The sequence below is a fragment of the Streptoalloteichus tenebrarius genome (genome assembly GCF_024171885.1).
Taxonomy (GTDB): domain Bacteria; phylum Actinomycetota; class Actinomycetes; order Mycobacteriales; family Pseudonocardiaceae; genus Streptoalloteichus; species Streptoalloteichus tenebrarius.
In genome coordinates, this window is the sequence record NZ_JAMTCP010000009.1 from 57,672 (window position 1) to 115,342 (window position 57,671).

Here is a 57,671-nt window from a genome sequence, read left to right on the forward strand (position 1 = left end):
CTTCAGGGCGCGGGCGACGGGCGCGGCGGACTCGGCGTAGACCTTGTCGCTGGAGCACAGGCAGGCCACGGTCGCGCCGCTCGCGGTGAACGCCGTGGCGATCTCCCCGGGGTCCGCGGTCGCGCCGCTGGTCGGCGTCTCGATGCCGCCGGCCTGGAAGAGGTTGGCGGCGAAGGTGGCGCGGGCGGTGTGCGCGGCGACCGGGCCGAGCGTGGCGAGGAAGACGGCGGGCCGGGAGCCCGTGGCCGCCAGGTGCGCGTCGGACCGGTCGCGCAGCGCCTCGAACTCCTCGGCGTAGCGGTGGCGGGGCAGTCCCCCGCCGGACGGCGCCGGCGCCGGAGCGCGCTCCGGCAGGCGCTCGGCGAGGTTGGGGAACTCGCTGACGCCGGTGATCGGGTCCTTCCGGTGCGCGATGCGGTCCGCGCGCCGCCGCCAGGTCTCCTCCAGCCGGCGGGCGACGAGCCCGTCGGCCAGGGCGGCCGCCATGCCCCCGGCCCGTTCGATCTCGGTGAACCACGCCCACGCGGCCGCCGCGAGCTCGTCGGTGAGCCGTTCCACGTACCAGGAGCCGCCGGCCGGGTCGATCACCCGCGCCACGTTGGACTCCTCCAGCAACAGGGAGTGGGTGTTGCGCGCGATCCGCCGGGCGAAGGCGTCGGGCAGGCCGAGGCGGGTGTCGAACGGCTGCACCGTCACGGCGTCCGCGCCGCCGACGCCGGCCGCGAAGCAGGCCACGGTGGTGCGCAGCATGTTCACCCAGGGGTCGCGGGCGGTCATCATCGCCGGCGACGTGACGGCGTGCTGGCGCTGGCCCCGCACCGCCTCGCCGGCCCCGCAGACCTCGCCGACCCTGGCCCACAGCCGTCGCGCGGCGCGCAGCTTGGCGATGGTGAGGAACTGGTCGGCGGTGGCGGCGTAGCGGAACTCCAGTTGCCGGAACGCGGCGTCGACGTCGAGCCCCGCTCCGGTCAGCGCGCGCAGGTAGGCGACGCCGGTCGCCACCGAACAGCCCAGCTCCTCGGCGTCGCTGCCGCCCGCCTCGTGGTAGGGCAGGGCGTCCACTGTGATCGCTCGCAGCCGCTCGAAACCGTTGGCGCATCGCAGGGCCAGCTCGGTGGCGACGCTCAGGGAGTGGTCGACGCCGGTGCGCGCGCGCAGGCCGAGCGGGTCGGCCCCGAGGTTGCCGGCGAGCGCGTGCGGTGGGACCTGGCGGTCGGCGGCCAGGCGCAGCAGCAGGTCGGCGGCCTCCTCGGTCCGCGCCCCGGCGTCGAGCACCACGGGGGCGAGGTCGAGGTAGACGTCGGCGAGGGCCTCGGGCAGCGCCTCGACCGGCAGCCCCTCCTCGCCCAGGACCAGCCACAGCGAGGTCCCGCCGTTCTCCAGGTCGGCGAGCACCGCCTCCCTGGTCACGGCGGGGTCGGGGTGGGCGTGGCGCTGCCGCGCGTCCCAGCCGGACACCACGCCGCCCTCGGGCCGGCCGCCGCGCACGAACGGTGGCAGGCCGGGCAGGCCGGGGTCGGGGACGTCGTCCTCGGCCGTGTGCAGCGGGGCCACGGTGACGCCGTCGTACGTGGTGGTGGCCAGGAGGTCCTCGACGGGGCCGGTGAGGTTCTCCAGGTCCCTCCCCGCCTTGCGCAACACCCCGGCGACCAGCTCCCGCCACTGGTCGCGGCCGGGCGCCGGGAAGTCGGCGGCCAGGCTCAGTTCCTCCCTCGGCACCGTCATGCCGCGGATGGTAGCCAGCACCCCCACCGACCAGACCGGAGAACGTGGGCCTGATCACGCTCGGTGCCTGGCCGTATCGGTTCCGATGCCGCGGGCCGCATCCCGCAAGGTGAACCCCCGTCCTCAGTGGACCACCTCCGGCCGAGAGGCGAGGGTCCGCCGTGCCGTGCTCGCCAGGCTCGTCACGCACCGTCCCCGGCCTCCGGTCGGTGGGCTCCGACGGCCGACGCGGATGTCGACCCGGGTGGGTCCTGCCGGCACACTCCCGACCTCGCTCCTGACCGGCTCGCCCCTCCGAGGGGAGCAGCCCACTACTCCCCTGGCACCAGCGATTTCCCTTGGGCCACAAGGGTGTTCACGGCTCCTCACGAGCGGGGGCACGTGTTGTGCGGAACCGGGCTTCACGACGCCCCACCCGTCGTAGTCTGCGGCCACTGGGGGACGGCGCGGCGCGTCGTCAGGAAGACGGAAGGGGCCCGACATGACGGAGAGGCGAACACGACCGGCGGCCCTGCTCCTCCTGGACCCGACCGACGTGCCCGCGACGGTGACACCCCGCATCGAGCGCCTGGTCGAACCCACCTGGTGGCCGGAGGACCTCGCCGACCTGCCGGCTCACCGGACCCCCGAGGACACGTCGGTGCTGGTGACGGGCCACCAGGAACTCGGGGCCGCCGCGTTGTCCCGGTTCCCCCGGCTCCGGCTGGTGCTGGCCACCGGCACGGCGACCGACCACATCGACCTCGACTACTGCCGCGAGCACGACGTCGTCGTGCGCAACAACACCGGGTACTCCGGCGCCACCGTCGCCGAACACGTCTTCGCGTTGTTGTTGGCCAGGTCCCGACGGCTCGCCTCCGCCGAGGCCACCGCCCGCTTCGGCGGGCCGAAGGAGCACACCCTGGGCTTCGACCTCGCCGGGCGGACGATGGGCATCGTCGGGCTCGGGGACGTGGGCGGACGCGTCGCCCGACTCGCGCTCGGCTTCGACATGCGCGTGCTCTTCGCCAACTCGAACCCGAGGCACGTGCCCTTCGCCAGCCAGGTCGACCTCGACCGGCTCCTGCGCGAGTCGGACGTCGTCGTCCTCACGGTCCCGCTCACGCCGCGCACGCGGCACCTGCTCGACGCGGACCGGTTCCGGACGATGCGCGGGAACGCGGTCGTCGTGAACGTGTCGGCCGACGAGCTGATCGACCCGGACGCGCTGGCGTCCGCGCTGTGCGAGGGGACCATCGCGGGGGCCGCGCTGGACGTCACGGGCTCCACCGCGCCGTACCTGGACCTGCCGAACCTGACGATCACCTCGCGGCACGGGTGGTACACGGCGGAGTGCCGGCACCGGCGCGCGGTGCGGTGGATCAACACGCTCGCCGAGTGCCTCGACCACCTCGACCGCGCCGTGACGGTCGCCGAGCGGCGGTGGTCCGCCACCGCTCGTGACACCGCGGGTCCGTCCGCTGCTGCCTTCGAGGAGGGACACCGCCTTTCGGGGGACAGCGAATGGAGCAACGCCGTGCGGCCGTTCGTCCTCTTGACCCCCTCGTCCAATGTTTTCCCGCCCGCCGTTCTTCCTGATCATGAGGGAGGAAAATCGGTTCCGCCGCACACGCCCCGGGGAACGTGAATTCATCTCACTCACCCGGGCGCCACAACGGCGGCGTCTTTCCGGGTGTTTCCGCCCGAGGTGTGTGGTCCGTTCCCGAAAAATTCGGGTTCCATGACGGCGGCGTCACGAGGAAAACGCCACCCGCATCGACGAAGGAGCCGCCACGATGAAGCGGACCATGTCGCTCTCCCTGCTCGCCGGACTCGCCGCCGCGCTCCTGCTCGGCGGAGGCGCGACCGCGCAGGCCACCGGGGGCCACCAGTGCAGCAACGGCGTGGCCAACGTCGTGACCTGCAACGACACCACCGGGGTCGTCCCGGTGACGATCAAGATCCAGGGAGACCGCACCCTGAGCGACACCGAGCTGTCCGTGCTGGAGGACACCCTCAACAACACCGACGTCGACGTCGACGTCCTCAAGTCGGTGGTCGTCGAGACCTACGACTCCTTCGACCCGGCGATCGCCATCACGGTGGAGGACGTCGACGTGTGCGTCGCCATGGTGTGCGGATGACGAGGAGGATGCGTGGAGCGGGATGATCCGGAAAACAACCGCCAACACCGGAAGACCATTCCTCTCCATTCCTCCCCGATGATCCGCGCCGAGAACGTCCCTGCCAGGAGTTGACGGCCACGACGACCGGCGACGCCTCGGCGACACCGATCGGGGCGCGGCCCCGCCGTCACGTCCCGTGGCGGCGGGGCCGCACGGCCTCCGGGGCCGCACCAGGTCCCGTCCTGCGGTTTTCCGCAGGACGGGACCTGTGGAGTTCACCAGGCCAGCTCTGCGGCCGACCTCGTGGTCGCGGGCGGCGCCGATTCCTACGGTTTTCCGTGTGAGAGCGCGAAAATCCCCGTTCCCCCTGTCCCTGTCCCTGTCCGTGACCGTGGCCGTGGCCGTCACCGTCGCCCTGGCGGCCGCCCTGGTCCTCGCCCTCGTCCCCGTCGGCGGTCCGGCCGTGGCCGCGGCGTCCCCGATGTCCCCGGCATCCCCGCCGTCACTGCCACCCCGCGGGGAACTCCAGTCACGGCTGACCCACCTGGTGGAGAGCGAAGCGGCGACGGCCGCCCTGCTCCGTGTCCAGGACGGCCAGGACGGCCAGGACGGCCAGCACCGCCCCGCACACTGGTCCGGTCGGGCCGGTGTCCGGGACCTCGCCTCGGGCACGCCGGCCGCCGCGCACGGGCACTTCCGCATCGGCAGCGTCACCAAGACCTTCGTGGCGACGGTGGTGCTCCAGCTCGTCGACGAGGGGCGCCTGGCACTGGACGACCCGATCGACCGACACCTGCCCGGCGTGGTGCCCGGCGGCGACCGCATCACCGTCCGGCAGATCCTCAACCACACGAGCGGGATCTACGACTACGCCCACGAACGCGACTACTCCACCAACCGCTGGCGCGGTGAGGCCCGGTTCCGCACCTACCACCCCGAGGAGTTGCTCGCCGTCGCCTTCGCGCACGAGCCGTACTTCCCGCCGGGCGGTGGCTGGCACTACTCCAACACCAACTACCTCCTCGCGGGACTCCTCGTCGAGCGGCTCACCGGCCGGCCGTACGGGGCCGAGATCCAGCGCCGCATCCTGCGGCCACTCGGCATGGTTCACACGTCCGTCCCCGGAAACGACCCCAGGGTGCCGGAGCCGCACGCGCGTGGATACGCGCGGGTGGACGGGCAGGACGTCGACGCGACCGAGATGAACCCGTCGCTGGACTGGGCCGCCGGCGAGATGATCTCCACGACCGCGGACCTCGACCGCTTCCTCGCCGCGCTGCTCGGCGGCCGGCTCACCAGTCCCGCCTCCCTCGCGGCCATGCGGGAGACCGTGGCGACCGGCACCCTCTTCCGGTACGGCCTCGGCCTGCAACAGGTCGACCTGCCCTGTGGCAGGACCCTCTTCGGCCACGGCGGGGAGCTGCTCGGATTCCTCACCTACGCCATGGGTGACGCCCACGGTCGTCAGGCCACGTTGTCCTACAACCCCTACCACCGCAAGGCGTCGGCGGAGGACCTCATGGGGATCTTCTCCACGGCCTTCTGCCCACCGGGTGGCCAACGGTCCTGACACCCGACGGTCCGCCCCGCGTCGGCGACCGGCGGACAGGAGGGAACGGCGGGTGGCGTGGTCAGAGCGGGAGGCGGAAGGTGAGCCAGCGAGACGTGATCCGCAGTCCGGCCAGGGCGCAGGCCCGGGCCACGGCCGGGTCGTGGAGTTCGCGGACCGACAGCTCGGCGACCTCGGAGCGGCCCCCGCCGAGCGCGGCGGCGAGTTCGGTGAGCAGGGCGGCGACCAGGGCGGCGAGGTCGGCGTCGGGCACGGCCCGGTGGACGACCTTCTCGACGAGGGCCGTCCGCCCGGTGACCACGGCGGTGACCTGGGCGCGGGGCGCGCCCCGGCCGTCGAGCAGGTCCAGCGTCAGCAGCGGTCGCGCGTCGTCGCCCAGGTACTCGGCGACGTCCTCGGCGTCCCACTCCAGGCCGGTGGCGTCGTGGTAGAGCCGGGCGTACTCAGCGAGCAGATCGTCATTGACCGGCTGGAACACGCGCCGCGTGGCCACGTCGGGGAGGGTCGCCGAGACAGACCACGCGTCGAGGCCCACGCCCCAGTGCCGACCGACCTCCTGGTGCGGGGCGGCGCCGAGCCGCCCGGCGGCCACGCCCTCGGCGCTGTCGTCGAGCCCGCTCCACTCCAGCGCGGTGAAACCGGCGTCGCGGGCCTGGTCCGCCGCGCCGGCCAGCAGTCGGGCGACCACGACGTCCTCGGCGGTCCCATGAGGACGGCTGTCGGGTCCACTCTGGACTTCCGGGGAGAGGCGCACCGCCTCCCGGGACACGAGCAGCAGGTCGGCGGTGGCCACCGACTCGTCCTCCTCGTGGGCGGACACGCGGGTCCAGCCCAGCAGCGCCGAGTCGTGGCGGGCGACGACCACGCCGACCAGGCTCGGCCAGCCGTCGTCAGGGATCGAGGAAACCTCGTCCGGCGCGGGCTGTCCCAGCGCGGTGAGCAGTTCCCGCACCAGTCCGGCCTCCACCCCGGGGTCCCGCGCGAACTCCAGCGAGACGTCCGTCCGCCGCATTCCGACCACCGCCTCGGAGAAGCACCGTGAACACCGTCTCGGCGAGAACGGCCCCGGGGAACACCGTCCCGTCCGACGTCGCCCGACCGTCGTCCGACGCCACGCGGGCGGCGCAGGACGGCGGGGCCGTCGAGGAGAGCACGGGCAGTATGAACACTGTGGACACCGTGACCACTGTGGACACGACGAGTGTCCACTGTGGTCACCTCACCGGGGTCACCTCACTGGCCGGGCGCGCGGAAGACCACGGGAGGGACCGACGCCGCGGCCGGCGGCCGCGCTCCGCGCCGCTCCTGACGCAGGTGGATCTCCCTGGGCTCCTCGGCCTCCGCGACCGGCGGCTCGGTGGCCACCGGGGCGGCGGGGACCTCGTCCCGACCGACGTCGGTCACGTCGAGGGCGCGCCGGGCCTTGTTGACCCACATCGTCCACATGACCTCGTCGCGGGTGCCCCTGGCCTCGGCGAGGACGACGGAGAGCGCGCCGCGCACCTTGGCGGACAGCACCGCGTCCTTCCTGACCGCGGCGAAGGTCCGCATGGCCTGCGCGTCGTTGCGTTTGACGATCTGGCGCACCTCGTCGACCAGGGCCTCACGGGGCAGGGCCAGCCACTGGTCGACAATGTCCGGAGTGGTGGGCACGTGCGGGTCATCCTCCCAGATCCGGTTCACCGGTAGCACGAGGTCATCATGGGTGTCCGCGGCGCGGTCCTCCGGCCGGATGGGCCGATCGCGCGCCAGACTACCCCGTTCGGGGCACGGTTCTTCAGAGCACGGTTCTTCAGAGCACGGTCCTTCGGGGCGCAGTCCTTCAGAGCACAGTCCCCGGGGTGCGCTTCCTGGAGACGACGACAGGTCGCCATCGCACTCTCCACAGACGAACAATTCCCCGACGAATGGAATTCCCCCGGACGAGGCGCGAACAGCGGGGCGGGTGCGCCACCACGGTCGCACCTGTTTCCGGGCGACACCAGGGACCCTACCCCGAGCGGCGGGCCGGACGCCATGCCACGGCCGGCTTCGTGGCATGGCCCACCACGAACACGTCAGTTCAGAAGAAGCCCGTTCGCCCGTTCCCGCTGGCCTTCACCCGGAGAAACACCCTCCTCCCACCAACAACACGGGCAACAGTCCACGGTGGACCTGAACGCGGCGTCGACGGCCCGTCAGCGCCGCCGGTCGGGTGACTCCGCACCCAGAACCAGCACGAGACGCGCCCCTTCCCCACAACGGGAACACCGGCGCCGGCGCGGATTCCCCACCACCGCGCCGCCAGCTCCCGACCACCCGCGCCCGGCCGCTCAGGACGAGTTTCACCGACAGCGCCCGCTCCGAGGTGTCCCCGAGGCATGATCCGGGTGATCACGAGCCGGGAGGGACGCCGTGGGAAAGGTCAGCCGCCTCGTCAGGGCCAGGGCGGACTACGTGGGGTTCCTCCTGTCCCGCGAGTGGCCCGTCGTGCTCTCCGGCGCGGGCGTCCTCCTCGGCGCGGTGACGATCCTGCCCAGCGCGGTGGGCGTGGCGCTGTCGATGATCGCGCTGGTCCTCGGTTCGGTGACCTTCGCCAGGGACTTCCGCCTGCTGCGTCGCCGGTGGGCGTCCTACGAGTTCTCGCTGATCGCCGCGCCGTTCCCCACCGAGGACGTCCCGCCGCCCTCCACGTACCCGAACGCCTCCTACCTGCACGTCCCCAACCGGGGAACCGCCCTGGTCAGCGACGGGATCGACCGGGAGCTCGCCGCGCGCCCCCTGCCGGTCGAGGTCGACGAGCGGCCCTACCGGCTGCCCCGCCAGCTCAGGGCCAGCGCCCCGCACGTGCTGCCCGTCCGCAACCGGGGGCGGCTGGTCTTCAACGGCAGAGTCGTGGGCCTGCGCGGGGACCCCCTCCCCCTCGCGCACGGCCCCGGCGCCCCGCTCCGGCTGCACCGGGCGCGCTTCTTCGACGCCCAGTGCTCGAACGAGATGTGCTCGCTGCGCATCACGCGGCGGGACACCGGCGAGGAGTTCGATCCGCGCCGCCGCCTGCCTCACGGACACGAGCGGACGGCTGCGGACGCTGGCGGAGAGCGAGCTGGCCGACGTCGTGGGCATCTCGACGATCGCCCTGACCACCGACGGCGCCCTCGTGCTCGTCCGGCAGTCCGAGAGGAACGTCGCGAGCGCCCTGCTGCTCGCCCCGTCCGACAGCGGCTCGCTGGAGCCGCGCGACCTGGCGGGCGCGGACGCCGGGCGGAGCGCGCAGGAGATCCTGCGCACCGGCATGGAGCGCGAGCTGCGGGAGGAGACCGGGCTGCGAGCGGAGGAGATCGTCAGCACGACGGTCGTCGGGTTCGCCCGGTGGATGGAGCGCGGGGCCAAACCGGAGTTCTTCGCCCTGACCAGGCTTTCGGTGGCCGCCGCCGACCTCACGCGCCGCCGCGTGGCCTCGGACGAGAAGCTCTACAGCGCCGGGCTCCGCACCGTCCCGATCGATCTCGTCGCGCTCGGTAAGGAGTTGCGCGCGGGGGTCGACCTGCTCACGGCCAGCCACCTCCCGCGACTCCTCAGGGAGGACGGGTCGCTGCCCCTGCTGCTCGCGGTGCGCGCCGCCGCGTTGTGGCTGGTCAGGCGGCCTGACGACCGACAGGAGGAGGCGGGCGCGCCGCCGGAGCCCGTTCCGACCTCCTGACACGCCTCAGCACGAACCGCACACGCACGGTCACGCTGAGGATCGCCCCCGGGGGCTGGCGAAGGCCAGCTCCGAGGGGTCAGCGCCACGGGCTCAGGACGGCCCCGAGGACGCCAGCTCCGCACGGAGCTGGATGGACGTCCCGGCCAGGGCCTGGCTCACCGGGCAGTTCTTCTCCGCCGTCTCGGCGGCGGCCGCGAAGTCCTGCGTGCTCATGCCCGGCACGGACGCGCGGACCGTCAACTGGATGCCGGTGATGCCCTGCCCCGGGACGAAGGTGACCTCCGCGCGCGTCTCCACCGACTCCGGGCGCGCGCCCCGTCCCCCCAGCTCGTGCGCCAGGGCCATGGAGTAGCAGGCGGAGTGCGCCGCCGCGATCAGCTCCTCGGGGCTCGTCCGCCCGTCCGGCTCGTTCGCCCGCGAGGGCCAGGTCACCTCGTGCGACCCCAGCCCCGAGGAGTCCAGCGACACCGTGCCGGAGCCGTCCTGGAGCCCGCCCTTCCAGACCGTGTGCGCGGTGCGGATCGTCATGGTTCCCTCCCGGGCCTGGCCACTCGTACCGGACTGTCGAACGGTTCGGGGCCTCCTGCCACCTCGGCCCGGCCAGACCACCCGAACCGACGACCGGCGCGCGCCGGCCACCGCCGGGGCACGCGTCGGCGTCCGCGCGGGACGCGCGGCGCGGTGGGGAGCGCGGTACGTTGCCAGCCGGAGGTGCCGCAGTGAGCAGCGCGTACGAACGAGCGGCCCGACGCGCGGTGGCGTGGCTGGCCGACCGGCTGGAGCCCGACGGCTCCTTCCGCTCCGCCGACGACGACCTCGGCTGCTACTACAAGGCGCCCTACCTGTTCTCCCTCGCCGGGCACCCCGCCGAGGCCAACCGCCTGCTGACGCGGATCCAGAGCCGGTTCGGCCAGCACGACCACGACTTCCTGACCGGGGAGGACGCCAAGAGCGCGAACCCGGCGCTGGAGGAGTTCTGGGCCTACCCCAACGGGTGGATCACGATGGCCGCCCAGCGGATGGGCCGGTTCGACGTGGCGCACCCGGCATTCCGCTTTCTCCGCTGGTTCCACCAGCCGGCCACCGGCGGTTTCCGCACCCGGGGCCCGAAACACGCCCACAACACCGGAACCGACGCCCTCTCCACGGCCCACCTCGGGCTGGTGGCGCTGTACTTCGACGACATGGAGCGCGCGGAGGGCGCGGGGCACTGGCTCGCGGAGACGCTGGCCATGCAGCCGGACCTGGACTTCGGCCTCTACCTGCGTCGGGACGGCTCGGGCGCGCTCGTGCGGGACTTCCCCGCCGACGCGACCCTGTTCCACCTCGTCAGCGCGACCGAGCCCGAGCAGGCGTACTTCATGGTCGGTTACCCGATGGCGTTCCTCGCCGCGCTGCACCGCGCCACCGGCAACCCCGGCCACCTCGACGCGGCATGGGGCTACCTCGACTTCGCCCTGCGGACCACGGGGAACATCCGCCGGTGCCACAACAGCCACAAGGTCGCCTGGGGCGCGGCCGCGCTGGCCAGGACCACCGGGGACCAGGACTGCCTCGCCCTGGCCACCGACGTCGCCGACCACCTCCTGTCCACACAGGACGCGAGTGGCGCGTGGCTGGCCGACCAGCCGGCCCTGACGGTTTTCGACCAGACGGCCGAGGTGGCGATCTGGCTGCTGGAGATCAGCGCCGCCCTCGACGGCTGGTGACTCCTTCCGGTCCGCGTCCGGGAGAAGTATGCTCGCGCCGGCCCGGCGGACGTGACCCCGTTCACATTCCGCCGGTTTGTCCGATTGTCGCGCGTTTCTGGGGGTTTTCGTGTCCACACGAGGTTCACGTCGAAGAACCCGGGAGAAGGGATCTGACGACGGGAGCGCCGCGGCGAGAGGCGCCGCCCTCCTGGTCGCGGTGCCGCTCGCGCTGGCCATCGCGGCGTGTTCCCCCAGCGGGAACTCCGCCTCGCCGACCGCGACGTCGACCCCGAGCGGGAGTTCGTCGTCCACCACCGCGCCGACCGCCACCACCACCCCGCCCACCGCGGTCGCCAAGGTGCTGGGCGGTGACAGCTTCGAGATCAGCCGACCCTCGGGAACCAGGGTCGTGCGCCTGCTGGGGATCGCGGCCCCGACGGCGACCGGGGGCCAGGCCCAGTGCTGGGCCGCGGAGGCGCGGGCCGCCGCGGCGTCCCTGGTGGAGGGCAAGGAGATCACGCTCGACACCGGCGGGAAGGAGGAGGCCGACCCCGAGGGCCGCCTCCTCGCGCGGGCGCGACTGGCGGACGGCCGCGACCTCGCCGAGGCCCTGGTCGCCCAGGGCGCCGCCCGCGTCGTGGCCGGCACGCTGCCCGCCGACCGCGCGGAGGCCCTGCGCAAGGCCGAGGAGTCGGCGCGCAGCGCGCGGGCCGGGCTGTGGGGAGAGCCGTGCCAGGGCGGCACTGCGCTGCCGACCCCGCCTCCACCGGCGACCACGCCGCCACCCGCCCCGGTGGCGACGCAACCACCGCCGCCACCCCCGGCCGCGCACACGCCGCCGCCCGCCCCGCAGGTCTACTACAAGAACTGCGCCGAGGTGAGGGCGGCGGGGGCCGCGCCCCTGCACCGCGGGGACCCCGGCTACGCGAAGCACCTCGACCGGGACGGCGACGGAGTGGCCTGCGAGCGATAGTCGTCGGTCTCTGACCCGGCACGGGCGGGTGCGTGTGGACGATGCCCGTATGGGCGAGGGCATCGTCCACTGGCATGATCCTGTCCACATAGGACACTCGCACCAGTCCTGAGTGGACCAGCAGCCGGTCAACCGTGGCGTGGTTGAGCCCGAGCAGGTACGCGATGCTGGCCGACCCCAACGGCCGGTCCGCCGCACTTTGATGATCTGCCGTTCGAGGGGAGGCAAGGCGCGCTGGGGGCTGGTGTGCGGGCGGCTGGGGCGGCTGGTCATGCCAGCCGTCCCGCCCGTTCGCCCCGCTGGTGTCCTGTCCGCCGCACACGGCTGGTGTTGCCCTTGCCCACGATCTCCCGTGTGGGTGGGGTCGCTGGTTGGCCATGCCCGCCACCCGCGAGAGAGGCCTTGGTTGACGGCCCGCCGCGGGAGCGGCCGACGGCGTGACCAACCGTTGATCACCCGGCGGTCGTCCACCCGTGGACGTCCCTTCGTGCCGGAGGCGGGCAGCAGCGGTTCGATCGCCTACCACTGCTCGCCGGTCAACTCGTGCCTGCGCGCCCAATCGCGGGATCACACCAGATCAGCCACACCAGCTTTGAGGACAGACCCTGGGTGTGCTGTCCGGGGACGTTGGTGACGCGACACACGAGCGGTGATCCTGAAGGGGTGAGGACCTCCTGGCTTCGGTGTGGATCACCACATCTCGCACGAGCCCACGGGAGGTCCTCCTGCCCCACCGTCACGCCCCCACTGACGCCGACGGGCCGGCCGCGTCTGACGCGGTGTGTCGTGGAGCGGGGTTGGCCGTTTGCTGTGGGCGGCGGAACGGTTCCAGGTCTCCCACACCGCGACGCGACCACACGATCAGCCCGGTCCGTCCTTGCCACCCGCTCAACGTGAACAAACTCGGGCGTATCCGGCGACGGCGGCGGCCACAAGATGCTCGGCCCCAAACTCGGCCGCGGCCACCAGACCCGCGTTCCCGGCGGAGGTCATCTCTGCCCGCACACCGCCATCGACGACCACCCCCGCCTGGCCCACACCGAAACACCGTCCGATGAGCAAGCCGCCACCAACGCCGCCTTCCCCCGCCGAGCACAGGCCTGGTTCAGCACCCACGGCATCACCATCCACCGCGCCCTGCGCGACGAAGAGGCCCACCACCCGCCCTACCCCTCAGAAGCCGGCCGCCACCACGCCCTCACAGTCTTCCTCGACTGGCACGACTTCCACCGACCCCACACCGGCATCGACGGCCAGACACGAGCCAGCCACGTCACCAACCTGTCAGGACAACACACTTGACGGGCGCCCCAGCGGGAGGCAGCGCTGATCGGGACGTGGAAACGTTGTGCGGCCCGGCGCAGTGGCCAATCGAACCCGGAGACCCTCCCTCATTCCATGACCAGCAGATCACGTGTCGCCCTGGCCACGACCACAGATGGCGACGGCGGCCAGTGTCGCGAGAACGGTCGGCACCGAAGCTCAGGACCGGACCATTCCAGGCGCTGGGACGTCGGTGTGCCACGCGTCCACGAGGTGCGCGTAGAGCGAGGAACGCGCACGGAGTTCGTCGTGGCGACCGACGAGCGCGCCGTCCCCGTCCAGCAGGAGCACGCGGCGCGCCCGCATCGCGGAGCTGAGCCGGTGGGCGACGACGACGAGGGTCCCGCCCCGCCGCACGAACGCCTCCTCGACCCGCTCCTCCGCGCGCGGGTCAAGGTGCGAGGTTGCCTCGTCGAGGATCACCAGGCCCGCCGCGCTCGCGTGAACCCGTGCCGCGGCCAGGAGTTGGCGCTCGCCCGCCGAGAGCGTCCCGCCGCCGTGGTCGAGAGAGCCGTCCAGCCCACCCAGTCGGTCCACAATGGACTGAGCACCGACCTCGGCGACCGACCGCAGGAGCGACGCGTCGTCGGTTCCCGGCGCCAGCAACGCCAGGTTCTCCCGCACCGTTCCGCCGAAGACGTACGCCTCCTGGGGAATGAGCGCGACCGCGCGGCGCAGCGCCCGCTGGTCGACCTGGTCGACACGGACTCCCCCGACCAGGACCTCGCCCCGCTCCACGGGGAGCAGCCCGGTCAGCAGTCGGACCACAGTGGACTTCCCGATGCCGCTCGGCCCCACGAGCGCGAGGTGCTCCCCTGGCGGGAGGTCGAGGTCCAGATCTCGGATCACGGGCTCCGCGCGCGGACCCCACCGGAAGGTCAGCCCACGCACCGACACCTCGGGAGGCGACAACGGTGACGAAGGCGGCTGGACGACCACCGCCCCGCACGGGCCAGACGTTCCCGAGATCCCAGAGGCCCGAAAGGACGCAGAGAACCCAGAGGCCCCAGAGATTCCAGACGGTTCTCGCGTTTCCGCGACGGGCTTGGGAACGGAGACCTCGGCCAGACGGCGCGTCGTCACGACGAGCCGGACCGCCGCCGAACCGACGACCTGCACCAGACTCCGCAACGCCGGCTGGACACCGGTCGTCAGGTAGGCGACCGCCGCGACCACCGCGCCCGCGCTCATCCGACCGGCGGCCACCAGGCCCGGCGCCACGACCAGCACCAGGGCGAGCGGGAGGTAGCCGCCGACGGCCACGACCACCTCGCGCAACGCCGAGGCCGAGGCCAGCCGCACGGCCGTGCGCTCCTGCGCGTCCACCTCGGCGACCACCTGACCGGCCGCCTGCTGACGCGCGCCACAGGCGACGACGTCCCTGAACCCGGTCAGCACGGTGGCCGCCGCCTCGGCCGCCCGCTCGTCGGCGAACACCACCTCCTGTTGCCGGCGCACCAGCGACGGCAACAACGCCACGAACAGACCGATCGCGAACACCAGCGGTGGGACGACGAACCAGGCCAGTTCCCGTGCCACGACCACCAGGCCGACCACGGCGGCGACCGCGGTCACGACCAACGACCGCGCCTGCACCAGCAACCCGCCGGTGACGTCCCTGACGACCTCGACGTGCCGGGTCAGCCGCGCGACGACCGCGCCCTCGGGCAGCCGACCCCCGCCGGTCCCCCGCACCAGGACACCACGCGTCACGGCGGTGACCAGCGCGTCGCGGAGCGGCTCCACCACGTCGCCCAGGCCGGCGAAGACCCGACGCGCGCCGAGGGCGCCGAGCACGGCGACCGCGCCGAACAACGCCAGCCAGAAGACGCCCTCTCCCGTCCTGCCCGCCGCGAAGCCCCGGTCCACCGCCAGTCCGAGCAGGTGCCCGGACAACGCGCCGGGAACCCCCTCCACCAGAGACCACGCGGCCAGCACGAGCACGGGGCGTCGGCACCCGGACAGGGCGTGGCGGTAGAGCCGCCACGCACCCCCCGGCGCGGCCGGCCGCCGCCAGGGCACCACGCGAGACGACCGGGACGACCTGCCCACGCGCAACCCCCTGCCGGTCACGGCACCGCGAACACGGAGCGGTAGTCGGGCTCGCACCACAGGTCGTGGTGCGGCGCGTAGCCGCGGACCCGGCCGCCGTCCAACCACAGGACGAGGTCCGCGCGCGCGGCCGTCGTCAGGCGGTGGGTGACCACCACCCGCGTGCGGCCCGGCAGGGACGACGTGACGGCGTGGGTCAGGCGGGCCTCGGTCGCGGCGTCCACACTGGACATGGCGTCGTCGAGGACCAGCACCCTGGCCTCGCGCGCCAACGCCCTGGCCAGGCCGAACCGCTGGGCCTCGCCCCCGGACAACGGAACCGCGTCCATCGGGGTGTCCATGCCACGCGGCAGGCGGGCGATCACGTCATCGACCTGTGCGGCCGCCGCCGCGCTCCTGAGCGCCTCCGGGGACGGCCGGGACGACACGTCACATCCGTAGGCGATCGCGTCCGCCACGGTCGCGCCCAGCAACGTCGGGCGCTCGAAGGCGCAGGCCACGAGCGCTCCCATCCCGTCGGAACGCAGGTCCCGCAGGGGAACGCCGTCCAGCAGCACCTGACCCCGGTCGGGTTCCAGCAATCCGGCGACGACGGCGGCGAGCGTGGACTTTCCCGAGCCGGAGCGGCCGACGACCGCGACCATCGCCCCCTCCGGCACAACAAGGTCCACAGAGGACAGAAGCGGCTCTCCGCGTTCGCCGTGGACGGAAACACCGCACAACACGATCCGCCCCGCCCCCGGCGGTGCGGGCCGTCCTCCGCCGGCTCGCGTCGGCACGTCCAGCACGGCGAGTAGCCGCGCGGCGGCGGCGCGGGCCCGCGCCAACCGCGTCAGGTGCGGCCCGTAGCGGATCGCGGTCATCCCGAGGGCGACATATCCGGCCGCCGCGACCAGATCCCCGACACTCATCCGTCCACTTGAGACACCCATTCCGGCGGTGGTCAACACCGCGACCTCGACGGCCGGCAGCAACAACCCGGCGCGCCACACCAGCACGGCCTGCGACCGCCACATTCCCCGCCCGGCCTCCGCGAGCGCGGGCAACGGGCGGAGAACCCGGCCGACCTCGCGCTCCACGGCGCCGGCCGCCTCGATGGTGCGGACACCGCGCACCGCGTCGAGCAGGCGCGCGGACAGCTCGCCGGAAAGACGTTGGTAGGCGGCGACGTCGTCGTTCGTGCGCCGCAGATGGGTTCCCGCCAGCCGCAGCGCGACGGGCACACTGACCAGGAACACGACGGCCAGCCACCAGTCGAGCAGCGCCAGCGCGACGACAGCGCCGAGCGACACGACGAGCGCCGTCAGCAGTTGGACGCACAGCGGCCCCACACCGCCGGCCTCGGCCGCGTCCCCGCTCAGCCGGCTGACCATGTCACCCGGGGCGAACCGGCGGTGCTCGCGCATCTCCAGCGCCATCAGGTGCCGGGTGAGGCGGCGCCGCAGCCACGCGGTGCCCGACGCGGCGCAGTGGGCCTGCGCGAGTTCTCCCACACCGTCCGCCGCGACGAGCAGCACGGCCAGCACCAGCGTCGACCATGCCGCCGCCGCGTCGCCGACGGCCAGGGCGGCGTCGACCGCCCGCGCGACGGCGTCGGGGAGGAGCAGCGCGGCGACCGCCCCGACGACCGAGACGCCCCCGAGCGACACGAGCCACCCGGGCGAACGGCACGCCGTCCGCCACAGCAACCGGTCGGCGCGATTCGCTGGCACGGGGAATTCCTTCCGCCGCCGTGGCTGGGCAATCATGGGAGAAGTGGGAGCGGCGCAGTCCGGATGCGCCGCTCCCACCTCAGATGACCCGTCGTCAGCAGGCGAGCAGGCTCAGCGCGCTCTGCGGGGTGCAGCCCAGGACGCTGGCGTTCGAGACGCCGCCGTGCTCCATCGCGTCCATCTCCGGGGCCTCCATCGCCTGAAGGTCCAGCACGAACTCCATGGCTGTTCTCCTCACTGCGTACTTTCGGGGGTTCCAACCAGCGTCGGGGCTGGCTGGTCTGGGAGCCGGCGTCCGAGCGCCGGCGGGACGGCGGACAGGAACGGCAGCGGGGCGGTTCCGTCCACCGCGTGCGCGACGGCCAGCAGCACACCGGCGTTGCCGGTCGCCACGTCCATCGACAGGCGCAGGAGCTGGTTGCCGGGGAACGCCAGTCCCCGCCCCGGCGTCCAGCGGGGCTCGGTCACCCTGTCCGAGGAGGACGGCCCGGCCTCCTCGTGGACCGCGGGGTAGGGCATCGCCCACCAGCCGAGTTGCCGCAGGTGCCGCAGGACGAGCCGCTCGTCGTCGGCGGCTCCCCCGAGGCGGGCGGCGGCCACCAGCGCGGCGACCAAGCCGGCCCGGCCGAGGAACAGGCCGGGCTGGGCCACGAACCCGGAGCGGCATGCCAGGAGCAGGCCCTCCAGCCGCTCGACCGAGGGCGCGTGCGGCGCGACCGCGGCCAGCTCGGCGAGGACCAGCGCGACGCCGGCGCTGCCCACCTCCAGGTAGGGCAGGGTGCGGAGCGTGCCGTCCCGCACCTGCCACGAGCCGTCGTCCCGCTCGACGCACTCACGCAGGTCCCAGGCCAGCGCGCGGTCGGCGGCGTCGATCCAGCCCTCGTCGCCGGTGTGCTCGTACAGCCGCAGGAACAGCAACGCCGGGCCGGACCAGCCGTAGGACAGGCCCGCCCTGCCCCGCGAGCCCGGTTCGGGCGGCGCGCCGGCCACGCGCTCGGCCAACTGGTCGCCGATCCCGAGCGCCTGGCTGAGGCAGGCGCCCTCGTCCCACCGGACGCCCAGGTGGAGGAGGTTGAGGCCGACGCCGGCGAGGCCGCCGGACAACCCGTGGTCCCTGAGCCCGGCCACGGCCGGCCCGAACGCCTCGACCAGGTCGTGGGCGGCGGTGCTGTGCCCCAGCTCGTCCAGGACGTGCGCGAGGCCGTGGGCGCCGTCGAGGAAGCCGGGACGGCGGGGCGGCTCGGTGTCCAGGCTGTCGAGCAGCCACTGCTCGTACTGCTCGTACTCGGGGAACCGACCAGCGCCGGTGACGTGCAGGGCGTGCAGCACGCCGGCCGCGCCGTAGGCGAAGGTCGTGCCCCCGGTGGTGAACTGCGCGATGTCGCCGGGGAACAGGCGATCCCCGCGCTGCGGTGTGGCGCTGTGGCGGATGCCCTCGACGAGCGCCGCGCGCACCGCGTCCCAGTCCGGCTCCGCGGGGTCGAACGGCGTCGCGCTGGCCACGGGTCCGGGTAACCCGGTCAGCGGGTGTGGGGCGTCCGGGGCGGGGCTCAGCTCGCGCGAGACCTTCTCGCCGTAGTCGGCGGGCACGGGGAAGCGCTCGCGGACGACGTCCACGAACCGCGCGAGCTTGCCGGGTTCCAACGCGGCGACCAGGTTCATCGGCAGGAACAGCCACAGGCGCAGCGCGGCGAGCGCGTACTCGTCGACCGCGACGCCGGAGCGGTCGGGCGGCGCGGCGAAACCGGGCGCGCCCAGCGCCGGTCTGCGCGGCTCGTCGAGGGCGAAGGCCAGCTCGAAGTCGACGAGCGCGACGCGGTCGTCCTCGTCGATCATGATGTTGTTCGGGTGCAGGTCGCCGAAGGCGAGCCCCCTGGCGTGCATCGCGTGCACGATCCGCTCGACCTCGTCGACCACCCGCAGCGCGCGGTCGGTGTAGTCGGCGAGCGCCCTGGGGGACGCCGCGCGGTCCTCGGACCAGGCCAGCGGGTACTCCCGCGCCAACCACTGCCCGAGCGGGATGCCGGGCAGGTGTTGCTGCACGAGGAAGTGGTGCTCCCACGCGGTGAAGTAGTCATGCAGCACCGGGACGCCCGGCACCCCGGCCAGCCGTTGCAGGACGCGGCGTTCGCGCTGGAGGCGGGCCACGGCGTCGGTGCCGTCCCGGTCGAGGCCGGCGTACGGGCGCGCCTCCTTGAGGACCACCCTGTCGCCGCGGTCCCGGGGCGTGGCGAGGTAGACCCCGCCGCCGTTGGAGAAGTGCAGGGCGCCCTCGACGCGGTACGGGAAGGCGTCGGGATCGCCGTTCCTGCGGGCGGCCAGGTGTGGTTCCAGGAATTCGGGCAGCCGCACCCAGGGCGGAACGCGGAAATACGGCTTCCTCTCGTCGGGGACGAGGTTTCCCTCCGGGGTCCGCACCGCGGGCACCTGGTGGCCGTCGGCGTCATTCGTCCACATGTCCACGAATGCGCCCCACCGCACGTAGAGCGGGCCGGGGCCGTAGCGCAGGTCGCTGAGGACGTAGGGGCCGGGCTCGCCGACCAGCCGGCCGGACAGCTCGCGCAGCACCCGCTCCAGCGCGACCTCGTCGTCCGGGTAGATGGTGACCAGCTTGCCGCTGGCCTCCCTGGGCGCGTACTTGGCGTTGCGGGTCAGCAGCACCCGGGGGCCGCGCAGGAACTTGAACGGGATGCGCCCCACCGTGCAGTAGTCCCAGACCTGGCGCAGCACCCGGTGGGCGTTGTCGACGGTCGCGGAGACGTGGATCTTCCAGCCCTGCTCCGGCAGGCGGTGGCCGTGGGGGCGGCAGACGGTCCACACGTCCCGCTCCGTGCGCCACCAGCCGACCGGCAATGAGGGCAGGGAATCCTCGAAAACCGTCTCGGCGGAATTACCACGGGTCGGCGCGTCGTAGAACAGCGGATCAGCGAAGCAGTACGCCTCGTACCGCACGTCCATACACAGGCCCTTCCCAGGTGCATTTTGCCCGCGCATCTGGGCGCGGCGACGACCGGGATATTTCCTCACGGACCGGCGCCCCCGGCCAAGGCTCCATTCCAACGAATCGGGGTTTCTGACACGGATGTCAGGAAACCGCTCGCTACCGACGAGTTCTCCACGCTGCGTGACGAGAGCGCGCCGCGATGCCACCCACTCGCATCACAGGTCGCTTCGTCAACCAAAACATCCGCCGGCGAACGCCCGGACCGGCGACGGCGGGTGGTTTTCCGTCGCAGGACAGCGCGGTGGCGACCAGCGCCGATAACCGCTCGTCATCCGAATGACGGACCCATCACACTATGTTTCCGACCAATCGAGGGACTTGACTACGTAGAGTAGTCACAGTGGCGGCGCGTGGTGAGCAGGGCCGTCCCGGGATGCGGAACGTTCTCCACCCCCGGGACGGCCCAGTTGGCCCCTCCGAACGTCGGACGTCAGTTCAGGTCCCGGTTCCGCCGCCCGCGCCCTTCCCGTCGTTCGGGGCATTGGAGCCGGCCCCCGCGCTCCCGCAGCCCCGCCAGCTCCTCGGGCAGCCCGTCGGCGTGCACCACGCCCAACCGGCGGGTCGCCCTGGTCAACGCGACGTACAGGTCGTTGCGCCCCCTCGACGACTCCGCCAGCATCAGGGCGGGCTCGACGACCAGCACGGAGTCGAACTCCAACCCCTTGGCCCGCGCCACGGGCAGCACCACCACCGGCCGCTCCAGGTCCGGGTCCGGCCCCACCGACGCCTCCGGCACCGCCGCGACCACGGCCGCGCCCACCTCCTCCAGCAGGCCGGCGGGAACGATCACCGCCACCCGGCCCGCGCCGACCTCGGCCACCTCGCGGGCCGTGATCTCCGCCAGGCGCCCGGCCAGCTCGGCGGGCCGCGTGGCGCACCGCCAGGGCGCGAACCCGCTGCTCCGCGCCGAGGCGGGCGGGTCGAGCGGCGGCTCCATCCCCGCGAGCACCGCCGAGGCGACGGACATGATCTCGGCCGGGGTGCGGTAGTTGACCGACAACCGCTCCAGCCGCCACCGGTCGCCGACGTACGGGTCGAGCACCCGACCCCACGAGGACGTGCCGGCCAGGTCCCCGGTCTGCGCCACGTCGCCCACCAGCGTCATGGACCGGCTGGGGCAGCGGCGCATCAGCAGCCGCCAGGCCATCTCCGACAGCTCCTGCGCCTCGTCCACGATCACGTGCCCGAAGGTCCACGTCCGGTCGGCGGCCGCCCGCTCGGCCACCGTGAGGTCGGACCGGTGCTCGTGCCGCTCCGCGAACGCCGTGGCGTCGACGAGGTCGGCCGCCGTGATCACCTCTGGGTCGTCCTCGTCCTCCAGGTCCTGCGACGCCGAGCCGGCGAGCACGTCCAGCACGCCCTGCGCGTAGGCGAGCCGCTCACGCCGCTCGCGCTCGGCCCGCAGGCGCGCCATCCGGTCGTCCACCCCGAGCAGCTCGGCCGCCTCGTCCAGCAACGGCACGTCGGCGGGCGTCCAGCCGCCCGCGCGCTCCCGCAGCAGCAGCGCGCGCTCGTCGTCGCTGAGCCACGGCGCGGCCGAGGAGAGCAGGTCGGCGCTGGCGAACAGGTCGCCGAGCAGGCGGCGCGGGGTCAGGACGGGCCACAGCTCGCTGAGCACCGCCCGCACCCCCTGGTCCTCCAGCAGCTCCCGACGGATCTCCGCCCTGTCCTCGGCGTCGAGGAGGTTGCCGCCGCCGTACACGTCGGCGCCGATCAGCTCCACGGCCTGGTGGGTGAGCGCGTCCACGATCTCGGCGACGAAGACCGGCCGGGCCTGGTTGTGCAGCAGACCGGTCCGCCGGGCCCGGTCCCTGGCCCTGGCGCAGGTCTCCGGGTCCAGGTGGAGGACCTGCCCGTCGAAGTCGATCTCCAGCGGCTCGTCCGGGACCCGCTGCCGGTCGCGGACGGCCGCGGCCACCATCTCCACCATGGACAGCCGGCCCTTGATCTCGGCCGCCTCCGCCGACTCCGTCCTCCTGGCGACGATCCCGGGGAACAGCTCGCCGATGGTCGACAGGAGGACCCCGGTCTCGCCGAGCGAGGGCAGCACCTGGCTGACGTAGCGGAGGAAGCCCGTGTTCGGGCCGATGATCAGCACGCCGCGCCGGGCGAGCCGTTCCCGCTGGGTGTAGAGGAGGTAGGCGGCGCGGTGCAGGGCCACGGCCGTCTTGCCGGTGCCGGGGCCGCCCTGCACGACGAGCACGCCCTGGTGCTCGGAGCGGATGACCCGGTCCTGCTCCGCCTGGATCGTCTCGACGATGTCCCGCATGTGGCCGGTCCGGTCCGCGTTCAGCGCGGCCAGCAACGTGGCCTCGCCGACGAGCCCGTCGCCCCCGGCCCCGTCCTGGCCGGCCAGGTCGAGCAACTCGTCGTCCACCCCGACCACGGTGCGGCCGCTGGTCCGGATGTGGCGCCGCCGCCGCACTCCCTCGGGCGCGGCCGCCGTGGCGACGTAGAACGGACGCGCGGCCGGCGCACGCCAGTCGACGAGCAGCGGCTCGTACTCGGCCCCCTCGTCGAACATGCCCAGCCGCCCGACGTAGCGCCGCTCGCCGTCGGCCAGGTCGAGCCGTCCGAAGCACAGGCCGTTCTCCGCCGCGTCGAGCCGGGAGAGCTGGTCGGCGTAGTGGGTGGAGGCCGCGTTGCGCTCCGCCACGGCGCTGGGGTCCTCCCCGTGCTCCCGCAGCACCCTGGCCAGCCGTTCCCTGGTCTCCGCCCGCTGACCGTCGAGCCGGCCGTAGAGCATCGAGACGTATTCCTGCTCCCGCGCCCTTTCCTCGGTTGACACGCCGCCCCCCAATTCACTAAAATGACGACAGATATTCAACGACCACTTTGTCGCACCCAATACTCGAAGGTAGCGCACTGACCGGCCGCGCGCCACACTCGATCCAGCTCGGATCACTCCGCTCGCGTGAAGATCCCGATCAAATTCTGTCGCGTCCCCTTGACAGTTTTCCAGAAATGGAACAGGGCGCGAATCGCCAACAACACGAGAGGGGTGGCCGTCAGGGCCGCCCCTCTCGTCGTTCATGCCTCTAGTTCAAGCGTCAGACAACGCGGCAGCCGTCGGGAGCGGCCGTGATGTTGAACTCGTTGTACCAGCCGGTGCCCACCAGCTTGCCGAGGTCGCGACCGGTGTCGGCCCAGGTTCCGTTGAGGAACTGGTACCGGTACCACAGCAATTCTCCGTTGTTGTCCGGCCGGGCGCCGTACAGGATCTCCCCGCCAACGGAGATGATGGAGTTGAACATGTTCCAGCCGGAACCGTTGCGCTTGGCCTGCTGGGTCCACTGCCCGCTCTTGGCCTCGTAGACGTGCCGGAACAGGTCACCGTTGGGCGTGCGGGTGTAGAGAACGCCGGGGCCAGCGCCCACGATGAGGTCGTACTGCCCCCAGTCGCCGGCGAGCACCCGGTGGTCCAGCTTCTTGCTGGCCGGGTCGTACGAACGCCAGTGCAGCTTGCCGTCCGGCTCGATCGTGTAGACGTGACCGTTGGTGTCGACGGTCATCCGGTTGCGGTAGTCCGGCGTGACGTAGCGGTCCCAGCCGTTGCCGTTCTCCAGGACGTCGTACTGGGAGCCGGCCTGGTTCGTGTCCCAACCGTTGCCGTTCCAGCGGTAGCGGCGGAACTCGCCGTTCTGCACGGCCAGGTAGAACACCCCGTCAGGCGCGGCGACCGTGCGCGCCCCGAGCCATCCGCCCCCGATGATCCGCCCGTTGTAGTCGGCCCAGCTGAAGGACCCGTTCTTCGGGTCGGTGTGCTGGTACTCGCGGACCTCGCCGTCGTTACGCACCACGTACAGCGGAACCGCGGGCTTGCACTCGATGCTCAGGTCCGGGATCTGCTGCCGAATCCAGTCGTTGAGGTCGTCCACGCGAGTCTCGGTGCCACCCTGGCGGGTCTGGCTCTCGCCGAGGCAACCGTTCTGCCACGAGGTGTGATCGACCGCGACGAGCTCGGAGGTTCCGTTCGCCTCGCGGATCACCGGGGCACCGGCGTCGCCCTTGCACGTGCTGATGTTCCCCGAAGCCCCAGCGACCTCGAACGTGGTCTTACCGACGCTCTTGACCTGGAACGACGCGGTTGAGAACCACACCTCCACGCACGTCCGGATCAGGATCACGAGAAAGCTACTCCAACAGCTCGGGGGGACAGTGGGGGTTACCTGCGACATCAGACCTGATGAGGTAGGTCGAGTGTGCGCCTCGAAGTTCCTTGACCAACTCCGTCCTGCCGAACGCGGCGCTTCGAACCAGCTCGTCGGAGTCGTCCACCAACTTCGTGATCACATCCTGTGGAGTGTCACGACAGTCGGCGACAGCCTTGCGCACAAAATACTGGTCACTGGTCGCAAGACTCGAACAACGTCCTGCGGAACGCCTTCACGAACGCGGGGAAGTGGAGGATATCCACGATAGTCATCAACGAACTCTCCGTCGTGATACCACGACGGAGAGTTCAGAACCCTGTCACACCCGTCCTCGTGGACCTCTCGACACAACACGCTCGCCCCATCCGTCAACCAGCCGAGACCAACCGGTCAACGTAAGTTGATCAATAAGACCGCTGGTCGCGATCTCGGCGCATCTGCATATCCCTGGCATATCTTGCGACATCAGGGTCCGGGTCGCTGACGAGTTCCAGCAAGAGACTATCGGGGCAATGTGGATTAGCGATCACCGCCTTCCTGATATGGCGCGGAAGATTTTGCGCAGCCCAGTAAAGCGCCTCAATGCGATTTGTCCTACGGTACGCCAGCATACGCACGGTGGGATTCTCATCCTCAAGGAAGAGGTCGATAACTTCCTGCGGAGCTTGCTTGTAGCTCACAACCGCGTTACGTACATGGGGCTCGCTGCTCCTGGCCACAGTACGGATGACGTGTTCCGGGAGGCAGTCACGGAGACGCGGCTGGGGCGCACGACCTATATCGACGATGAACTCGAAATCATGACACCACGTCGGCCCTTCAAGTTCCCGATCGCAACCACCCTCGTACACATCCTTACAAATCACTACTCTCCCTCTCTATTCATGACCATTTCTCGCTTATGATAGCACTGAATAGCTGGGTCGTCAGAGGCGAGCGTGGAGCGCCGCCTCCACCGACCCCACCTGCGACTAACAGTGTGGCTTATTTACCGGGATGATGTACCCAGCCTCGCAGAGCTGCTTGACATTCATACCATCCAACCGAAATTGAATCCCTCCCCCAACCTGTCTGAACCCCGGCGCGATCTCACCCTTCCAAATTATGCCCAAAGATCCATCCCACTTCTTGACCCATCGATAAACATGGTACGGCAGATGGAGACTTCCAGGCGGAAGTGCGCGCTTCTCAAAAGCGGTTCCAGCGTGAGAAAGAAAGGTTCCCGTAGGCCCTCCAAACCGATCCCAAACCTCACCCGCCTGAGGGATGTACTCCTCCTCGATAGTACCCTTTTAACCCCAGGGAAGGCTGGGTATTTCCACCACAGCTCCCCGTTAGGTCCTCGCGCCGTGAACTCGCGGAGAAACTGGCACTCGAGGTCCTTCCCGTTTCCGTAGTATTCTTTGAAGTTCTCCCCGATCAGGTTACGAGTCTCCGCCGGAAGTTCCTCGATACGGGGAGCTGTCATTTTCGCCGGCCGCGCCTCTTCAACAAGCGCATCGACCACGCGGGTGTACTCGGTTTCGACGCGGGTGACTTCCAGCTGCGCCTGGAGGGCCTCCGCAGCCTTGGGGAGGACCTTGGCGGCCGTGCCGGTGGCCACCGGGATGACCCGCATGGCGACGGGAATCAGGCCGGCGCTCTCCGGAGTCGCGAAGAACAGCATCTCAGCGGCGACCGGGAAGTAAACAGTAGCCAGAAGGGTCACCTCTGCGGCGAGCATGAAGTAAGCCGCTGCCTCCATCATCTGCACGAAGGGCGCGATGATGGTGAGCGTGTTGGTGTGCTCGAAGTTCATACTGAACGACGAGCTCACACAACCCGGAATGAACTCCTGAGTTTCCTTGTGATTCAGGAAACATCGGTCGGCGTTGTCAAAAGCACGCCGAGACTGTTCGTCGAACGTCTTGGGGATCTGGCTGATACATTCGGCGACCGCCTGGGCGTCCTTGCGGTTCTTGGTGCACTCATCGGCTTGGTTGGCGACGAGGTTGCCCAGCACGTTCTCCCGGATCTTGCTGATCGCGGCGTCGTACGCCTCCTTGTACGCGGTGTGAGCGGCCGCGGCGTCGTCTTTGGCAGCCTTCGCGGAATCACGTGCGCGTTGGGCCGACGCGTACGCTTGCTGGGCATAGCTGGCAGCTTGACGCGCGGATGCGGCAGCCCAGCAGGGCCTTCTCAGCGGCGGCGCGTGTGGTCGGACCACCGGTACGCCACAACGCCGCTACTCTCGCACGGTCACTGTCAGGATCTGCTGTCGGCGGCTCAGGCCCTCCGGCCACTGCTGGCGGAGCCGCGACGATGCCGACCATCAGCGAAGCGCTGGCCAGCAGGGCGGTTCCGAGCCGGCCCGCGCGGAACCGGCTTCTTCGACCGCTCATACACTCTCTCCTTTCGTAATCCAGGCATGACAAAACCGCGTGCAACCAAACGAAGGGTTACACGCTGAACCAACGACACATCTGAGAGCGAAGCCCGTCAGCCGAGTTCAGCTGCTCGTCGAACTGACGATTCCTTCTTCCCCGACCAGCTCCGCCCGCATTGTGAGCACTGCCCCATCAACCGGGGTGAACCGTACTGCGCCTGGGCGGGTAGATCAAAGTGTGTGACGACAGACACTCGCCAACATGTCTACTTTGTCCGAAAAGGTTGATCAAGGCCACTATTCGCTGAATCAGTCCAGTTCCCAGGAAGGCAACCTATCGATCGCCGCGCGCTTCTGAAACCGTATGGGACAAGCGGGACCCCAGGCCGGAGCTTCTCTTGTAGGCGCGGCGGATTCTGCGGACGCCCGATGCCACGGGCACACTTGCTCCTGGGCATCTCGAACCCGCCTCGGCCAAAGCCGAAGGAAAGCAACTCCAAGAATGCCCACAGCCCAGACGGGAAGGGTACGGCTTTACCCGCGGTACGGCGGCCCCTCAGACTGGCGGTGTATCGCGCAGGTGATGCCACTGTCCCGGTTCGTGGCCGGTTTCGCATCCCTGGGCCGAAAAAAGACGGACAAACTCTGGACGCGGCTTCACCGCCCAGATGGTCGTCAGGAGGCGCTGAGGCCCATCCACCAGGAAACAGAGCCCAAGCTTGACGGGAAGGATTCCCATTGGGCGAGTGGGCACAGGTTGGCTCCCACAGGAGCGAGCCGACATGCGACGGAGCGGAGCGGCTTCCTTCGCCGGAGATGGCGACCTGCTCCATCTTCAGCAACAAAGCGAAAGGGGCGGTCCCGGAACGGGACCGCCCCTCATGGGTTGGTGGTGGGTCAGACGGTGAAGCCGAGGGCGCGGAGCTGCTCACGGCCCTCGTCCGTGATCCGCTCCGGACCCCACGGCGGCATCCACACCCAGTTGATGCGGAAGTCCTTCACCAGGCCGCCGCCGGGACCACCGGTCAGGGCGGCCCGCGTCTGGTCCTCGATGACGTCGGTCAGCGGGCAGGCCGCCGAGGTCAACGTCATGTCGAGGGTGGCGACACCGTCGTCGTCCAGCCGGATGTCGTAGACCAGGCCAAGGTCGACGACGTTGATCCCCAGCTCTGGGTCGACGACGTCGCGCATGGCCTCCTCAAGGTCGGCGATCGCGGCCTCGTCGGCCGCCGGAGCCGGGGGCTCCGGCAGACCCGCCGCGCCCCGGGTCACGTCCTCGGTCATCGTGCTCCCACTCCCTGCTGCCGCTCGGCCACCCGAGCCACCGCGTCCTTGAAGGCCATCCAACCCAGCAGCGCGCACTTGACGCGAGCGGGGTACCGGGCGACGCCGGCGAACGCGATGCCGTCCTCCAGCACGTCCTCGTCCGGCTCGACCTGCCCGCGCCCCTGCATCAGCTCCAGGAACGCCGCGTGCTTGTCGAACGCCTCGGCCACGGTGCGACCCACCACCAGGTCGGTCAGCACGGACGCGGCGGCCTGGCTGATGGAGCAGCCCTGGGCGTCGTAGGAGACGTCACCCACGACCGCGTCCTCGCCGTCGCCGACCAGGTGGACCCGCAGCGTCACCTCGTCACCGCAGGTCGGGTTGACGTGGTGCACCTCGGCCTCGAACGGCTCCCGCAGCCCCCGGCGGTGCGGGTTCTTGTAGTGGTCCAGGATGATCTCCTGGTACATCTGGTCCAGCTTCATCCCGACTCACACCCCCTCGCCGTCCGCACCAGCCGCGTCGGCCGGCTCCGTGTCCACACCGAAGAACCGCCGGGCCTCCCGCACCGCGTCCAACAACGCGCGGACGTCGTCCCTGTCGTTGTAGACGTAGAAGGTAGCCCGCACGGTCGCCGCGACGCCCATGCGCCGGTGCAGCGGCCACGCGCAGTGGTGCCCGACGCGCACCTCCACGCCGAGGCTGTCCAGCACCTGGCCGACGTCGTGGGCGTGGACGCCGTCCACGACGAACGCCACCACGCCACCGCGGTCGACCATGTCCGTCGGCCCGACGATCCGCACGCCGTCGATCTCGGCCAGGCCGGCCAGCGCCGCCGCCGCGAGTTCGTGCTCGTGCGCGGCCACGCGGTCCATGCCCAGCGCCGACAGGTAGTCGACGGCGGCGCCGAGCCCGATGACCTGCGAGGACATCGGCACGCCCGCCTCGAAGCGCTGCGGCGGCGGGGCGAAGGTGGACCCCTCCATCCGCACGACCTCGATCATCGAGCCGCCGCTGATGAACGGCGGCATCGCGGCGAGCAGCTCCCGCCGCCCGTAGAGCACGCCGACCCCGGTCGGGCCGAGCATCTTGTGCCCGGAGAAGACGGCGAAGTCCACCCCGAGGGTGTGGAAGTCCACCGCCATGTGCGGCACCGACTGGCAGGCGTCGAGCACGGTCAGCGCGCCCACCTCGCGGGCCCGCGCCACGATCGGCGCCACCGGGCCGACCGCGCCGGTCACGTTGGACAGGTGGCTGAAGGCCACGACCTTCGTCCGCTCGGTGACCAGCTCGTCCAGCCCGGACAGGTCGATCCGGCCCTCGTCGGTGACGCCGAACCAGCGCAGGGTCGCCCCGGTGCGCTGGCAGAGCTGCTGCCACGGCACGAGGTTGGCGTGGTGCTCCAGCTCGGTCACCACGATCTCGTCGCCGGGGCCGACCCGGAAGCGGTGCGCCTCCGGGCCGGCCGTGGCGGCGTTGCTCATGGCGTAGGCGACGAGGTTGACGCCCTCGGTGGCGTTCTTGGTGAACACCACCTCGTCCTGGTCGACCCCGACGAACGCGGCGACCCGCGCCCTGGCGTCCTCATAGGCGTCGGTGGCCTCCTCCGACAACTGGTGCGCTCCCCGGTGCACCGCCGCGTTGGAGGTCTCCAGGAAGGCGCGTTCGGCGTCCATCACCGGCCGGGGCCGCTGCGAGGTGGCCCCGGAGTCCAGGTAGACCAGCCGGTGGCCGTCCCGGACCGTCCGCTCCAGGATGGGGAAGTCCTTGCGGACGACCGCGACGTCCAGCGGCTCCTGGCCGCCGGTCGGGGCCGTCGTGCCCGCGACTGCCGTCACGTCCGCGCCTCCTCTCGCCTCACCGTTCGATCGTGTCGCAGGGGTTGACACGTGGTGGCCTCAGCGGGCCGCGCCGGTGCTGGCGGCCTCCTGCTTGCCGGTGTACCGGACGTAGCCCTCCTCCTCCAGGCGCTCGGCCAGCTCGGCGCCGCCGGACTCCACGATCCGCCCGTTGGCGAAGACGTGGACGAAGTCCGGGCTGATGTGCTTGAGGATGCGGGTGTAGTGCGTGATCAGCATGATGCCGGTCTCGGCGTTCTCCGCCTTGTACCGGTTCACGCCGTCGGACACCACGCGCAGCGCGTCGACGTCGAGGCCGGAGTCGGTCTCGTCGAGGATGGCGATCTTCGGCCGCAGCAGCGCGAGCTGGAGGATCTCGTGCCGCTTCTTCTCACCGCCGGAGAAGCCCTCGTTGACGCTGCGCTCGGCGAAGGCCGGGTCGATGTCGAGGTCGGCCATGGCCTGCTTGACCTCCTTGACCCAGTGCCGCAGGGCGGGGGCCTCGCCGCGGACCGCGGTGGCGGCCGTGCGCAGGAAGTTCGACATGGACACGCCCGGCACCTCGACCGGGTACTGCATGGCGAGGAACAGGCCGGCGCGGGCGCGCTCGTCCACGCTCATCTCCAGCACGTTCTCCCCGTCGAGCAGCACCTCACCGGAGGTGATCTCGTACTTGGGGTGGCCGGCGATCGAGTAGGCCAGCGTCGACTTGCCGGAGCCGTTCGGGCCCATGATCGCGTGGGTCTCGCCGGCCTTCACCGTGAGGTCCACGCCCCGGAGGATCTCCTTGGGCTCCTCGTCGGTGAGGACCGAGACGTGCAGGTCCTTGATCTCCAGAATGGCCATCGGTTTCTTCGTTCTCCTGTGCCGCGAAAGTCTGTTCAGTTCAGTACAGCGGTGGTGTCGACGTAGACGTCGCCGTCCCGCACGCTCACCGCGAACACGTCGACGGGCTCGGTCGCCGGCAGCGAGTTGGGCTTGCCGGTGCGCAGGTCGAAGCACGACCCGTGCAGCCAGCACTCGATGCCCCTGCGCGTCACCTCACCCTCGCTCAACGCCACCTCGGCGTGTGAGCAGACGTCGTGCAGCGCGTGCACCTCGTCGCCGTCCCGCACCACCACCACGGGGGTGCCGTCAACGTCGACGCTCACCGGCTGGCGGTCCTCCAGCTCGGCGAGGGCGCACACACGGGTCACGCACCCACCGCCTCAAGCTCCGCCTCGATGGCCTTCTCCAGCCGCTCCCGCACCTCGGGCACGGAGATCTTCTGCAACACCTCGCCGAAGAAGCCGCGCACGACCAGGCGACGGGCCTGCTCGGTCGGGATGCCCCTGGCCTGGAGGTAGAAGAGCTGCTCGTCGTCGAACCGGCCGGTGGCGCTGGCGTGGCCGGCGCCCTCGATCTCACCGGTCTCGATCTCCAGGTTCGGCACCGAGTCGGCGCGCGCCCCGTCGGTGAGCACCAGGTTCCGGTTCAGCTCGAAGGTGTCGGTGGCCTCGGCCGCCGCCCGGATCAGCACGTCGCCGATCCACACGGTGTGCGCGCCCTCGCCCTGCAACGCGCCCTTGTAGGTCACGTTGCTGCGGCAGTTGGGCACCGAGTGGTCGACGAACAGCCGGTGCTCCAGGTGCTGGCCGGCGTCGGCGAAGTACAGGCCCTGCATGTCGACGTCGCCGCCGCGGTCGGTGAAGGTGGCGGTCGGGCTGATCCGCACCAGGTCGCCGCCGAGGGTCACCACGGTGTGCTTCAGCACGGCGTCGCGGCCGATGCGGGCGTGGTGCGCGGAGACGTGCACCGCGTCGTCGGCCCAGTCCTGGATCGCGACCACGGTGAGCTGGGCGCCGTCGCCGAGCACGAACTCGACGTTGTCGGCGTACGTGCCGGAGCCGCGGTGGTCGAGCACCACGACCGCCTCGCCGAACGCCTCGGCCCGCACCTGGACGTGGCCGTAGGCGACCCCGCCCTCGCCGGGGCCGGTGACCACGACGGTGGTCGGGCCGGAGGCCTTCGTGTCCCTGGGGACCGTCACGACCGTCGCCGAGGTGAACGCGCTCCACGCCTGCGCGGCCACCCGGTCACCCGGGGTGCCGGCGACGCCGAGCCGCTCGTCGCCCCGCTCGACGGTCTCCACCCGCACCTCGGGCGCGGCCGTGACCTCGACGGTGGCCGTCCCGGTCGCCGCGGCCGAGCCGTCGTGCAGGCCGCGCAGCCGCCGCATGGGCGTGAAGCGCCAGTCCTCCTCGCGGCCCGAGGGCACCTCGAACGCCTCCACGTCGAAGGACGCGAAGCGCTCGGCGCGGGACGCCTCGGGGACGACCGGTCCACCGTGCGAGTGCTCGCCGAGTCCGTGCCGGGTCGGCGCGGTGGTCCGCTCTTCGTTCGACACCGTCATGTCAGCCGACGGCCCCTTCCATCTGCAACTCGATCAGGCGGTTCAGCTCGAGGGCGTACTCCATGGGCAGCTCGCGCGCGATCGGCTCCACGAAGCCGCGCACGACCATGGCCATCGCCTCGTCCTCGGTCAGGCCGCGGGACATCAGGTAGAAGAGCTGGTCCTCGCTGACCTTGGACACGGTGGCCTCGTGGCCCATGGCCACGTCGTCCTCGCGGATGTCCACGTACGGGTAGGTGTCCGAGCGGCTGATGTTGTCCACCAGCAGCGCGTCACACTTCACCGTCGACTTGGAGTGGTGGGCGCGCTTGTGCACCCGGACCAGGCCGCGGTAGGAGGTGCGGCCACCGCCGCGGGCCACCGACTTCGACACGATGGTCGAGGAGGTGTGCGGCGCGAGGTGCTCCATCTTGGCGCCCGCGTCCTGGTGCTGGCCCTCGCCGGCGAACGCGATGGAGAGCACCTCGCCCTTGGCGTGCTCGCCCATCAGGAACACCGACGGGTACTTCATGGTCACCTTGGAGCCGATGTTGCCGTCGATCCACTCCATGGTCGCGCCCTCTTCGGCCTTGGCGCGCTTGGTGACCAGGTTGTAGACGTTGTTCGACCAGTTCTGGATGGTCGTGTAGCGGCACCGCGCGTTCTTCTTGACGATGATCTCCACGACCGCGGAGTGCAGCGAGTCGGAGGAGTAGATCGGCGCGGTGCAGCCCTCGACGTAGTGCACGTAGGCGCCCTCGTCGACGATGATCAGCGTCCGCTCGAACTGGCCCATGTTCTCGGTGTTGATCCGGAAGTAGGCCTGGAGCGGGATGTCGACGTGCACGCCCGGCGGCACGTAGATGAACGAGCCGCCCGACCACACGGCGGTGTTCAGCGCGGAGAACTTGTTGTCGCCGGCCGGGATGACCGAGCCGAAGTACTCCTGGAACAGCTCGGGGTGCTCCTTGAGCCCGGTGTCGGTGTCCAGGAAGATCACGCCCTGGGCCTCAAGGTCCTCGCGGATCTTGTGGTAGACGACCTCGGACTCGTACTGGGCGGCGACGCCCGCGACCAGCCGCTGCTTCTCCGCCTCGGGGATGCCCAGCCGGTCGTAGGTGTTCTTGATGTCCTCGGGCAGCTCGTCCCAGGTGGTGGCCTGCTTCTCGGTGGAGCGCACGAAGTACTTGATCGAGTCGAAGTCGATCCCGCTGAGGTCGGCGCCCCAGTTCGGCATCGGCTTGCGCTCGAAGATCTTCAGGGCCTTGAGGCGGGCCTCAAGCATCCACTCGGGCTCGCCCTTCTTGGCCGAGATGTCCCGGACGACGTCCTCGTCCAGGCCGCGCCGGGCGCTCGCGCCGGCCACGTCCTTGTCGGCCCAGCCGTACTCGTAGCGGCCCAGGGTGGCCAGGGTCTCCTCCTGGCTGAGCGGCTGCGTGGTGGGTGTGCGCTGCTCGGCAGCGGCAGTCATGCGGGCTCCCCTTCGCGTTGGTGGCTCGACCCTGCTGGCAGGTCGCGGTGTCCGCGGCCTCCCGCGATCGGGTCGTGCGCCGGGATCCGTGCGGTTGTTCCCGCCTCCTGCGGCGCACCATCCGCAGTCGGTTCCGGGCACGTCGGGTGGTCGGTCGCCTCGGGTGCGTCGGTCCCCTCGGCGCCGTCGGTCGCCGGGATCTCCCCCAGCGGCACGTGGGTGGTGCACGCGGCGTCGCCGCGGGCGATGGTCGCCAGGCGCTGCACGTGCGTGCCCAGCAGCTCGGCGAACGCCGCGGTCTCGGCCTCGCAGAGCTGCGGGAACTGGGCGGCCACGTGCGCCACCGGGCAGTGGTGCTGGCAGAGCTGCTCCCCCATGCCCACCCTGCGGGCCGAGGCAGCGTAGCCCTCCCTGGTCAGCGCGGTGGCCAGTGCCTTGGCCCGCTCGTCGGGGCCGCGGCGGGCGGTCACCGCCGCGCGGTGCCGGTCGACCAGGGCGCCGATCCTGCGCTCGGCGAAGGCCCTGACGGCCTCCTCCCCCGCGTGCTCGGCGAGGAAGCGCAGCGCGGCGACCGCGAGGTCGTCGTAGGCGTGCCCGAAGCGGGCGCGTCCGGCCTCCGTGAGCAGGAACAGCTTGGCGGGGCGGCCTCGGCCACGCCGCCCCCTGCGGGGGGCGTCCCTCGTGCACGCCTCGCCCTCGGCGACCAGCGCGTCCAGGTGCCGCCGGACGGCGGCGGGGCTCAGCCCCAGCTCCTCGGCCACCTCGGCCGCGGTGACCGGCCCCCGCTCCAGCAGGAGGCGGGCCACGGTGTGCCGGGTGCTGCCGTCCGGGTGCTGGGCGGCCGGTGCGCCCCCGACGCCCTGGGGCGTCGGGTCCGCCGGGCGCGCGACGTCCGGCGCGTCGGCCACGGAGCCCGTGGCGACGGCCGATGCGGCGGTCCCGGCGTTTTTCACAACACGAGTGTTACCTATTTCGGAGACGTCGGCAAAGCCCCTGGTCGCCGACGGTGACCGGGGTCACGCGTCATCCGTTCCGACTCACTCCGGCCGGCGCGCCAGCGCCCCTGACGGGCGGCGACGGACACCGCCCGGTGACCAGCGGACTCCCCCGCCACCCCGTGTCCACCCACACGCGGGTGAAGCGCCCGCGACCGGGGGACCGGGGGAACGACCTCGCACGGCGACCGCCGGCATGATCTCGACCACCCCCGCCCCGACGGCCGGCGATCCCAGGTGGGACCCGGTGGACGCGCGACGCCTCGCTACCCTTCGCGACGTGGTGGCGGGCGAAGCAGGTGCACAGTGACGCGGAGTGCGACGGCGCACAGCGGGACCGCGGGGAACGGCGGACAGGACGTGGCGGACGAGCGCGACGAGCGACGGGCCCCCACCGCGGAGCCGGCGGCGGGACGGATCGGCACCCCGGACGAGCCGGCCCCCCTCGACAGGGGCGAACGCCGTCAGCTCGACGTGGTGCGGCGGTTCGGCACCGTCGGCTCCCTGCTGCTCGCCGTCGGCGCGCTCGGCGCCGGCGCGAACCCGGTCGTGCCCTCCGTGCAGGGACTGCGGCTGCTCGGCCTGCCGGCCCGCCTGCCCACCGCGTCACTGGCCGTCGCCTACGCCGGCCTGCTCATGGTGGTGCTCGCCTGGCTCGCCCTCGGCCGGCTGGCCAGGCCAGGGCGCCCCCGGCTGATCTCCCGCAGCCAGCTCGACCGCACCCTGGTGATGTGGGCCGCGCCGCTCGCCCTGGCCCCGCCCATGTTCAGCAGGGACGTCTACAGCTACCTCGCGCAGAGCGAGATCGCCGCGCGGGGGCTCGACCCGTACGTGGTCGGCCCGGTGGACGCCCTCGGCCCCGACCACCCGCTGACCAGGGGCGTGCCCAACATCTGGCGGGACACCCCCGCCCCCTACGGCCCCCTGTTCTTCTCCTTCGCCAGGATCATCACCTGGGCCGCCGGGGACAACGTGGAGCTGGGCATCCTGCTGCACCGCGTCCTGGCCCTGGTCGGGGTGGGGCTGATCGTGTGGGCGCTGCCCCGGCTGGCCCGCCGCTGCGGCGTGCAGCCGGTGAGCGCCCTCTGGCTGGGCGCCCTGAACCCGCTGGTGCTGTTCCACCTGGTCAGCGGCGTGCACAACGACGCGCTGGCGATCGGCATGATGCTCGCCGGCTTCGAGATCGCGTTGCGCCACCGGCGGGTCGCCGCGGTGGCCGGCGCGCTGCTGATCACCTGCGCCGCCGCGGTCAAGATCACGACGGCGCCCGCGCTCGGCTTCCTCGCGGCCGCCCTCGCCCGCCGGCGCGGCGGCCGGATCAGCGACCTGGTGCGGGTCGCCCTGATGCTCACCGCGGTCTTCGTCGCGGGGCTGGTGGCCGCCTCGCTGCTCAGCGGGCTCGGCTTCGGCTGGACCGAGACCCTCGACACCGCGAACAAGGTCAAGAGCTGGATGTCGCCGGCGACCGCGCTGGGCATGCTCGGCGGCGGCATCGGCATCGCGCTCGGCCTGGGCAACCACAGCGACGCCGTGATCGCCCTGACCAGGGGGATCGGCCTCGGCCTCGGCGGGGTGACCATGGCCGGCCTGCTCTGGCTGTCGTTCCGAAGCTGGGGCCGGCACCGCGTCCGGGAGCCGCTGGCCTGCCTCGGCGTCTCGCTCGGCCTGTTCATCCTGTTCGGGCCGGTCGTGCACCCCTGGTACCTGCTGTTGGCCGCGATCCCACTGGCCGCAGCCACGAACTCGGCCCGCTTCCGCACCGCCGCGACCGGCATCAGCGTGTTCCTCGCGCTGATGGTGCCGCCACCCGGCTCGACGTTCGACAACCGCGTCTACGTGCTCTGGCAGGCGGTGGTCGCCGCCGTGATCGTGGTGCTGCTCCTGCTGTGGTTCGTCCGCAGGGTGCTGCTGCGCGAGCAGGGGTTCCCCACCGCCGCCCCCCTACCCCCGACCCGGTGACCCGGGTCACGGTTTCCGCTGGTGACAGGCCCCCTGTCGGGCCGGCCGACCGGCACCGCCTACGCTTGCCCGCCGTGAGCCCGAACGCCGATCCGTCACCAGCAGTCGAGGTGTCCGGGCTGGTCAAGCGCTACGGGTCGACGACCGCCGTGAACGGCGTCGACCTCCGACTGGAGCGCGGCCAGGTGCTCGCGTTGCTCGGCCCCAACGGCGCGGGGAAGACCACCACCGTCGAGGTGTGCGAGGGCTTCCTGCGCCCCGACGGCGGACGGGTCCGGGTGCTCGGGATGGACCCGGTCGCCGACGCCGAGCGGCTGCGGCCGAGGGTCGGCGTGATGCCGCAGGGCGGCGGCGCCTACCCCGGGGTCCGGGCCGACGAGATGCTGCGCCTGGTCGCCGCGTGCGCGGCCAACCCGCTCGACGTCGACTGGCTGCTGGACGTGCTCGGGCTCACCGGCGCCCGACGCACCCCGTTCAAACGGCTGTCCGGCGGCCAACAGCAACGCCTGTCCCTGGCCTGCGCCCTGGTCGGTCGGCCCGAGCTGGTGTTCCTCGACGAGCCGACGGCCGGCATGGACCCGCAGGCCCGGCGCACGGTGTGGGACGTGGTGTCCGCGCTGCGCGCCGACGGCGTCTCGGTGCTGCTCACCACGCACCTGATGGACGAGGCCGAGACGCTGGCCGACCACGTGGTGATCGTCGACCACGGCAGGGTCGTCGCCGAGGGCACGCCCGAGGCGCTCACCAGCGACCGGGCCGAGGGGCAGCTCCGGTTCCGCGCCCGGTCCGGGCTCGACCTCGACCTGCTGCTGAAGGCGCTGCCCGAGGGCTGCCACGCCGTCGAGCCGCGCCCCGGCTCGTACCTGGTGACCGGGGACATCGACCCGCAGGTGGTGTCCACCGTGACCGCGTGGTGCGCCCAGCACGGCGTGCTCGCCAGCGAACTCCAGGTCGCCCGGCGCAGCCTGGAGGACGTCTTCCTGGAGCTGACCGGCCGGGAGCTGCGCCCGTGACCCGCCGCGACGCGGGACAGGACGGCCCCGCGGCACGGGGACGACACCGGCGGGGACACACAGCCACGAGCAGGAAGGGATGACCGTGTCGCTCACGGACGCCTCCGGTCCGACCGGACCGCGGTTCGCCGCCGGCACGTTCCGGCCCGCCCCCGGCCGGGGCCGCCTGCTCAGCATGCTCGCCGCCCACACGCGCACCGAGGCACTGCTGACCCTGCGCAACGGCGAGCAGGTGCTGCTCACGATGCTCATCCCGCTGGCGCTGCTGGTCGGGCTGAGCGTGCTCGACGTGCTGCCGCTGCCGGCCCCGAGGGTCGACTCGGTGACCCCGCGCGTGGTCGCGCTCGCGGTGATGTCCACGACCTTCACCGGACAGGCCATCGCGTTGGGCTTCGACCGCCGCTACGGCGTGCTCAAGCGGCTCGCGGCCACGGCGTTGCCCCGCTGGCTGCTGGTCGCCGGCCGCGTGCTGGCCAACCTGCTGGTGGTCGCGGTGCAGCTCGTGGTGATCGGCGTGGTCGCGGCGCTGCTCGGCTGGTCGCCCGCGCTCGCCGGCATCGGCTGGGCGTTGCTGTTCGTGCTGCTCGGCGGGCTCGCCTTCGGCGCGCTGGGCGTGTTGCTCGGCGGCGCATTGCGCGCGGAGATCGTGCTCGCGCTGGCCAACACGGTGTGGTTCGTGCTGCTGCTGGCCGGCGGCATCGTCGTGCCGCTCAGCTCGCTGCCCGGCGGCCTGGCCGCCGTGGTCCAGTTGCTGCCGTCGAGCGCGCTCGCCGAGGGCCTGCGCACGGCACTCGTCGACGGCGCGTTCCCCGGTTGGCAGCCGCTGGCCGTGCTGGTGGGCTGGACCGTGGTCGCCGGCCTGGCCGCCACCCGCACCACCCGACTCACCTGACGCCTCGCGTCGCGGGGTCCGCGGCGCTCGTGGGGTCCTCAAGGCGTGCGGATGTGCGTCCTCGGGGCCTTGCCGGGTCTCGGGGGCCTTGCCGGGTGCCGGGTCTCGGGGGCCTTGCGGGGTCTCGGGGTGTGCGGGTCTCGGGGTCTGCGGAATTCGCCCTCGCCCGACCCGGAGGGACGGCCTCCCGCTCCGTCCGGCGAGGGCGTGACCGGGGCCGCACTGGGGACGACCCGCCGGGCCGACATGTAGGCACACCACCTAGCATCGCCGTCGTGCCAGCCTTCTCCTGGTTCTCCCGCCTGCCCACCCCGTCAGTCGCCGTGCAACGCGCCCTCGCCGTCGCCGCGGTGGTCACCCAGGCGGGGATCGCGGTGACCGGCTCCGTGGTCAGGGTGACCGGCTCCGGGCTCGGCTGCCCGACCTGGCCGCAGTGCTTCCCCGGCAGCCTCACGCCGGTCGCGCACCCCGAGTTCGCGACCTTCAACCAGTGGGTGGAGTTCTCCAACCGCCTGCTCACCGGCGTGGTCGGCTTCGTCGGCGCCGCCTGCCTGGTCGCCGCGCTGCTCGTGCGCCCGCGGCGCCGGCGGCTGGTGTGGCTGGCGGCGAGCATGCCCGCCGGCGTCGTGGCGCAGGCCGTGATCGGCGGGTTCACGGTGCTGACCGGACTGGCCTGGTGGTCGGTCGCGGTGCACTTCCTGGTCTCGATGGTCCTCGTGTGGCTGGCCGTGCTCCTGGTGCGGGCGGTCGGCGAGGGCGACGGGCCGGTACGGCCGCTCGTGCCGCGCCCCCTGCGCGGTCTTCAGGTGTTCAACGCGGGCGTGTTGGCCGCGCTGCTGGTCGCGGGCACCCTGGTGACCTCGGCCGGCCCGCACTCGGGCGACGCGCGGACGCCCCGGCTCGACCTGCCCATCGCCTCACTCGCCCAGGTACACGCCGACCTGCTCTTCCTGTACCTCGGCGTGCTCGTCGGCCTGGGCTTCGGCCTGCGCGCCGCCGGCGTGGACCGGCGGATCTGGTCGCGGTTCTGGACGTTGATCGCGGTGGTGCTCGCCCAGGGCGTGCTCGGCATGGTCCAGTACTGGACGGGGGTGCCCGAGGTGCTGGCCTCGATCCACGTGCTCGGCGCGGGTCTGGTGACCGTCGCGACGGCGGCGCTCTGGACGGCCACCCGGGACTACGGCCCCCTGCCCGCCGCGGCGGTGGCCCCGGCCGAGGGAGCGAAGGCCGGGTCCCCGGTCACCTCCACGGTCTGATCACCTCGGTCATCTGACCACCTTCGCCTCGGGTGCCCAGCCCTTGGCCGTGTGCGGGGGCGTGGCGCGTCGGAGTGAGGCGCCGGGTCGATGACCGGGTCGACCCCGCTGAGGTCGCTGGGCCGCTGGGCCGCTGGGTCAGGAGCGCTGGGCGTCGCGGGTGTGCTGGAGCCGCCGCCGGAGGTCGTCGAGAGCGCCGGACAGCGAGGCGTAGACCTCGTCGACCACGCGGAGCCGCTCGGCCCGCTCGGGGTCGCCGGACATCAGGCGCAGCCCGCCGGCGGTGAGTTCGCGGACGCCCGCGATCGCCTCCAGCCGGCCCTGCACGAAGTCCACCCACCGCTGCTCGTCCACCCGGTACAGGGCGGCGAGCCGGCCCCTGCGGGTCTGCTTGCGCACCAGGCCGTAGCCGCCGAGCAGCCGCAGGTTGGTGCTGATCGACCCGCTGCTCGCCTCCAGCGCTGCGGACAGCTCGGCCGCGGTGCGCTCGGGCGGGTTGCAGATCAGCAGGTACCCGAGGATACGGCCGGCGATGAGCGGGAGTCCGTCCCGCTCGAAGGTCATGGCGAAGTGCTCCACCCAGGACGCCAGCAGGTCCTCCCGCGCCATGGCCACCCCTTTCTGTTTCAGTTCGCACTGAAACCGCAGACTAACCAGAGTGTCTCGTGTGATCAACAGGACACGGGGCGCATGTCTCGATGCCCTGATCGTCGAGTGACAAGCTCCTGACGAATCCCCTCACGGTCAGCGGCCTTCGCCTTCGCCTTCGCGGGAGCGAGTTCGCCTTCGGATCAGGTGATGGGGTGCGGCGACCTCGGGAGGAGCTACTGGCGAAAGGACTCCTACCGCGGCTCCGCACCGGGCTGCCTCTGTGATCTGGTTGCCACTGTGAATGGACTGGAGCGCCTCTGCGGTCGGGGTTTCTGCGGTCGAGCGGTTCTGTGATCAGGCCGGCTCCGCGATCGGGTTGAGCCTGTGATCGGGTTGAGCCTGTGATCGGGCTGAGCCTGTGATCGGGCTGAGCCTGTGATCGGGCGGCGCGTGACCGGTCGACTGGGAGCTGTCTTCCTGGTGCTGTCAACCCTTTCGCTGGCTGTCCCCTCGCCCCTATGTGCCGCCCAGTCCTGTCGACACGCGAGGTTAGCCAGTGAACAACGTTGACGAGGGGTTGAACGCGCTCATCCAGCGCGGTTTTCGCTTCCAGCACCTTCGGGACCGACAAGGCGCCGTGAGCGTCATTATCGGGTCCTACGGATGGTCGGAGTATTACGACTGCATTCACATTCACGGCGAGCGCGACGCGGCGGCGGCCCGCGCTGTGATGAACTCCCGACCGGGCGCGGACGAAGTGGTGTGGAGCTACGACGGGAACGCGCTGTCCGCGATCCGCGCCCTGTTGGAGCTGCCGAAGCCACATGAGCCGGGAGCACCCCGGCTGGCCAAACGCGCGCCCTCGGGGTTGTGGCTGCCCGGTTCCGGTCATGACTTGGTGGTGCCACCCGGTCTGTTCCTGGCCCCGTCCGCCTACAGCTCAAGAGGGTGATGGACGCGCACGGTGAAACACCTGGCGCCAACGGACCACACGCCGTCCCGGTAGTCCGCTCGGGCTGCCGGGACGGCGCGCGCAGAACCTACGATCACCCGACGTGATCAAGGGAGGGACACAGCGTTTCCACGTTGGGTGAGGTCATCGCGTCGTTACGGACTGTGCTCGGGAAGCTCAGGGAGGCTCGACAGGGCATGCAGCACGCCGCTGAGTCGCTGGACCAGGCCACCCAGTACCTCGCCCACGCCGTACAAGGCTCGTACGACCCGGAAGCCCAGCAAGTCCTAGGAATCCTGGCACTGGCCGCTCTGGCATCGATGACGCTTACCGCACCACGGCGGAAGCTGAGAACCACCTAGAGCACTACCTGAACAGCCTGGGCACAGACGGTCCCGGCCACGCCGCCCCAGCACCTGGGGACACCAGCCGCCCGACCCCCTCACCGGCCCGCCCATCCGTCCCCGAGCCCGCAACTCCCAGCCGGGACCGAGTCGAACAGCTCCGCGCCGAGCTGCCGCCGCCCGTGGTGCGAGGCAGCGGGCAGAAGACGCACGGCCGGTGGATCGCGCCGGACGGCACGGCCCACCCGATCGTCAGCGGTCGGGACGAGTGGTCGAACCGAGTCAACGACATCTTGAAGGCCGAAGGGTGCCCCTGGCTTCCCGCCCGCGCCGCCGACGACGTGGAACTGAAGCTAGCCGCGCTCATGCGGGACAAGGGCAGAACCGACCCGAGGATGCGCCACCTCACAGTCGTGATCAACAATCGCCCCTGCAAGGGTGACCCAAGCTGCGATGAGCTGTTACCGGTCATCCTCCCCGAGGGATACTCCCTGACCGTGCACGCCCCGAACTACCGCAAGCGGTTCACCGGAGGAGCGAAGCCGTGGTGGCGCTAAGAGCGTGGTACGACCCGGACAACGACCACGAACCAATTGCCGTGACCACCACCGCCGACGCGGACGCCTTCCTGGACCGCCTAGCCCACGATCGGGCGGCCATGCAGGTACCACCCCTGATGCAGCTCTCCCGTCGTGACCCGGACGGCTGGGCCGTGCTGCACGTTGGGATCAACACCGACCGAGGCATCCTCACCTACACCGACGCCACGGGCTCTTACGTCACCACCAACAACACCACCGCCACGAACGAACCGCTGACTTACGACTACATGGGCCACGTCCGCCAGGTCCCCGGCAACGCCGAGCTACCGCTAGCCGACGTATGCAAGGCCGTGCACGAGTTCGTCACCACCGGTGGCGCACGCCCCACCTGTGTGCAGTGGCAACCCGACCAGTGACCCCCGCCGCCCCAAATCCCGTGGGATCACAGGGGATCAGGTATGGCCGTCACGTGCCATCACCGGCCGCCTGTGGCCGTTCTCACATACCCTCTGACCTGCGCAGACTGTAGTCAGAGCAGGTCAGCGCCAAGATTGGGCTTGATGGCTCGCCCCTCAGGGCGGGTGGGGGCTGACCTGGGGTGGAAGGTCCGGGGCGTGGGGCTCTGGGCGTGGTGGCGGGGTCGCGCGAGGTGATGCGGCCGGCGCGCGCCGAGCCGGGTGGTCTCGATCGACAAGCCGTGGACGGCGTGGTTACCCTCCCTCACTCAGTCTTCTGGGTGGCACTGTGGGGTGGGCATGGAACTGGTGGTCCTCGGTGCCGGGACGCCCTACCCACGACCGGACCGGGCCTGCTCCGGCTACCTGCTCCGGGCCGACGACATCCGCGTCTGGGTGGACGCGGGTCCGGGCACCCTGGCCAACCTGCAACGCCACGTCCGGCCGGACCAGCTCTCGGCGATCTGGCTGTCGCACACGCACGCCGACCACACCGCCGACCTGCTGTCCGCGTACTACGCCCTGGCCTTCGCCGACCTGTCCCCCACCGCGCCGATCCCCGTTCTCGGGCCGCCCGGCTGGGCCGAGCGCATGGAGGCCTTCCTGGCCAGCGGCGAGCCCAACCCGATGAGCCGGGTGTTCGAGGTGCACGAACTGCACGACGGGCACGAGGTCACCCTGGGTGGCCTGCGGCTGACCAGCCGGGCGGTCGAGCACGGCCTGCCGGCGTTCGGGCTGCGCGCGGAGCACGGCGGCCACAGCCTTGCCTACTCGGGCGACACCGGACCGTGCCCCGCGTTGGACGACCTCGCGCGGGACGCGGACCTGCTGCTCTGCGAGGCCGACTCCAGCACGTGGCCCTCGGACGAGCCGCGCTGGCACTGCACTCCGGAGGACGCCGGCGCCACCGCGCGACGGGCCGGGGTTGGACGCCTCGTCGTCACCCACGTCGGCCCGTCCCTGTCACCGGAGGAGGCCACACGGCGCGCTCGGACCGCCTTCGGCGGGCCTACGCACTGTGCACACGAGGGCGACGTGTACTCCCCATCCGGGACGTGACCGCCCCTTCGTGTGGGAGTTCCGGTCGGCTCCTCAAGAACAGGACCGAGCCGTCCGATCCGTGTCTGGCTCAGACAGGATCGGAGGAGATTGATGAGGGGGAAGCTCCCGGCCGTGGTCGCGGCGGGCCTGGCCGTCGCGCCCGCGCTGCTCGTGGCGCCCTCGGCGCAGGCGCGGCCCGAGTGCGTCACCATGGGGCCGGACACGGTGCGCTACGTCGAGATCGACCGCAACAACGTGTACCTGGTCGACGGCTACCACGAGGGGTGCGTCGAACGCACCACGCGCACCGTCAGCGGGGGGTTCTGCCCGGACGACGAGGGCTGGGTCCGCTGCAACGCGTGGGCGAAGGGGCGGCAGGAGAAGACCTTCCTGGAGTTGCAGGACTCGTCCTATGTGGACAAGGACGACCTGGGGCCGAAGCCGGAGCCCGCGCCGGCCGGACAGCAGGAGGCCACGCCCTCCTCGGAGGCCCCGGCGCCCGAGCAGGTCGGGTCCGAGCAGGCGCCGGCCGACCAGGACCAATCCGGCCAGACCCACGCTGATCAGGACCAGTTCGAACAAGTCCAGCCCGAGCACGCCCAGCCCGAGCACGCCCAGTCGGACCAGGCGCAGTCCGCGCAGGCGGAGCACGCGCCGCAGGAACAGGGCCTGACCGACCAGTCCCAGCCGACGCCTGATCCGTCCACTTCGGACGCGACAGGGGCGACGCCCGGCGGTGGGACGCCGGACGCCCAGCCGGAGGGCGGGGCGGCGCAGGCCCCGGCCAGCGCCGCCGCCCCCGTGCCCACACCGACCCCGGTCACACCCGACGCGCAGCCGCCAGCGGCCACACCGGAGTCCCCGGCCGCACCCGCGCCCGCCGTGCAGATCCCGGCAGACACCACCGGCCTCCAGCCGACGCCCGGCGATCCCGCGCCCCCGGCTCCCGCCGGAGGCCAGAGCCCCGCGTCCTCGGGAGCCCAGTCCGGGTGAGGGCTGTCACGCGACAGCCCTCACCTCCACTGACGACAAGCGCTCAGCGAGCGGCCAGCGCGGACCGCACCGCCGACGCGAACCGGGCCGGGGCCTCCGGCCCGGTCTGCCGGAAGCCCAGCGAGGGCTCGGTCAGCTCCAGCTCCAGCAGGAGCTGCCGGCCGTCCGCCCCGCGCAGCACGTCGACCCTGGCGTACACCAGCTCGTTGCGGCGCATCCCGAACCGGGCGCACACCGCGTCCAGCGTGTCCTCGGCCAGCACCCGCTGCTCCGCCGTCGGCGTGGTCGGCCCCAACCGCTCCGCCAGGAACAGGCCGGACGGGTCGACCCTGTTGCCCAGCATCGGTCCCTTGTGGAACGAGTGCGAGTAGACCCCGCCGAGGTAGACCAGCGCGGTCTCCCCCTCGGCGTCCACGGCCGGCTGGTAGGGCTGCACGAGCGCCACGCCGCCGTCGGTGTGCAGGTCCGCGAGGTGACTCGCGGCCTCCTCCCGCTGGTCGGGGGCGAACCGGCGCGCGCCGTGCGAGCCGGCGCCCACGGCCGGCTTCACCACCACGTCGACGTCGGGCCAGTCAGGGACAGCCCCCGGCGGGACCAGCTCGGTCGGCACGACCGCGAGGCCGTCGGACGCGAGGTCGGCCAGGTAGGACTTGTCGGTGTTCCAGCGCACGAGGTCGGCCCGGTTGGCCAGCCGGGGCACCGCGTCGCACCAGGCGAGGAACTCCTTGCGGCGCAGGGTGTAGTCCCAGGTCGCGCGGAGCACGACCAGGTCGGCCCCTGCGAAGTCGGCCGAGGGGTCGTCCCACGGCGCGAACGCCGCGTCGACGCCGACCTCGGCCAACGCCGGCAGCACGCCGACGTCGTCCTTGTCGGAGTCGGGCATCGCCGCGCAGGTGGCCAGCAGCACGCGGGGACGGCTCATCGGCCGGCCATCCGGTGCCGGTGCGCCGGACCGATCCGGACCTGGGCCGTGGTCTCGCGGTCCCAGCCGGTCAGCTCCAGCCCCTCCACGGCGGCGACCACGGCCTCGCCCGTGGCCACGTCCTTCACCACGACGTCGCCGAGGGCGCCGTCCTCGCCGACCATGGTGACGCGGGCCCCCTTGCGGCCCAGGTACTGGACGACCGCGCGACCGGTCTTGCCGTGCTCGGCGACGAACCGGCGGGCCGCGTTCACCGCCGAGGGGGGAGCGACCACGCTCTGGCTGGCAGGAGTCTGATCAGACACGAGCGCGAGCCTAACCCGCGGTCCTTCGCGGCGTCGGAGGGAATCCGACCACCGGCCGACGGCCGCTGGCGGGAACAAGCGCGGGACGGGCCGTCGTTGGCGCGAGCGAGATCGACGAGCAGAGATCACGACCAGGAGGAGGTCCGATGCGGGCGGTGGTGGTGCGGTCCCATGGTGGTCCCGAGGTTCTCCAGCAGGAGGACGTCGACGAGCCGACGCCGGGGGCCGGCGAGCTGCTCGTCGAGGTGGCGGCCTCCGGGGTCAACTACATCGACACCTACCAGCGGACGGGCGCCTACCCGCTCCCCCTGCCGGTCACGCTCGGGCTGGAGGGCGCGGGCCGTGTCCTCGCGGTGGGCGAGGGCGTGACGGAGTTCGCCGTGGGCGACCGGGTCGCGTGGGGCAACACCCTCGGCAGCTACGCGGAGCGGGCGGTGGTGCCGGTGCGCGACGCGGTCGCCGTGCCCGACGGCGTGGACATCGAGGTCGCGGCCGGGGCGCTGTTGCAGGGCATGACCGCGCACTACCTGACTCACTCCACCTATCCGGTGCGTGAGGGCGACACGGTGCTCGTGCACGCCGCCGCCGGGGGCATGGGGCTGGCGCTGACGCAGATGGTGAAGGCGCTGGGCGGACGGGTGATCGGCACCGTCTCGACCGAGGAGAAGGAGCGGCTGGCCCGCGAGGCCGGCGCGGACGAGGTGATCCGGTACACCGAGTTGGGCGGCGGGGAGGAGCTGGCCGCCGAGGTGCGGCGGCTGACCGACGGCGAGGGCGTGCCCGTCGTGTACGACGGGGTCGGGGCGACCACCTTCGACGCGAGCCTGGCGAGCCTGCGGCGTCGGGGTGTGCTGGCGTTGTTCGGCGCGGCCAGCGGGCCGGTGCCGCCGGTGGACCCGCAGCGGCTCAACCGCGCGGGGTCGGTGTTCCTGACCAGGCCGACCCTGGCCGACCACGTGGCCACCAGGGAGGAGCTGACCTGGCGGGCCGGTGACGTGTTCCGGGCGATCGCGGAGGGCTCGCTGACCATCCACATCGGGCACCGCTACCCGCTGGGCGAGGCGCGCACCGCGCACGAGGACCTTCAGGGGCGGCGCACGACGGGCAAGCTCCTGCTCCTCCCCCGCTGAGCAGCGCTGAACAGCGTTGAACAGCGCTGGCCGGCACACCGATCGACATCGACAGACATCGACAGACATCGATCGGCGTCGATCGGCGAACCCAGCGCTGAGCCGACACCGAACGGCGTCAACGAACACGGTCCGCGCGGGAAAAACACCACGGGGGCCTTCCGTCAGATGACGGAAGGCCCCCGTGGTGTTGGCTCTCACAGGTCCGATCGGCGGGCCGGACCCCTCTCGCCGGGACCGGACCTCAGAACGGCCAGCCGAGCGCCGGCCAGCCGAGCACCGAGTCCACCGACAGCCCGACGCACACCAGCATCAGGTAGGTGTTCGACAGGTGGAACAACTTCATCGGGTTGGCCTTGCGCCCGCGCTTGGTCGCGGTGTGCAGGCGGTGGGCCACCACGAGGAACCAGGCGCCGGCCAGCACCGCGGACACCGCGTACAGCCAGCTCGTCGCCGGGACCAGCAGCAGGGACCACAGCACGGTCGCCCACGTGTACAACACGATCTGGCGAGTCACCCGGTCGGGCGCGGCGACCACCGGCAGCATCGGCACGCCGGCCCTGCGGTAGTCGTCCTTGAACTTGGTGGCCAGCGCCCAGGTGTGCGGCGGGGTCCAGAAGAAGACGATGCCGAACATCACCAGGGCCGGCCACTCCACGGTGCCGGTGACCGCGGACCAGCCGATCACCACCGGCATGCAGCCGGCCGCGCCGCCCCACACCACGTTCTGCGCCGTCCGGCGCTTCAGCACCAGGGTGTAGATCAGGACGTAGAACAGGATCGTGGCCACGGCCAGCACGCCGGCCAGCAGGTTCGTGGTCCCCCACAGGAACAGGAACGACGCGACGCCGAGCACCAGTCCGAACACCAACGCGTGGCGCGTGCTCACGCTGTGTTTCGGCAATGGCCGCACCTTCGTGCGTTTCATCACCGAGTCGATATCGGCGTCGGCGACACAGTTCAACGCGTTCGCGCTGCCGGCCGCCATAATCCCGCCCACCAGGGTGGCGAAGAAGGTCCCGAGCGGCGGAAGTCCGCGCTGGGCCAACAACATCGCGGGGATGGTGGTCACCAGCAGCAGCTCGATGACCCGTGGCTTGATCAGCCCCACGTACGCCCGGAGCAGATCGCCCAGGCTGCGGGCTCGGGAGGCTGTGGGCAGCTCGACGGCGGTGCTCACAGCGCCCCCCGCGCAGCGCTCACCGGCGGCATGGGACTCCTCGTCGGTTCGGGTGTCGACCCTGGACATCGGGCCGTGACGAATGGTAGTCGCACTACTCAACCGTCCACCCGCCGGGGTGCTTCGCCCCGGCTGGGTGGTGGCGTGCGGATCACGCGATCAGCGGACCCGGACTAGGCTGACCCGCGGACGAGGGAGAACCAGCGGGAAGGGCCGGACGACGACATCCCCTCGTACGCCGTTCACGCCCCCCGCGATCAAGTGAAGTGGGAGCTGCGTCCGTGTCCGTCACCGACGAACTCACCCGTCTGACCACCCCCAGCCTGCCGGCCGACTGGTCCGAGCTGGACCGGCGCGCGGTCGACACCATCCGGGTGCTCGCCGCCGACGCCGTGCAGAAGGTGGGCAACGGTCACCCCGGCACCGCGATGAGCCTCGCGCCGGCGGCCTACGCGCTGTTCCAGCGCGTCATGCGGCACGACCCGTCCGACCCGGAGTGGATCGGCCGTGACCGGTTCATCCTCTCCGCCGGGCACACCAGCCTCACCCTGTACCTCCAGCTCTACCTGTGCGGCTACGGCCTGGAGCTGGAGGACATCAAGGCGCTGCGCACGTGGGGTTCCAAGACCCCCGGCCACCCGGAGTACTGGCACGCGCCGGGGATCGAGATCACCACGGGTCCGCTGGGCCAGGGCCTGTCCTCCGCGGTCGGCATGGCGATGGCCGCCCGCCGCGAGCGCGGCCTGTACGACCCCGAGGCGGCGCCGGGTGAGAGCCCGTTCGACCACCACATCTACGTGATCGCCTCCGACGGCGACATCGAGGAGGGCGTGACCTCCGAGGCGTCGTCCATCGCCGGCGTGCAGAAGCTGGGCAACCTGGTCGTCATCTACGACGACAACCGGATCTCCATCGAGGACGACACCCGGATCGCGCTCGGCGAGGACGTGGGCAGGCGCTACGAGGCCTACGGCTGGCACGTCCAGCACGTGGACGGCGGCGAGAACGTCGTCGGCATCCTCGACGCGCTGGAGGCGGCCAAGGCCGAGACCGAACGGCCGTCGATCATCATCCTGCGGACGGTGATCGCCTACCCCGCGCCGACGAAGATGAACACCGGCAAGTCGCACGGCTCCGCGCTGGGCGAGGACGAGATCGCCCGGATCAAGGAGATCCTCGGCTTCGACCCGCGGCGCACCTTCCAGGTCGACGACGACGTGCTGGCGCACGCCAGGGGCGTCGTCGAGCGGGGCAAGGCCGCCCACGCCGAGTGGCAGAAGGCGTTCGACGCCTGGGCGAAGGCCAACCCGGAGCGCTGCGCGCTGCTGGAGCGGCTGAGCAAGCGCGCCCTGCCCGACGGCTGGGAGAGCAAGCTGCCGAGCTGGGAGCCGGACGCCAAGGGCATGGCCACCCGCAAGGCGTCGGGCGAGGTGCTGTCCGCGCTCGGCGAGGTGCTGCCGGAGCTGTGGGGCGGCTCGGCCGACCTGGCGGAGAGCAACAACACCACGATCAAGGGCGCCGACTCGTTCGGCCCCGAGGAGATCTCCACCAGCCAGTGGCAGGCCAACCCGTACGGCAGGACGCTGCACTTCGGCGTCCGCGAGCACGCGATGGGCGCGATCCTCAACGGCATCGCGCTGCACGGCGGCACCCGCCCGTACGGCGGCACCTTCCTGGTGTTCAGCGACTACATGCGTCCCGCGGTGCGGCTGGCCGCGCTGATGAAGGCCCCGGTCGTCTACGTGTGGACGCACGACTCGATCGGCCTCGGCGAGGACGGCCCCACGCACCAGCCGATCGAGCACCTGGCGGCGCTGCGGGGCATCCCCGGCCTGTCCGTGGTGCGCCCGGCGGACGCCAACGAGACCGCCGCGGCGTGGAAGGCGATCCTCCAGCGCACCGACGCCCCGGCCGGCCTCGCGCTGACCCGGCAGAACGTGCCGATCCTGGAGGGCACCGACCCGGAGGGCGTGGCCAGGGGCGGCTACGTGCTGGCCGACGCCGAGAACGGCCGGCCGGACGTGATCCTCATCGCCACCGGCTCCGAGGTGCAGATCGCGGTCGAGGCCAGGAAGGTTCTGGCCGACGAGGGCGTTGCCGCTCGTGTGGTCTCGATGCCGTGCGTGGAGTGGTTCGACGCCCAGGACGAGACCTACCGGGAGCAGGTTTTGCCGTCGTCGGTCCGGGCACGTGTGTCGGTGGAGGCCGGCATCGCCATGCCGTGGCACCGCTTCGTCGGCGACGCCGGCGAGACGGTGTCCATCGACCACTTCGGCGCCTCTGCCGACTACCAGACCCTGTACCGCGAGTTCGGGCTCACCACCGAGGCCGTCGTCGACGCGGCCCGGCGGAGCCTGGGCCGGACCCGCGAGGCGTGAGGGAGGACTGACGTGAGCAACAACCGACTGGCCGCGCTGAGCGAGGCCGGTGTCTCGATCTGGCTCGACGACCTGTCCAGGGAGCGGCTGGAGTCGGGCAACCTGGCCGCGCTGGTGCGCGACCAGCACGTGGTCGGGGTGACCACCAACCCGACGATCTTCGCGGCCGCCCTGTCCAAGGGCGAGTCCTACGACCCGCAGGTGCGCGAGCTGGCCGCCAGGGGCGCCTCGGTGGACCAGGCCGTGCGCGAGATCACCACGACCGACGTGCGCAACGCCTGCGACCTGTTCCGCGCCACGTGGGAGCGGACCAACGGGCTGGACGGCCGGGTGTCCATCGAGGTGGACCCGAGGCTGGCGCACGACACCGAGGGCACGGTGGCCGAGGCCCTCGAGCTGTGGAAGACGGTCGACCGGCCGAACCTGATGGTGAAGATCCCGGCCACGGTCGCCGGCCTGCCGGCGATCACCCGGGTGCTGGCCGAGGGGATCAGCGTCAACGTCACGCTGATCTTCTCCGTCGAGCGGTACCGCGCGGTCATGGACGCGTTCCTCGACGGCCTGGAGCAGGCCAGGAGCAAGGGCCGCGACCTGTCCCAGATCGCCTCGGTCGCCTCGTTCTTCGTGTCCAGGGTGGACACCGAGGTCGACCGGCGGATCGGCGAGCTGGGCACGCCGGAGGCGGAGGCGCTGCGCGGCCAGGCCGCGATCGCCAACGCCCGGCTGGCCTACGCCGCGTACGAGGAGGTCTTCGGCGGTGAGCGGTGGCGGGAGCTGGCCGGCGCCGGCGCCCGGCCGCAGCGGCCGCTGTGGGCCTCCACCGGCGTGAAGGACCCCGCCTACTCCGACACCCGGTACGTGGACGAGCTGGTGGCGCCGGGCGTGGTGAACACCATGCCGGAGAAGACGCTGCTGGCCGTCGCCGACCACGGCGAGATCACCGGGGACACGGTGACCGGCCGGGGCGAGGCGGCCCAGGAGGTCTTCGACGCGCTGACCGAGGCCGGGATCGACTTCGACGACGTGTTCGCGGTGCTGGAGCGCGAGGGCGTGGAGAAGTTCGAGAAGTCCTGGGCCGAGCTTCTGGAGACGGTGACCGAGCAGCTCGACCGGACGAGGGGCTGATCGGATGAGCAACGAGATCCGCTCGTCGGGGTCGGGCGCCGACGCCGGGGCCGCCGTGGCGGTCGACATTGTCCACAGTGGACTCGCTGCTGACGCGTCCCCGCTCGCCGACCAGTTGGTCGGCGAGCGGGTCGCCAGCAGGCTGACCGCCCAGGACGCCACCCTCTGGGGACCCGAGGCCGAGCCGGAGGCCTCGATCCGCCTGTCGTGGACCACGCTGCACGAGACCTCCCGGCCGCTGCTGGCCGAGATCGAGGCCCTGACCGCCGAGCTGCGGGCCGAGGGCGTCGACCGGGTCGTGCTGGCCGGCATGGGCGGCTCCTCCCTGGCCCCCGAGGTCATCTGCGCGACCGCCGGCGTGCCGCTGGTCGTGCTCGACACGACCGACCCCGGCCAGGTCGCCGACGCGCTGTCCGGCGACCTGCGGCGCACCGTGCTCGTGGTGTCGTCGAAGTCCGGCTCGACCGTCGAGACCGACAGCCACCGCCGGATCTTCGAGCGCGCCTTCGCGCAAGACGGAATCGATGCAGCCTCGCGCATCGTCGTGGTGACCGACCCCGGCTCGCCGCTGGCGGCGCTGGCCGAGGAGTCCGGGTACCGCAAGGTGTTCCTCGCCGACCCGCACGTCGGCGGCCGCTACTCGGCGCTGACCGCGTTCGGCCTGGTCCCCGCGGGGCTGGCCGGCGCCGACATCGCCGGGCTGCTCGACGACGCCGCGGCCGCGGCGCCCGCGCTGGCCGCCGACGACGCCGCCAACCCGGCGGTCCGGCTGGCGGCGGCGCTCGGCGCGGCCCACGCCAGGGGCGCGGAGAAGGTCGTGCTCGCCGACACGGGCTCGGGCATCACCGGCTTCCCCGACTGGGCCGAGCAGCTCATCGCCGAGTCCACCGGCAAGCAGGGCACCGGCCTGCTGCCGGTGGCGGTGGAGGGTCCGGACGCGCCGGGCTTCGCCGACGCGGCCGACGACGCGACCCCGGTCGCGCTCGGCCCCGCCCAGGGCGGCGCGCGGATCACCACCACCGGGACGCTCGGCGGGCTGTTCCTGCTGTGGGAGTACGCGACCGCCATGGTCGGCCGGCTGCTCGGGATCAACCCGTTCGACCAGCCGGACGTGGAGGCCGCGAAGAAGGCCGCCCGGGCGCTGCTGGACGCGCCGTCGCCGGCCGGCCCCGTGGTCACCCCGACCGCGGTCGACGGACCCGTCGAGATCTACGCCTCCGGCGGCTCCTGGCTGTCCCCCGGGGTGGCCAGCGTGGCCGACGCGTTGCGCGCGCTGCTCGCGGCCACGCCGGACCACGGCTACGTGGCCGTGCAGGCCTACCTGGACCGCCTCGACGACGCCTCGGCCTCGCTGCTGCGGCGTGAGCTGGCGCGCCGTTCCGGGGTGCAGACCACCTTCGGGTGGGGGCCGCGGTTCCTGCACTCCACAGGGCAGTACCACAAGGGCGGCCACCAGAACGGCGTGTTCCTCCAGGTCACCGGCGGGGTCGACGAGGACCTGCCGGTGCCGGGCCGGCCGTACACGCTCGGCGAGCTCCAGCGGGCGCAGGCCCTCGGCGACGGCCAGGTCCTGGCCGAGCACGGCCGTCCCGTGCTGCGCCTGCACCTGACCGACCGGGTCGCCGGCCTGTCCCACCTCATCAAGGCTGTGCAGGAGGTCAAGGCGTGACACAGGCTGCCTGGCGCAACCCGCTCCGGGACGAGCGGGACAAGCGGTTGCCCCGGATCGCCGGGCCGTGCGGCCTGGTGATCTTCGGGGTGACCGGCGACCTGTCCCGCAAGAAGTTGATGCCGGCGGTGTACGACCTGGCGAACCGGGGGCTGCTGCCGCCGGGCTTCGGCCTGGTCGGCTTCGCCCGCAGGGACTGGGCCGACCAGGACTTCGGGCAGGTGGTGTACGAGGCGGTGCGGCAGCACGCGCGCACCCCCTTCCGGCAGGCGGTGTGGGACCGGCTGGCGGAGGGCTTCCGGTTCGTCCCCGGCACCTTCGACGACCCCGCCGCGTTCGACACGCTCGCGGCCACCGTCAAGGAGCTGGACGAGGAGCGGGGAACGGGCGGCAACCACGCCTTCTACCTGTCGATCCCCCCGTCGTTCTTCCCGGTGGTCTCCGAGCAGCTCGCCCGCTCCGGCCTCACCGACCAGGGTCCGGACCAGTGGCGCCGGGTCGTGATCGAGAAGCCGTTCGGGCACGACCTGGCCAGCGCCCGCGACCTCAACCGGGTGGTCAACGAGGTCTTCCCCGAGGAGTCGGTGTTCCGCATCGACCACTACCTCGGCAAGGAGACGGTCCAGAACATCCTGGCGCTGCGCTTCGCCAACCAGCTCTTCGAGCCGCTGTGGAACGCGCACTACGTGGACCACGTGCAGATCACGATGGCCGAGGACATCGGCATCGGCGGCAGGGCCGGCTACTACGACGGCATCGGCGCGGCGCGCGACGTGATCCAGAACCACCTGCTCCAGCTCCTGGCGCTGATGGCGATGGAGGAGCCGGGCTCCTTCCACCCGAGGGCGCTGCGGGCGGAGAAGATCAAGGTGCTGTCGGCGACCAAGCCGGTGGGCCCGTTCGACCAGACCACGGCGTACGGCCAGTACACCGGCGGCTGGCAGGGCGGCCAGAAGGTGCTGGGCTACCTGGAGGAGGAGGGCATCGCGCCCGGCTCCACCACGGAGACCTTCGCCGCCATCACCTGTGAGGTGAACACCCGGCGCTGGGCGGGCGTGCCGTTCTACCTGCGCACGGGCAAGCGGCTCGGCCGGAGGGTCACCGAGATCGCCGTGGTGTTCAAGCGGGCGCCGCACCTGCCGTTCGACGCCACGATGACCGAGGAGCTGGGGCAGAACGCCCTGGTGATCCGGGTGCAGCCGGACGAGGGCGTGACGATGCGGTTCGGCTCGAAGGTGCCGGGCGCGGCCATGGAGGTCCGCGACGTCACGATGGACTTCGGCTACGGGCACGCGTTCACCGAGAGCTCGCCGGAGGCCTACGAGCGGCTGCTGCTGGACGTGTTGCTCGGCGAGCCCTCCCTGTTCCCGGTGAACGAGGAGGTCGAGCTGTCGTGGCAGATCCTCGACCCGGTGCTGCGGTTCTGGGCCGAGCAGGGCACGCCCGAGCCCTACCGGGCGGGCACCTGGGGGCCTGAGTCGGCTGACGCGATGATGGCCAGGACTGGCAGGCACTGGAGGCGACCGTGAGCGACGCTCTTCTCTTCCGCTCACGGTCGACGACCGGGTGCGGGTGTCCCGCAAGGCACTGGAGGCGACCGTGAGCGACGCTCTTCTCTTCCGCTCACGGTCGACGACCGGGTGCGGGTGTCCCGCATGGCACAGGAGGCGACCGTGATCATTGATCTGCCAGCGACGACGACCTCGCAGGTCAACAAGAAGCTGGTCGAGCTGCGCGACCAGGGTGGCGCGGTCGCGCTGGGCCGGGTGCTCACCCTGGTGATCGTCACCGACGACGGCGAGCAGACCGAGGCGGCCGTGGACGCGGCCAACGAGGCGAGCCGCGAGCACCCCTGCCGGGTGATCGTGGTCGCCAGGGGTCCGCGCAAGGCCGCCGCCCGGCTGGACGCGCAGATCCGGGTCGGCGGCGACGCCGGGGCCAGCGAGGTGATCGTGCTCCGGCTCTACGGCCCGCTGGCCGACGAGGGCGCGAGCTGCGTGGTGCCGCTGCTGCTGCCGGACGCCCCGGTGGTGGCGTGGTGGCCGGGCAACGCGCCCGCCGTGCCGTCGGAGGACCCGATCGGGCGACTGGCGACGCGGCGGATCACCGACGCCGCCGCCGAGAAGAACCCGATCAAGGCGCTGGAGACGCGGCGCGACTCCTACGCCGAGGGCGACACCGACCTGGCGTGGACCCGGCTCACCACGTGGCGGGCGCTGCTGGCCTCCGCGCTGGACCTGCCGCCCTTCGAGAAGGTGACCTCGGCGACGGTGACCGGCGGGGCCGACTCCCCGTCCACCGACCTGCTGGCCGGCTGGCTCGCCGCCTACCTGGACATCCCGGTCAGCCGGCGGAAGACGCCGGCGGGCGAGGGCATGCACTCGGTGGTGCTGGAACGCAAGTCCGGTGCGGTGGAGCTGTCGCGTCCGGACGGCAGCGTGGGCACGCTGACCCAGCCGGGCCAGCCGCCGCGCCGGGTGGCGCTCCAGCGCAGGGAGAACCGGGACTGCCTGATCGAGGAGCTGCGCCGGCTGGACCCCGACGAGGTCTACGACGCGACGCTGCGGGCGCTGCCGAAGGTCAAGCAGGCCCGCACGATCAGCAGGCCGGCGGACCGGGGCGCGGCGAAGGCCGCCGCGAAGACCACGCCCAAGGCGGGCGCGGCGAAGCCGAAGGCGGCCGGGAAGTCCCGTCGGGCCGTCGCGGCGGCGGCGTCGACCGCGACGTCGGCGAAGGCCACGGCCTCCGCCCCGGCGGCCTCGGCCGGCAAGGCGGAGCGGAAGTCCGCCAAGTCCGGGGCGAAGTCCACCTCGGAGAAGTCCGCGGGCCGGGGCAAGGCGGCGCCGAAGCCGGCCAAGCGCTCCGGCAAGAAGGCGAGCGGGGCCCAGCGATGAGCCAGCCCCAGGTCGTGGTGCACGAGACCCCCGAGCTGCTGGCGGCGGCGGTGGCGGCCCGGCTGGTGACCACGCTGGTCGACGCCCAGGCCGCGCGCGGCGCGGCGTCGCTGGTGCTGACCGGCGGCCGAACGGGGATCGCGGTGCTGGAGCAGCTCAGGGACTCGCCGGCGCGGGACGCGGTGGACTGGTCGCGCGTCGACCTCTTCTGGGGCGACGAGCGGTTCCTGCCCGCCGGGCACCCCGACCGGAACGAGACGCAGGCCAGGGAGGCGTTCCTGGACCACGTGCCGGTGGACCCGGCGCGGGTGCACGCGGTGGCGGCCTCCGACGGCCGGTTCGGGGACGACCCGGACGCGGCGGCCGCGGCCTACGCCGAGGTGCTGGCCTCGGTGGCGGGGCCGGGTGACCACGGCGGGGTGCCGACGTTCGACGTCTGCCTGCTCGGGGTCGGCGAGGAGGGGCACACCGCCTCGATCTTCCCCGACTCCCCCGCCGTGCACGAGGCCGAGCGGACGGTGGTGGCGGTGCGCGACTGCCCGAAGCCGCCGCCCACCCGGGTCTCGTTGACGCTGCCGGCCATCCGGCAGTCGGCCGAGGTGTGGCTGCTGACCACGGGCACCACCAAGGCGGGACCGGTCGCGATGGCCCTCGGCGGGGCCGACGAGGTCGAGATCCCGGCGGCGGGCGCGCGCGGCCGGCGGCGCACCCTGTGGCTGCTCGACCGGGCGGCCGCGAGCCGGGTGCCGGGCGCGTCCCACCCGTCGGCCTGATCCTCACTCGCACGTGGCGGGTGGTCCGAACTCCCGGACCACCCGCCACGTCGTTCTCCTCCCGACCTCGGCTCGCCCCCGTTCGAATCCTCACCTCTCGGCACCGGGAGACCCGGATGAGCATGATCAAGATCGATGTCGATGACGACCTCCTCGCCGAGGCCATGCGCCTGACGGGCGCCGTCACCAAGGAGGACACCGTGAACCGCGCCCTCGCCGACTACGTCGCCCGACGACGGCGTGCGGCGGCGCGCGCTCGACGACCTGGGGCGCCGGGGGGCGGCTGGCCAGTTCGACGCGGCCGAGGCGGCCCACCACACCACCAAGGGTCGTCGTCCTGGCGGGAACGAGGCGTGATCGAGCGCTACCACATCGCGAGGCACCTCAGCGGTGTGGCGGCTGGCTCGTGCCGTCGCCCTGCGCGACTCGGGTTCGACCGCGTCACCTGGGGCCTCGTGCACATCTGCGCTCCGCCCCGGACGGAGTGCCTGCGGTCAGCGCGCGACCTCGCGGACCGCGACGCGATGGAGGAGACCCTGCGGGACCTGTTCTCCCTGGTAGCAGCGCCCAAGAACGCCTCGATCCAGGCCGACAGCGACCATCGGCGAGCAACCAAGACGATCGCCGCGGCGCTCCCCGAGGTCACCGAGCAGGACATTCACTCCCCTCAGCCCTGAGCCCCCGGTGGCGACCCACAGAAACATGTCGGAATCGGGGGGGATCGTGGCCGTCGCAGCCGCGACAGCCCGGGCGGCCTGCCGTAGTGCCCGTCGGCGGAGTCCATCTCCTACCAGAAGACCATGTCCAACAAGCGACGCTGGAGGCCCTCCTCGATCGGTCGCCACCCTCGCGGATCGACCGGTGTCCACGAGGCCGAGGTGGGGCTGTCCACCGCCGGTCGGGCAGCCTGATGAGGGCGGGATCGCGTTCGAGGAGGGCATCGCGCTCTGTCCGCCATGC

47 protein-coding genes and 1 pseudogene (1 of these 48 only partly in view) are annotated in these 57,671 nt (G+C 71.9%); 24 read left to right on the plus strand and 24 right to left on the minus strand.

The window, feature by feature from the left end; translation table 11 throughout:
- A protein-coding gene (mutA, locus tag LX15_RS11150; protein WP_253669460.1) for a methylmalonyl-CoA mutase small subunit crosses the window boundary here: on the minus strand, positions 1-1,725 show its 5' portion. It extends 150 nt beyond the left edge of the window; only the first 1,725 of its 1,875 coding nucleotides appear in the window; its start codon is at positions 1,723-1,725; the stop codon falls past the left edge of the window.
- A gap of 481 nt (positions 1,726-2,206) precedes the next feature.
- Between mutA and LX15_RS11155 the strand changes: the two genes are divergently transcribed.
- The 3 genes from LX15_RS11155 (at position 2,207) to LX15_RS11165 (ending at position 5,400) form a co-directional block, all read left to right on the plus strand.
- Positions 2,207-3,352: a 2-hydroxyacid dehydrogenase gene (locus LX15_RS11155; RefSeq protein ID WP_253669461.1), complete on the plus strand. Its 1,146-nt coding sequence runs from the start codon at positions 2,207-2,209 to the stop codon at positions 3,350-3,352.
- A 148-nt stretch (positions 3,353-3,500) separates the two neighbouring features.
- Positions 3,501-3,848 (plus strand): hypothetical protein, encoded by a 348-nt coding sequence (locus LX15_RS11160; protein ID WP_253669462.1) that lies wholly within the window; start codon positions 3,501-3,503, stop codon positions 3,846-3,848.
- Positions 3,849-4,170: 322 nt separating this feature from the next.
- Positions 4,171-5,400 (plus strand): serine hydrolase domain-containing protein, encoded by a 1,230-nt coding sequence (locus LX15_RS11165; protein ID WP_253669463.1) that lies wholly within the window; start codon positions 4,171-4,173, stop codon positions 5,398-5,400.
- Between the two features lie 61 nt (positions 5,401-5,461).
- Here LX15_RS11165 and LX15_RS11170 read toward each other — a convergent pair whose 3' ends face one another.
- Together LX15_RS11170 and LX15_RS11175 are read right to left on the minus strand one after the other, a co-directional pair.
- Positions 5,462-6,412 (minus strand): hypothetical protein, encoded by a 951-nt coding sequence (locus LX15_RS11170; RefSeq protein WP_253669464.1) that lies wholly within the window; start codon positions 6,410-6,412, stop codon positions 5,462-5,464.
- Between the two features lie 221 nt (positions 6,413-6,633).
- The gene (locus LX15_RS11175) at positions 6,634-7,053 is read right to left on the minus strand and encodes a hypothetical protein (RefSeq protein ID WP_253669465.1); all 420 of its coding nucleotides are present in this window, start codon (positions 7,051-7,053) and stop codon (positions 6,634-6,636) included.
- A gap of 1,441 nt (positions 7,054-8,494) precedes the next feature.
- Between LX15_RS11175 and LX15_RS11180 the strand changes: the two genes are divergently transcribed.
- On the plus strand, positions 8,495-9,079 hold the full coding sequence (locus tag LX15_RS11180) for an NUDIX hydrolase (protein ID WP_253669466.1): 585 nt from the start codon (positions 8,495-8,497) through the stop codon (positions 9,077-9,079).
- 93 nt (positions 9,080-9,172) lie between these two features.
- On the opposite strand, the gene LX15_RS11185 is transcribed toward LX15_RS11180, so the two are convergent.
- The gene (locus tag LX15_RS11185) at positions 9,173-9,610 is read right to left on the minus strand and encodes an OsmC family peroxiredoxin (RefSeq protein WP_253669467.1); all 438 of its coding nucleotides are present in this window, start codon (positions 9,608-9,610) and stop codon (positions 9,173-9,175) included.
- A 191-nt stretch (positions 9,611-9,801) separates the two neighbouring features.
- On the opposite strand from LX15_RS11185, the gene LX15_RS11190 reads away from it, so the two are divergent.
- The 3 genes and pseudogenes from LX15_RS11190 to LX15_RS33825 form a co-directional block, all read left to right on the plus strand.
- Positions 9,802-10,791 carry a hypothetical protein gene (locus LX15_RS11190; RefSeq protein ID WP_253669468.1) on the plus strand — a complete coding sequence of 330 codons (990 nt, stop codon included), beginning with the start codon at positions 9,802-9,804 and terminating at the stop codon, positions 10,789-10,791.
- Positions 10,792-10,990: 199 nt separating this feature from the next.
- Complete coding sequence (locus LX15_RS11195) at positions 10,991-11,746, plus strand: thermonuclease family protein (protein WP_253669469.1); 756 nt, start codon at positions 10,991-10,993, stop codon at positions 11,744-11,746.
- Positions 11,747-12,493: 747 nt separating this feature from the next.
- Positions 12,494-12,847 (plus strand): annotated as a pseudogene (locus LX15_RS33825) (hypothetical protein); the annotation flags it as partial.
- Between the two features lie 381 nt (positions 12,848-13,228).
- Here the strand turns inward: LX15_RS33825 and LX15_RS11205 are convergent.
- The 16 genes from LX15_RS11205 to LX15_RS11285 all read right to left on the minus strand — a co-directional run bounded on the left by LX15_RS11205 (position 13,229) and on the right by LX15_RS11285 (position 34,255).
- Positions 13,229-15,121, minus strand: coding sequence for an ATP-binding cassette domain-containing protein (locus LX15_RS11205; RefSeq protein ID WP_253669470.1), 1,893 nt, complete (start codon positions 15,119-15,121; stop codon positions 13,229-13,231).
- A 17-nt stretch (positions 15,122-15,138) separates the two neighbouring features.
- Complete coding sequence (locus LX15_RS11210) at positions 15,139-16,833, minus strand: ABC transporter ATP-binding protein (protein WP_253669471.1); 1,695 nt, start codon at positions 16,831-16,833, stop codon at positions 15,139-15,141.
- 94 nt (positions 16,834-16,927) lie between these two features.
- Entirely contained in the window at positions 16,928-17,056 is a 129-nt protein-coding gene (locus LX15_RS11215) for a SapB/AmfS family lanthipeptide (RefSeq protein WP_253669472.1), read from the minus strand.
- An 11-nt stretch (positions 17,057-17,067) separates the two neighbouring features.
- On the minus strand, positions 17,068-19,791 hold the full coding sequence (lanKC, locus tag LX15_RS11220; protein ID WP_253669473.1) for a class III lanthionine synthetase LanKC: 2,724 nt from the start codon (positions 19,789-19,791) through the stop codon (positions 17,068-17,070).
- A gap of 476 nt (positions 19,792-20,267) precedes the next feature.
- On the minus strand, positions 20,268-22,625 hold the full coding sequence (locus tag LX15_RS11225; RefSeq protein WP_504977775.1) for a HelD family protein: 2,358 nt from the start codon (positions 22,623-22,625) through the stop codon (positions 20,268-20,270).
- 262 nt (positions 22,626-22,887) lie between these two features.
- On the minus strand, positions 22,888-24,015 hold the full coding sequence (locus LX15_RS11230) for a tachylectin-related carbohydrate-binding protein (RefSeq protein WP_301304410.1): 1,128 nt from the start codon (positions 24,013-24,015) through the stop codon (positions 22,888-22,890).
- Positions 24,016-24,395: 380 nt separating this feature from the next.
- Positions 24,396-24,671: a hypothetical protein gene (locus LX15_RS11240; RefSeq protein WP_253669474.1), complete on the minus strand. Its 276-nt coding sequence runs from the start codon at positions 24,669-24,671 to the stop codon at positions 24,396-24,398.
- 291 nt (positions 24,672-24,962) lie between these two features.
- On the minus strand, positions 24,963-25,274 hold the full coding sequence (locus LX15_RS33510; protein WP_372502615.1) for a TNT domain-containing protein: 312 nt from the start codon (positions 25,272-25,274) through the stop codon (positions 24,963-24,965).
- Between the two features lie 1,979 nt (positions 25,275-27,253).
- Positions 27,254-27,640: a metal-sulfur cluster assembly factor gene (locus LX15_RS11250; RefSeq protein ID WP_253669476.1), complete on the minus strand. Its 387-nt coding sequence runs from the start codon at positions 27,638-27,640 to the stop codon at positions 27,254-27,256.
- Positions 27,637-28,107 (minus strand): Fe-S cluster assembly sulfur transfer protein SufU, encoded by a 471-nt coding sequence (sufU, locus tag LX15_RS11255; protein ID WP_253669477.1) that lies wholly within the window; start codon positions 28,105-28,107, stop codon positions 27,637-27,639. The genes LX15_RS11250 and sufU overlap by 4 nt, the downstream gene beginning before the upstream one ends.
- Positions 28,108-28,113: 6 nt before the next feature.
- The gene (locus LX15_RS11260; RefSeq protein WP_301304427.1) at positions 28,114-29,412 is read right to left on the minus strand and encodes a cysteine desulfurase; all 1,299 of its coding nucleotides are present in this window, start codon (positions 29,410-29,412) and stop codon (positions 28,114-28,116) included.
- A gap of 108 nt (positions 29,413-29,520) precedes the next feature.
- Positions 29,521-30,306 (minus strand): Fe-S cluster assembly ATPase SufC, encoded by a 786-nt coding sequence (gene sufC / locus LX15_RS11265; protein WP_253669479.1) that lies wholly within the window; start codon positions 30,304-30,306, stop codon positions 29,521-29,523.
- A 35-nt stretch (positions 30,307-30,341) separates the two neighbouring features.
- Positions 30,342-30,656: a non-heme iron oxygenase ferredoxin subunit gene (locus LX15_RS11270; RefSeq protein ID WP_253669480.1), complete on the minus strand. Its 315-nt coding sequence runs from the start codon at positions 30,654-30,656 to the stop codon at positions 30,342-30,344.
- Positions 30,653-31,852, minus strand: coding sequence for a Fe-S cluster assembly protein SufD (gene sufD, locus LX15_RS11275; protein ID WP_253669481.1), 1,200 nt, complete (start codon positions 31,850-31,852; stop codon positions 30,653-30,655). Before sufD ends, LX15_RS11270 begins: the two co-directional genes overlap by 4 nt.
- A gap of 1 nt (position 31,853) precedes the next feature.
- A complete protein-coding gene (sufB, locus tag LX15_RS11280) occupies positions 31,854-33,302 on the minus strand; it encodes a Fe-S cluster assembly protein SufB (RefSeq protein ID WP_253669482.1) in 1,449 nt (482 codons plus the stop codon).
- A complete protein-coding gene (locus tag LX15_RS11285) occupies positions 33,299-34,255 on the minus strand; it encodes a helix-turn-helix transcriptional regulator (protein WP_372502606.1) in 957 nt (318 codons plus the stop codon). Before LX15_RS11285 ends, sufB begins: the two co-directional genes overlap by 4 nt.
- A gap of 348 nt (positions 34,256-34,603) precedes the next feature.
- Between LX15_RS11285 and mptB the strand changes: the two genes are divergently transcribed.
- From mptB to LX15_RS11305, 4 genes are all read left to right on the plus strand, one after another.
- The gene (gene mptB / locus LX15_RS11290; RefSeq protein ID WP_253669483.1) at positions 34,604-36,256 is read left to right on the plus strand and encodes a polyprenol phosphomannose-dependent alpha 1,6 mannosyltransferase MptB; all 1,653 of its coding nucleotides are present in this window, start codon (positions 34,604-34,606) and stop codon (positions 36,254-36,256) included.
- A gap of 74 nt (positions 36,257-36,330) precedes the next feature.
- Positions 36,331-37,269 (plus strand): ABC transporter ATP-binding protein, encoded by a 939-nt coding sequence (locus LX15_RS11295; RefSeq protein ID WP_253669484.1) that lies wholly within the window; start codon positions 36,331-36,333, stop codon positions 37,267-37,269.
- Between the two features lie 79 nt (positions 37,270-37,348).
- Positions 37,349-38,161, plus strand: coding sequence for an ABC transporter permease (locus tag LX15_RS11300; protein WP_253669485.1), 813 nt, complete (start codon positions 37,349-37,351; stop codon positions 38,159-38,161).
- Positions 38,162-38,436: 275 nt separating this feature from the next.
- Positions 38,437-39,417, plus strand: coding sequence for a COX15/CtaA family protein (locus LX15_RS11305; protein ID WP_253669486.1), 981 nt, complete (start codon positions 38,437-38,439; stop codon positions 39,415-39,417).
- A gap of 138 nt (positions 39,418-39,555) precedes the next feature.
- Here the strand turns inward: LX15_RS11305 and LX15_RS11310 are convergent, their stop codons facing one another.
- The gene (locus tag LX15_RS11310) at positions 39,556-40,026 is read right to left on the minus strand and encodes a GbsR/MarR family transcriptional regulator (protein WP_253669487.1); all 471 of its coding nucleotides are present in this window, start codon (positions 40,024-40,026) and stop codon (positions 39,556-39,558) included.
- A gap of 538 nt (positions 40,027-40,564) precedes the next feature.
- On the opposite strand from LX15_RS11310, the gene LX15_RS11315 reads away from it, so the two are divergent.
- The 5 genes from LX15_RS11315 to LX15_RS11335 all read left to right on the plus strand — a co-directional run bounded on the left by LX15_RS11315 (position 40,565) and on the right by LX15_RS11335 (position 44,335).
- Positions 40,565-40,960, plus strand: a complete 396-nt coding sequence (locus LX15_RS11315) for a hypothetical protein (protein ID WP_253669488.1) — start codon at positions 40,565-40,567, stop codon at positions 40,958-40,960.
- Positions 40,961-41,486: 526 nt separating this feature from the next.
- Complete coding sequence (locus LX15_RS11320) at positions 41,487-41,861, plus strand: DddA-like double-stranded DNA deaminase toxin (protein WP_253669489.1); 375 nt, start codon at positions 41,487-41,489, stop codon at positions 41,859-41,861.
- Positions 41,849-42,262 (plus strand): Imm1 family immunity protein, encoded by a 414-nt coding sequence (locus tag LX15_RS11325; RefSeq protein ID WP_253669490.1) that lies wholly within the window; start codon positions 41,849-41,851, stop codon positions 42,260-42,262. The genes LX15_RS11320 and LX15_RS11325 overlap by 13 nt, the downstream gene beginning before the upstream one ends.
- A 339-nt stretch (positions 42,263-42,601) precedes the next feature.
- Positions 42,602-43,360, plus strand: a complete 759-nt coding sequence (locus tag LX15_RS11330; RefSeq protein WP_253669491.1) for an MBL fold metallo-hydrolase — start codon at positions 42,602-42,604, stop codon at positions 43,358-43,360.
- A 93-nt stretch (positions 43,361-43,453) separates the two neighbouring features.
- Complete coding sequence (locus LX15_RS11335; protein ID WP_253669492.1) at positions 43,454-44,335, plus strand: hypothetical protein; 882 nt, start codon at positions 43,454-43,456, stop codon at positions 44,333-44,335.
- Positions 44,336-44,378: 43 nt separating this feature from the next.
- Here the strand turns inward: LX15_RS11335 and LX15_RS11340 are convergent, their stop codons facing one another.
- Both LX15_RS11340 and LX15_RS11345 read right to left on the minus strand, forming a co-directional pair.
- The gene (locus LX15_RS11340; RefSeq protein WP_253669493.1) at positions 44,379-45,257 is read right to left on the minus strand and encodes an ATP-grasp domain-containing protein; all 879 of its coding nucleotides are present in this window, start codon (positions 45,255-45,257) and stop codon (positions 44,379-44,381) included.
- Positions 45,254-45,562, minus strand: a complete 309-nt coding sequence (locus LX15_RS11345; protein ID WP_253669494.1) for a hypothetical protein — start codon at positions 45,560-45,562, stop codon at positions 45,254-45,256. The genes LX15_RS11340 and LX15_RS11345 overlap by 4 nt, the downstream gene beginning before the upstream one ends.
- Positions 45,563-45,708: 146 nt before the next feature.
- Here LX15_RS11345 and LX15_RS11350 point away from each other — a divergent pair, with 146 nt between their 5' ends.
- Positions 45,709-46,692 carry a quinone oxidoreductase family protein gene (locus LX15_RS11350; protein ID WP_253669495.1) on the plus strand — a complete coding sequence of 328 codons (984 nt, stop codon included), beginning with the start codon at positions 45,709-45,711 and terminating at the stop codon, positions 46,690-46,692.
- A gap of 244 nt (positions 46,693-46,936) precedes the next feature.
- Here the strand turns inward: LX15_RS11350 and LX15_RS11355 are convergent, their stop codons facing one another.
- Positions 46,937-47,941 carry a heme o synthase gene (locus tag LX15_RS11355; protein ID WP_253669496.1) on the minus strand — a complete coding sequence of 335 codons (1,005 nt, stop codon included), beginning with the start codon at positions 47,939-47,941 and terminating at the stop codon, positions 46,937-46,939.
- Positions 47,942-48,153: 212 nt separating this feature from the next.
- Between LX15_RS11355 and tkt the strand changes: the two genes are divergently transcribed.
- The 7 genes from tkt to LX15_RS11390 all read left to right on the plus strand — a co-directional run bounded on the left by tkt (position 48,154) and on the right by LX15_RS11390 (position 57,388).
- Positions 48,154-50,250, plus strand: coding sequence for a transketolase (gene tkt, locus LX15_RS11360; protein ID WP_253669497.1), 2,097 nt, complete (start codon positions 48,154-48,156; stop codon positions 50,248-50,250).
- A gap of 12 nt (positions 50,251-50,262) precedes the next feature.
- Positions 50,263-51,375, plus strand: coding sequence for a transaldolase (gene tal / locus LX15_RS11365; RefSeq protein WP_253669498.1), 1,113 nt, complete (start codon positions 50,263-50,265; stop codon positions 51,373-51,375).
- A 4-nt stretch (positions 51,376-51,379) separates the two neighbouring features.
- Positions 51,380-53,044 carry a phosphoglucose isomerase-related protein gene (locus LX15_RS11370; RefSeq protein WP_253669499.1) on the plus strand — a complete coding sequence of 555 codons (1,665 nt, stop codon included), beginning with the start codon at positions 51,380-51,382 and terminating at the stop codon, positions 53,042-53,044.
- On the plus strand, positions 53,041-54,573 hold the full coding sequence (zwf, locus tag LX15_RS11375) for a glucose-6-phosphate dehydrogenase (RefSeq protein ID WP_253669500.1): 1,533 nt from the start codon (positions 53,041-53,043) through the stop codon (positions 54,571-54,573). The genes LX15_RS11370 and zwf overlap by 4 nt, the downstream gene beginning before the upstream one ends.
- Positions 54,574-54,717: 144 nt before the next feature.
- Positions 54,718-55,938, plus strand: coding sequence for a glucose-6-phosphate dehydrogenase assembly protein OpcA (gene opcA / locus LX15_RS11380; protein ID WP_253669549.1), 1,221 nt, complete (start codon positions 54,718-54,720; stop codon positions 55,936-55,938).
- Positions 55,935-56,711, plus strand: a complete 777-nt coding sequence (pgl, locus tag LX15_RS11385; protein ID WP_253669501.1) for a 6-phosphogluconolactonase — start codon at positions 55,935-55,937, stop codon at positions 56,709-56,711. The genes opcA and pgl overlap by 4 nt, the downstream gene beginning before the upstream one ends.
- Before the next feature lie 116 nt (positions 56,712-56,827).
- On the plus strand, positions 56,828-57,388 hold the full coding sequence (locus LX15_RS11390; RefSeq protein ID WP_253669502.1) for a type II toxin-antitoxin system VapB family antitoxin: 561 nt from the start codon (positions 56,828-56,830) through the stop codon (positions 57,386-57,388).
- Positions 57,389-57,671 lie beyond the last annotated feature (283 nt).

Excerpts from the sequence above, each read along its gene's own strand:
- LX15_RS11170 (WP_253669464.1), bottom strand. The coding sequence starts at position 6,412 with ATGCGGCGGACGGACGTCTCGCTGGAGTTCGCGCGGGACCCCGGGGTG.
- LX15_RS11335 (WP_253669492.1), top strand. The coding sequence starts at position 43,454 with ATGAGGGGGAAGCTCCCGGCCGTGGTCGCGGCGGGCCTGGCCGTCGCG.
- LX15_RS11250 (WP_253669476.1), bottom strand. The coding sequence starts at position 27,640 with ATGACCGAGGACGTGACCCGGGGCGCGGCGGGTCTGCCGGAGCCCCCG.
- sufC (WP_253669479.1), bottom strand. The coding sequence starts at position 30,306 with ATGGCCATTCTGGAGATCAAGGACCTGCACGTCTCGGTCCTCACCGAC.
- LX15_RS11340 (WP_253669493.1), bottom strand. The coding sequence starts at position 45,257 with ATGAGCCGTCCCCGCGTGCTGCTGGCCACCTGCGCGGCGATGCCCGAC.
- LX15_RS11230 (WP_301304410.1), bottom strand. The coding sequence starts at position 24,015 with ATGTCGCAGGTAACCCCCACTGTCCCCCCGAGCTGTTGGAGTAGCTTT.
- sufD (WP_253669481.1), bottom strand. The coding sequence starts at position 31,852 with ATGACGGTGTCGAACGAAGAGCGGACCACCGCGCCGACCCGGCACGGA.
- LX15_RS11155 (WP_253669461.1), top strand. The coding sequence starts at position 2,207 with ATGACGGAGAGGCGAACACGACCGGCGGCCCTGCTCCTCCTGGACCCG.
- pgl (WP_253669501.1), top strand. The coding sequence starts at position 55,935 with ATGAGCCAGCCCCAGGTCGTGGTGCACGAGACCCCCGAGCTGCTGGCG.
- LX15_RS11215 (WP_253669472.1), bottom strand. The coding sequence starts at position 17,056 with ATGGAGTTCGTGCTGGACCTTCAGGCGATGGAGGCCCCGGAGATGGAC.
- LX15_RS11330 (WP_253669491.1), top strand. The coding sequence starts at position 42,602 with ATGGAACTGGTGGTCCTCGGTGCCGGGACGCCCTACCCACGACCGGAC.
- LX15_RS11300 (WP_253669485.1), top strand. The coding sequence starts at position 37,349 with ATGACCGTGTCGCTCACGGACGCCTCCGGTCCGACCGGACCGCGGTTC.
- LX15_RS11185 (WP_253669467.1), bottom strand. The coding sequence starts at position 9,610 with ATGACGATCCGCACCGCGCACACGGTCTGGAAGGGCGGGCTCCAGGAC.
- sufU (WP_253669477.1), bottom strand. The coding sequence starts at position 28,107 with ATGAAGCTGGACCAGATGTACCAGGAGATCATCCTGGACCACTACAAG.
- LX15_RS11310 (WP_253669487.1), bottom strand. The coding sequence starts at position 40,026 with ATGGCGCGGGAGGACCTGCTGGCGTCCTGGGTGGAGCACTTCGCCATG.
- LX15_RS11390 (WP_253669502.1), top strand. The coding sequence starts at position 56,828 with ATGAGCATGATCAAGATCGATGTCGATGACGACCTCCTCGCCGAGGCC.
- LX15_RS11160 (WP_253669462.1), top strand. The coding sequence starts at position 3,501 with ATGAAGCGGACCATGTCGCTCTCCCTGCTCGCCGGACTCGCCGCCGCG.
- LX15_RS11370 (WP_253669499.1), top strand. The coding sequence starts at position 51,380 with ATGAGCAACGAGATCCGCTCGTCGGGGTCGGGCGCCGACGCCGGGGCC.
- LX15_RS11350 (WP_253669495.1), top strand. The coding sequence starts at position 45,709 with ATGCGGGCGGTGGTGGTGCGGTCCCATGGTGGTCCCGAGGTTCTCCAG.
- sufB (WP_253669482.1), bottom strand. The coding sequence starts at position 33,302 with ATGACTGCCGCTGCCGAGCAGCGCACACCCACCACGCAGCCGCTCAGC.
- lanKC (WP_253669473.1), bottom strand. The coding sequence starts at position 19,791 with ATGGACGTGCGGTACGAGGCGTACTGCTTCGCTGATCCGCTGTTCTAC.
- LX15_RS11355 (WP_253669496.1), bottom strand. The coding sequence starts at position 47,941 with ATGTCCAGGGTCGACACCCGAACCGACGAGGAGTCCCATGCCGCCGGT.